At 59.5% G+C, this 57671-nt stretch carries 50 protein-coding genes and 2 tRNA genes (1 of these 52 running past the window's edge); 33 read left to right on the top strand and 19 right to left on the bottom strand.

Going from position 1 to position 57671, the window contains the following annotated elements; translation table 11 throughout:
* The 3 genes in view from carB to LIY36_RS11305 are tightly spaced (at most 28 nt apart) and all read left to right on the top strand, a layout consistent with a single transcriptional unit that may run on beyond the window.
* Positions 1-2413, top strand: the 3' portion of a protein-coding gene (carB, locus tag LIY36_RS11315) for a carbamoyl-phosphate synthase large subunit (protein ID WP_192298924.1). The gene continues 809 nt to the left of window position 1, outside the view; only the last 2413 of its 3222 coding nucleotides appear in the window; its start codon lies beyond the left edge, outside the window; its stop codon occupies positions 2411-2413.
* The gene (greA, locus tag LIY36_RS11310) at positions 2410-2886 is read left to right on the top strand and encodes a transcription elongation factor GreA (protein ID WP_003235048.1); all 477 of its coding nucleotides are present in this window, start codon (positions 2410-2412) and stop codon (positions 2884-2886) included. Before carB ends, greA begins: the two co-directional genes overlap by 4 nt.
* 28 nt (positions 2887-2914) lie before the next feature.
* A complete protein-coding gene (locus LIY36_RS11305) occupies positions 2915-3319 on the top strand; it encodes an MFS transporter (RefSeq protein WP_192298923.1) in 405 nt (134 codons plus the stop codon).
* 9 nt (positions 3320-3328) lie between these two features.
* Here LIY36_RS11305 and LIY36_RS11300 read toward each other — a convergent pair whose 3' ends face one another.
* Positions 3329-3637, bottom strand: a complete 309-nt coding sequence (locus tag LIY36_RS11300) for a YhbY family RNA-binding protein (protein ID WP_017139256.1) — start codon at positions 3635-3637, stop codon at positions 3329-3331.
* A 105-nt stretch (positions 3638-3742) separates the two neighbouring features.
* Here LIY36_RS11300 and rlmE point away from each other — a divergent pair, with 105 nt between their 5' ends.
* The 16 genes from rlmE (at position 3743) to LIY36_RS11220 (ending at position 19959) form a co-directional block, all read left to right on the top strand.
* Positions 3743-4393 carry a 23S rRNA (uridine(2552)-2'-O)-methyltransferase RlmE gene (gene rlmE / locus LIY36_RS11295; protein WP_192298922.1) on the top strand — a complete coding sequence of 217 codons (651 nt, stop codon included), beginning with the start codon at positions 3743-3745 and terminating at the stop codon, positions 4391-4393.
* Positions 4394-4593: 200 nt separating this feature from the next.
* Positions 4594-6504 carry an ATP-dependent zinc metalloprotease FtsH gene (ftsH, locus tag LIY36_RS11290; RefSeq protein ID WP_226455730.1) on the top strand — a complete coding sequence of 637 codons (1911 nt, stop codon included), beginning with the start codon at positions 4594-4596 and terminating at the stop codon, positions 6502-6504.
* An 8-nt stretch (positions 6505-6512) separates the two neighbouring features.
* Positions 6513-7364, top strand: a complete 852-nt coding sequence (folP, locus tag LIY36_RS11285) for a dihydropteroate synthase (RefSeq protein WP_226455729.1) — start codon at positions 6513-6515, stop codon at positions 7362-7364.
* A gap of 16 nt (positions 7365-7380) precedes the next feature.
* Positions 7381-8718 carry a phosphoglucosamine mutase gene (gene glmM, locus LIY36_RS11280; RefSeq protein ID WP_192298919.1) on the top strand — a complete coding sequence of 446 codons (1338 nt, stop codon included), beginning with the start codon at positions 7381-7383 and terminating at the stop codon, positions 8716-8718.
* A gap of 66 nt (positions 8719-8784) precedes the next feature.
* Positions 8785-9540: a triose-phosphate isomerase gene (gene tpiA / locus LIY36_RS11275; RefSeq protein ID WP_192298918.1), complete on the top strand. Its 756-nt coding sequence runs from the start codon at positions 8785-8787 to the stop codon at positions 9538-9540.
* 4 nt (positions 9541-9544) lie between these two features.
* Entirely contained in the window at positions 9545-9928 is a 384-nt protein-coding gene (gene secG, locus LIY36_RS11270; RefSeq protein WP_226455728.1) for a preprotein translocase subunit SecG, read from the top strand.
* A gap of 22 nt (positions 9929-9950) precedes the next feature.
* Positions 9951-10036: transfer RNA gene (locus tag LIY36_RS11265), tRNA-Leu, on the top strand.
* Positions 10037-10132: 96 nt separating this feature from the next.
* Positions 10133-10209: transfer RNA gene (locus LIY36_RS11260), tRNA-Met, on the top strand.
* Between the two features lie 140 nt (positions 10210-10349).
* A complete protein-coding gene (gene rimP, locus LIY36_RS11255; RefSeq protein WP_032862957.1) occupies positions 10350-10808 on the top strand; it encodes a ribosome maturation factor RimP in 459 nt (152 codons plus the stop codon).
* A gap of 47 nt (positions 10809-10855) precedes the next feature.
* Positions 10856-12337 carry a transcription termination factor NusA gene (gene nusA / locus LIY36_RS11250; RefSeq protein WP_017735551.1) on the top strand — a complete coding sequence of 494 codons (1482 nt, stop codon included), beginning with the start codon at positions 10856-10858 and terminating at the stop codon, positions 12335-12337.
* Positions 12338-12364: 27 nt separating this feature from the next.
* On the top strand, positions 12365-14881 hold the full coding sequence (gene infB / locus LIY36_RS11245) for a translation initiation factor IF-2 (RefSeq protein WP_226455727.1): 2517 nt from the start codon (positions 12365-12367) through the stop codon (positions 14879-14881).
* Positions 14882-15040: 159 nt separating this feature from the next.
* On the top strand, positions 15041-15436 hold the full coding sequence (gene rbfA / locus LIY36_RS11240; RefSeq protein ID WP_065883945.1) for a 30S ribosome-binding factor RbfA: 396 nt from the start codon (positions 15041-15043) through the stop codon (positions 15434-15436).
* Positions 15437-15439: 3 nt separating this feature from the next.
* On the top strand, positions 15440-16357 hold the full coding sequence (truB, locus tag LIY36_RS11235; protein WP_026136642.1) for a tRNA pseudouridine(55) synthase TruB: 918 nt from the start codon (positions 15440-15442) through the stop codon (positions 16355-16357).
* A gap of 115 nt (positions 16358-16472) precedes the next feature.
* Entirely contained in the window at positions 16473-16742 is a 270-nt protein-coding gene (rpsO, locus tag LIY36_RS11230; protein WP_003176135.1) for a 30S ribosomal protein S15, read from the top strand.
* Positions 16743-16936: 194 nt separating this feature from the next.
* Positions 16937-19042 (top strand): polyribonucleotide nucleotidyltransferase, encoded by a 2106-nt coding sequence (gene pnp / locus LIY36_RS11225; RefSeq protein WP_192298916.1) that lies wholly within the window; start codon positions 16937-16939, stop codon positions 19040-19042.
* A 296-nt stretch (positions 19043-19338) separates the two neighbouring features.
* The gene (locus LIY36_RS11220; protein ID WP_192298915.1) at positions 19339-19959 is read left to right on the top strand and encodes a BON domain-containing protein; all 621 of its coding nucleotides are present in this window, start codon (positions 19339-19341) and stop codon (positions 19957-19959) included.
* Between the two features lie 237 nt (positions 19960-20196).
* On the opposite strand, the gene LIY36_RS11215 is transcribed toward LIY36_RS11220, so the two are convergent.
* From LIY36_RS11215 to dksA, 14 genes are all read right to left on the bottom strand, one after another.
* Complete coding sequence (locus LIY36_RS11215) at positions 20197-23115, bottom strand: DUF748 domain-containing protein (protein WP_226455726.1); 2919 nt, start codon at positions 23113-23115, stop codon at positions 20197-20199.
* 87 nt (positions 23116-23202) lie between these two features.
* Complete coding sequence (locus LIY36_RS11210; protein ID WP_192298913.1) at positions 23203-24219, bottom strand: class I SAM-dependent rRNA methyltransferase; 1017 nt, start codon at positions 24217-24219, stop codon at positions 23203-23205.
* Positions 24220-24286: 67 nt separating this feature from the next.
* The gene (locus tag LIY36_RS11205; RefSeq protein ID WP_226455725.1) at positions 24287-25156 is read right to left on the bottom strand and encodes an oxygenase MpaB family protein; all 870 of its coding nucleotides are present in this window, start codon (positions 25154-25156) and stop codon (positions 24287-24289) included.
* A 16-nt stretch (positions 25157-25172) separates the two neighbouring features.
* Positions 25173-27110 (bottom strand): acetate--CoA ligase, encoded by a 1938-nt coding sequence (acs, locus tag LIY36_RS11200; RefSeq protein ID WP_226455724.1) that lies wholly within the window; start codon positions 27108-27110, stop codon positions 25173-25175.
* 105 nt (positions 27111-27215) lie between these two features.
* Positions 27216-28880 (bottom strand): glucose-6-phosphate isomerase, encoded by a 1665-nt coding sequence (gene pgi, locus LIY36_RS11195; protein WP_226455723.1) that lies wholly within the window; start codon positions 28878-28880, stop codon positions 27216-27218.
* Between the two features lie 213 nt (positions 28881-29093).
* On the bottom strand, positions 29094-29945 hold the full coding sequence (panC, locus tag LIY36_RS11190) for a pantoate--beta-alanine ligase (protein WP_226455722.1): 852 nt from the start codon (positions 29943-29945) through the stop codon (positions 29094-29096).
* Complete coding sequence (panB, locus tag LIY36_RS11185) at positions 29942-30742, bottom strand: 3-methyl-2-oxobutanoate hydroxymethyltransferase (RefSeq protein WP_226455721.1); 801 nt, start codon at positions 30740-30742, stop codon at positions 29942-29944. Before panB ends, panC begins: the two co-directional genes overlap by 4 nt.
* Positions 30743-31020: 278 nt before the next feature.
* Complete coding sequence (folK, locus tag LIY36_RS11180) at positions 31021-31506, bottom strand: 2-amino-4-hydroxy-6-hydroxymethyldihydropteridine diphosphokinase (RefSeq protein ID WP_226455720.1); 486 nt, start codon at positions 31504-31506, stop codon at positions 31021-31023.
* Positions 31507-31509: 3 nt separating this feature from the next.
* Entirely contained in the window at positions 31510-32904 is a 1395-nt protein-coding gene (locus tag LIY36_RS11175; RefSeq protein ID WP_192298906.1) for a polynucleotide adenylyltransferase PcnB, read from the bottom strand.
* 696 nt (positions 32905-33600) lie between these two features.
* On the bottom strand, positions 33601-35031 hold the full coding sequence (locus LIY36_RS11170; protein ID WP_192298905.1) for a sigma-54-dependent transcriptional regulator: 1431 nt from the start codon (positions 35029-35031) through the stop codon (positions 33601-33603).
* Between the two features lie 22 nt (positions 35032-35053).
* The gene (locus LIY36_RS11165; protein WP_192298904.1) at positions 35054-38008 is read right to left on the bottom strand and encodes a sensor histidine kinase; all 2955 of its coding nucleotides are present in this window, start codon (positions 38006-38008) and stop codon (positions 35054-35056) included.
* A complete protein-coding gene (locus tag LIY36_RS11160) occupies positions 37992-38168 on the bottom strand; it encodes a hypothetical protein (protein WP_003176118.1) in 177 nt (58 codons plus the stop codon). The genes LIY36_RS11165 and LIY36_RS11160 overlap by 17 nt, the downstream gene beginning before the upstream one ends.
* Before the next feature lie 62 nt (positions 38169-38230).
* Complete coding sequence (gene gluQRS / locus LIY36_RS11155) at positions 38231-39118, bottom strand: tRNA glutamyl-Q(34) synthetase GluQRS (protein ID WP_226455719.1); 888 nt, start codon at positions 39116-39118, stop codon at positions 38231-38233.
* 83 nt (positions 39119-39201) lie between these two features.
* On the bottom strand, positions 39202-39645 hold the full coding sequence (gene dksA, locus LIY36_RS11150) for an RNA polymerase-binding protein DksA (protein WP_192298902.1): 444 nt from the start codon (positions 39643-39645) through the stop codon (positions 39202-39204).
* Positions 39646-39963: 318 nt separating this feature from the next.
* Between dksA and LIY36_RS11145 the strand changes: the two genes are divergently transcribed.
* A complete protein-coding gene (locus tag LIY36_RS11145; RefSeq protein ID WP_226455718.1) occupies positions 39964-41136 on the top strand; it encodes a pyridoxal phosphate-dependent aminotransferase in 1173 nt (390 codons plus the stop codon).
* Entirely contained in the window at positions 41136-41846 is a 711-nt protein-coding gene (gene sfsA, locus LIY36_RS11140; protein ID WP_226455717.1) for a DNA/RNA nuclease SfsA, read from the top strand. The genes LIY36_RS11145 and sfsA overlap by 1 nt, the downstream gene beginning before the upstream one ends.
* Here sfsA and LIY36_RS11135 read toward each other — a convergent pair.
* Positions 41843-42160, bottom strand: coding sequence for a Rieske (2Fe-2S) protein (locus LIY36_RS11135; protein WP_226455716.1), 318 nt, complete (start codon positions 42158-42160; stop codon positions 41843-41845). The two genes, sfsA and LIY36_RS11135, sit on opposite strands and share 4 nt — an antisense overlap.
* 155 nt (positions 42161-42315) lie before the next feature.
* Between LIY36_RS11135 and LIY36_RS11130 the strand changes: the two genes are divergently transcribed.
* From LIY36_RS11130 to LIY36_RS11120, 3 genes are read left to right on the top strand one after another with little or no spacing between them, the layout of a single operon-like run.
* The gene (locus LIY36_RS11130) at positions 42316-43194 is read left to right on the top strand and encodes a heme/hemin ABC transporter substrate-binding protein (RefSeq protein WP_226455715.1); all 879 of its coding nucleotides are present in this window, start codon (positions 42316-42318) and stop codon (positions 43192-43194) included.
* A gap of 50 nt (positions 43195-43244) precedes the next feature.
* Positions 43245-44228 carry a FecCD family ABC transporter permease gene (locus tag LIY36_RS11125; RefSeq protein ID WP_226455849.1) on the top strand — a complete coding sequence of 328 codons (984 nt, stop codon included), beginning with the start codon at positions 43245-43247 and terminating at the stop codon, positions 44226-44228.
* The gene (locus tag LIY36_RS11120; protein WP_226455714.1) at positions 44228-44995 is read left to right on the top strand and encodes a heme ABC transporter ATP-binding protein; all 768 of its coding nucleotides are present in this window, start codon (positions 44228-44230) and stop codon (positions 44993-44995) included. The genes LIY36_RS11125 and LIY36_RS11120 overlap by 1 nt, the downstream gene beginning before the upstream one ends.
* A 244-nt stretch (positions 44996-45239) precedes the next feature.
* On the opposite strand, the gene LIY36_RS11115 is transcribed toward LIY36_RS11120, so the two are convergent.
* From LIY36_RS11115 to LIY36_RS11105, 3 genes are all read right to left on the bottom strand, one after another.
* On the bottom strand, positions 45240-45512 hold the full coding sequence (locus LIY36_RS11115; RefSeq protein ID WP_010562703.1) for a TfoX/Sxy family protein: 273 nt from the start codon (positions 45510-45512) through the stop codon (positions 45240-45242).
* A 203-nt stretch (positions 45513-45715) separates the two neighbouring features.
* Positions 45716-46060, bottom strand: coding sequence for a pentapeptide repeat-containing protein (locus LIY36_RS11110; RefSeq protein ID WP_192298896.1), 345 nt, complete (start codon positions 46058-46060; stop codon positions 45716-45718).
* A gap of 93 nt (positions 46061-46153) precedes the next feature.
* Entirely contained in the window at positions 46154-47710 is a 1557-nt protein-coding gene (locus LIY36_RS11105) for a bifunctional aminoglycoside phosphotransferase/ATP-binding protein (RefSeq protein WP_226455713.1), read from the bottom strand.
* 118 nt (positions 47711-47828) lie between these two features.
* Between LIY36_RS11105 and mrcB the strand changes: the two genes are divergently transcribed.
* The 9 genes from mrcB to msrQ all read left to right on the top strand — a co-directional run bounded on the left by mrcB (position 47829) and on the right by msrQ (position 57646).
* Positions 47829-50153 (top strand): penicillin-binding protein 1B, encoded by a 2325-nt coding sequence (gene mrcB / locus LIY36_RS11100; protein WP_192298894.1) that lies wholly within the window; start codon positions 47829-47831, stop codon positions 50151-50153.
* A 16-nt stretch (positions 50154-50169) separates the two neighbouring features.
* On the top strand, positions 50170-50904 hold the full coding sequence (locus LIY36_RS11095) for a tetratricopeptide repeat protein (RefSeq protein WP_192298893.1): 735 nt from the start codon (positions 50170-50172) through the stop codon (positions 50902-50904).
* A complete protein-coding gene (locus tag LIY36_RS11090; RefSeq protein ID WP_192298892.1) occupies positions 50904-51233 on the top strand; it encodes a YqcC family protein in 330 nt (109 codons plus the stop codon). The genes LIY36_RS11095 and LIY36_RS11090 overlap by 1 nt, the downstream gene beginning before the upstream one ends.
* 431 nt (positions 51234-51664) lie before the next feature.
* Positions 51665-53389: an acetolactate synthase 3 large subunit gene (locus LIY36_RS11085; RefSeq protein ID WP_192298891.1), complete on the top strand. Its 1725-nt coding sequence runs from the start codon at positions 51665-51667 to the stop codon at positions 53387-53389.
* A 2-nt stretch (positions 53390-53391) separates the two neighbouring features.
* Entirely contained in the window at positions 53392-53883 is a 492-nt protein-coding gene (ilvN, locus tag LIY36_RS11080; protein ID WP_003176102.1) for an acetolactate synthase small subunit, read from the top strand.
* 47 nt (positions 53884-53930) lie between these two features.
* Entirely contained in the window at positions 53931-54947 is a 1017-nt protein-coding gene (gene ilvC / locus LIY36_RS11075) for a ketol-acid reductoisomerase (RefSeq protein ID WP_003194132.1), read from the top strand.
* A gap of 144 nt (positions 54948-55091) precedes the next feature.
* Positions 55092-55949 (top strand): CDP-diacylglycerol--serine O-phosphatidyltransferase, encoded by an 858-nt coding sequence (gene pssA, locus LIY36_RS11070; RefSeq protein ID WP_017734128.1) that lies wholly within the window; start codon positions 55092-55094, stop codon positions 55947-55949.
* Positions 55950-56012: 63 nt separating this feature from the next.
* On the top strand, positions 56013-57026 hold the full coding sequence (gene msrP / locus LIY36_RS11065; protein ID WP_226455712.1) for a protein-methionine-sulfoxide reductase catalytic subunit MsrP: 1014 nt from the start codon (positions 56013-56015) through the stop codon (positions 57024-57026).
* A complete protein-coding gene (gene msrQ / locus LIY36_RS11060; RefSeq protein WP_226455711.1) occupies positions 57026-57646 on the top strand; it encodes a protein-methionine-sulfoxide reductase heme-binding subunit MsrQ in 621 nt (206 codons plus the stop codon). Before msrP ends, msrQ begins: the two co-directional genes overlap by 1 nt.
* Positions 57647-57671: the final 25 nt, after the last annotated feature.

Raw genomic sequence — 57671 nt, 5'->3', positions numbered from 1 at the left:
GGTACTGCGCGAGATCGGCGTGGAAACCGGCGGTTCCAACGTTCAGTTCGGCATCTGCCCGAACACCGGCCGCATGGTCGTGATCGAAATGAACCCGCGTGTATCCCGCTCTTCGGCTCTGGCCTCGAAAGCCACCGGCTTCCCGATTGCCAAGGTCGCGGCCAAGCTGGCGGTGGGTTACACCCTGGATGAGCTGTCGAACGACATCACCGGTGGCAAGACTCCGGCGTCCTTCGAGCCGTCCATCGACTACGTCGTGACCAAGCTGCCACGTTTCGCCTTCGAGAAGTTCGCCAAGGCTGACGCGCGCCTGACCACCCAGATGAAATCCGTGGGTGAAGTCATGGCCATCGGCCGTACGTTCCAAGAATCCTTGCAGAAAGCCCTGCGCGGCCTGGAAGTGGGCGTTTGTGGCCTGGACGAGAAGCTCGACCTGAGCAATCCGGAAAGCATGAGCGTGCTCAAGCGCGAGCTGACCGTGCCGGGCGCCGAGCGTATCTGGTACGTGGCTGATGCCTTCCGTGCCGGCCTGTCCGTCGAAGACATCTTCGGCATGAACATGATCGACCCGTGGTTCCTGGTGCAGATCGAAGATCTGATCAAGGAAGAAGAGAAGGTCAAGACCCTGGGTCTGGCCAGCATCGACCGCGACATGATGTTCCGCCTCAAGCGCAAAGGTTTCTCCGACCAGCGTCTGGCCAAGCTGCTGGGCGTGACCGAGAAAAACCTGCGGACCCATCGCCACAAGCTGGAGATCTTCCCGGTCTACAAGCGCGTTGACACCTGCGCTGCCGAGTTCTCCACCGATACCGCGTACCTGTACTCCACCTACGAGGAGGAGTGCGAAGCGGCGCCGTCGGGTCGCGACAAGATCATGATCCTGGGCGGCGGTCCAAACCGTATCGGCCAAGGTATCGAGTTCGACTACTGCTGCGTACACGCCGCTCTGGCCCTGCGCGCAGACGGGTACGAGACCATCATGGTCAACTGCAACCCGGAAACTGTGTCCACCGACTACGACACTTCTGATCGCCTGTACTTCGAACCAGTGACCCTGGAAGACGTACTGGAAATCGTACGCGTCGAGAAGCCCAAAGGCGTGATCGTCCAGTACGGCGGCCAAACCCCGCTGAAACTGGCTCGCGCCCTTGAAGCTGCTGGCGTGCCGATCATCGGTACCAGCCCTGACGCCATCGACCGTGCCGAAGACCGTGAGCGCTTCCAGCAAATGGTTGAGCGCCTGAACCTGCGTCAGCCGCCAAACGCCACTGTGCGCAGCGAAGACGAGGCCATCCGTGCAGCCAGCAAGATCGGCTACCCGCTGGTGGTGCGTCCGTCCTACGTGTTGGGCGGTCGGGCGATGGAAATCGTCTACGAAGAAGAAGAGCTCAAGCGTTACCTGCGTGACGCCGTGAAAGTGTCCAATGACAGCCCGGTGCTGCTGGACCACTTCCTCAATTGCGCCATCGAAATGGACGTGGACGCTGTCTGCGACGGCACCGACGTGGTGATCGGCGCGATCATGCAGCACATCGAACAGGCTGGCGTTCACTCCGGTGACTCCGCGTGCTCGCTGCCGCCGTACTCGCTGCCGGTGCACATCCAGGACGAGATGCGCGAACAGGTCAAGAAAATGGCCCTGGAGCTGGGTGTGGTCGGCCTGATGAACGTACAGTTGGCGCTGCAAGGCGAAGACATCTACGTTATTGAAGTCAACCCGCGCGCTTCGCGTACCGTGCCGTTTGTTTCCAAATGCATCGGTGTTTCCCTGGCCATGATCGCTGCCCGTGTGATGGCTGGTAAGACCCTGAAGGAAATCGGCTTCACCAAGGAAATCATCCCGAACTTCTACAGCGTGAAAGAGGCGGTGTTCCCATTCGCCAAATTCCCTGGTGTGGACCCGATCCTGGGCCCTGAAATGAAGTCCACTGGTGAAGTGATGGGCGTGGGCGATACCTTCGGTGAAGCATTCGCCAAGGCCCAGATGGGCGCCAGCGAAGTGCTGCCGACCGGCGGTACTGCGTTCATCAGCGTGCGTGATGACGACAAGCCACTGGTTGCAGGCGTTGCCCGTGATCTGATCAACTTGGGCTTCGAAGTCGTGGCCACTGCCGGGACCGCCAAGCTGATCGAGGCTGCCGGTCTGAAAGTGCGTCGCGTGAACAAGGTGACGGAAGGCCGTCCGCACGTGGTCGACATGATCAAGAACGACGAAGTCACCTTGATCATCAACACCACTGAAGGTCGCCAGTCGATCGCGGATTCCTACTCCATTCGTCGTAACGCCTTGCAGCACAAGATCTACTGCACCACCACCATTGCTGCTGGCGAAGCTATCTGCGAAGCGCTCAAGTTCGGTCCGGAAAAGACCGTGCGTCGCTTGCAGGATCTACACGCAGGATTGAAGGCATGACCAAATACCCAATGACCGTCCAGGGCTTCAAGGCCCTGGAAGAGGAACACGCCCATCTGACCAAGGTCGTCCGTCCAAAGCTGAGCCAGGACATCGGTACGGCCCGCGAGCTGGGTGACTTGAAGGAAAACGCTGAATACCACGCTGCTCGCGAGCAGCAGGGTATGGTTGAGGCGCGGATCCGTGACATCGAAGGCCGCCTGCAGAACTCGGTGGTGATCGACGTGACGACCATTCCGAAGACCGGCAAGGTGATTTTCGGCACGACCGTGGAAATCGCCAATGTCGAGACTGACGAAAGTGTGGTCTACCACATCGTTGGCGAGGACGAAGCTGACTTCAAGCTCGGCAAGATCTCCGTCGGTTCACCGCTGGCCCGCGCCTTGATTGCCAAGGAAGAGGGGGATGTGGTGGCCGTCAAGACGCCGGGTGGCGTGATCGAGTACGAGATTGTTGAAGTTCGTCACGTCTGAAAGGCGGCGCCCGCTCCGTGCGGGCGCCATGCTTTGGCAGCTCTCCCAGATGCTTTGGGTGGGTGGCCTGTGGTTGTTGCACATTGGTGTTTTACCGGCGCTGGGCCTGATAGGCCTGGCACCGTTGCTGATCGATGAGATCGACGGATTACTGAGTGCGCTGTTGGTGGGTTTTGCGGCGGCGTGCGTGACACTCCAGGCGTTGGTGCTGGTCAAGGCCGAAGGCTGGGGGAGTTTGTGGCGGGATATTCGCGGCCAACTGCTGTTGATGGCGCTGTATGCGTGTGCAATGTTTTGCATCGTGCATGTGTGGCTGCCGGAAGCGTTGCGCTGGCAGTTGTTCAGCTATCTTGTGCTAGGGTTCTCTGGCTTGGTCCTGGTTGTGCAACCTGCACCGGGATGGAGCGGCAGGGCGCGCGAAGCACGCCCGTGACCCTTTGAATCATTTGAAGCGATGAACGTTCGACAGCTGTTTGTTGACGCTGAAGTTCTTGCGATACAGCAGCGCCATCTTGCCGATGACCTGAACCAGGTCGGCCTTGCCCACCTTGCACAGTTCTGCAATGGCGGCCAGGCGCGCTTCGCGGTCAAGGATGTTGACCTTGATCTTGATCAGTTCGTGATCGCCCAATGCGCGTTCAAGTTCGGCTAACACACCTTCAGTCAAACCGTTGTCTGCCACAATCAGAACTGGTTTCAGATGGTGGCCAATGGATTTGTACTGTTTCTTCTGCTCTTGAGTGAGCGGCATAATCTGACCCCTGCGTCTGATCTTGTAAAAAGCGGCGGCCAGTTTACCCGAGCGAGTCCGGGACCGCCCAGTTAATCACAACCCGTTTTATTTTCGAGGTGGCCCGTGGCCCGTTCCAAAACTAGCCTCAAGTGGCTGCAAGAGCATTTCAACGATCCTTACGTCAAAAAGGCGCAAAAGGACGGCTATCGTTCCCGTGCCAGCTACAAGCTGCTGGAGATCCAGGACAAGGACAAGCTGATCCGTCCAGGCATGAGCGTTATCGATCTTGGTGCAGCCCCTGGTGGCTGGTCCCAGGTGACCAGTCGTCTGATTGGTGGGCAAGGTCGCCTTATCGCTTCCGACATCCTCGAGATGGACAGCATCCCGGACGTGACCTTTGTTCATGGTGACTTTACCCAGGACACGGTGCTCGCCCAAATCCTTGAGGCTGTGGGAAATTCGCAGGTAGACCTTGTGATTTCCGACATGGCCCCCAATATGAGTGGATTACCGGCCGTCGATATGCCGCGTGCAATGTTCCTTTGCGAGCTGGCACTGGATTTGGCGGGTCGGGTATTGCGTCCCGGTGGCGATTTCCTGGTGAAGGTCTTCCAGGGTGAAGGTTTCGACGAGTACCACAAGAACATACGCAAGTTGTTCGATAAGGTGCAGACGCGTAAGCCAGACTCTTCCCGGGACCGGTCCAGAGAGCAATACCTGCTGTGCCGTGGCTTCCGTGGCGTCGAAGGTGCGACGAGTGAAGAGCGTTTTTGAGAAAGGCGAGGAGGGCGATAGGTTTTTTTATGTCGCTTTCGTCACGAAGCTTTACGAATATTGTGTAGTCAAAGTTTCACAAAGGGTTACAGACGGCGCCTGCCAGAGTTGTAGGTAATGTAGTAAGTTAGGCCGGTGAATATCATGCGAAGCGCGCGCCAGTAGCGGAGCTTGCTTCAGAGGGTAGTTAATTGAACGATATGGCAAAGAATCTGATCCTGTGGTTGATCATCGCGGCTGTCCTTGTGACGGTGATGAACAACTTCTCCAGCCCTAACGAGCCGCAGACCCTCAACTACTCCGACTTCATCCAGCAAGTCAAGGATGGCAAGGTCGAGCGTGTAGCGATTGATGGCTTTGTGATCAACGGCAAGCGCAACGACGGCGATAGCTTCAAGACCATTCGTCCGAACATTCCGGACAACGGCCTGATCGGCGATCTGGTGGACAACCACGTCGTGGTTGAAGGCAAGCAGCCTGAGCAGCAGAGCATCTGGACCCAGCTCCTGGTCGCCAGCTTCCCGATCCTGGTGATTATTGCCGTGTTCATGTTCTTCATGCGCCAGATGCAAGGTGGTGCGGGAGGCAAGGGCGGGCCGATGAGCTTTGGCAAGAGCAAGGCGCGCCTGCTTTCCGAAGATCAGGTGAAGACCACCCTGGCTGATGTTGCCGGTTGCGATGAAGCCAAGGAAGAAGTCGGTGAGTTGGTCGAGTTCCTGCGCGATCCGGGCAAGTTCCAGCGCCTGGGTGGTCGCATTCCACGTGGTGTGCTGATGGTAGGCCCGCCAGGTACGGGTAAAACCTTGCTGGCCAAGGCGATTGCCGGCGAAGCGAAAGTGCCGTTCTTCACCATTTCCGGTTCTGACTTCGTCGAGATGTTTGTCGGTGTCGGCGCCAGCCGTGTTCGCGATATGTTCGAGCAGGCCAAGAAGCACGCACCCTGCATTATCTTCATTGATGAAATCGACGCCGTTGGTCGCCATCGTGGCGCCGGCATGGGCGGCGGTCATGATGAGCGTGAGCAGACCCTCAACCAACTGCTGGTTGAAATGGACGGCTTTGAAATGAATGACGGCATCATTGTCATCGCTGCTACCAACCGTCCGGATGTATTGGACCCTGCGTTGCTGCGTCCGGGCCGTTTCGACCGCCAGGTCGTGGTCGGCTTGCCGGACATCCGTGGTCGTGAGCAGATTCTCAAAGTGCATATGCGCAAAGTGCCGATGGGCGACGACGTGGCTCCGGCCGTGATTGCCCGTGGTACTCCTGGCTTCTCCGGTGCTGACCTGGCCAACCTGGTTAACGAGGCTTCGCTGTTTGCGGCCCGTACCGGCAAGCGCATCGTCGAAATGAAAGAGTTCGAACTGGCGAAAGACAAGATCATGATGGGTGCCGAGCGCAAATCCATGGTCATGTCCGAGAAAGAAAAGCAGAACACTGCTTATCACGAAGCCGGTCACGCCATTGTTGGTCGCGTTGTGCCAGAGCATGACCCGGTCTACAAGGTATCGATCATTCCTCGCGGTCGGGCGCTGGGTGTCACCATGTTCCTGCCGGAAGAAGATCGCTACAGCCTTTCCAAGCGTGCGCTGATCAGCCAGATCTGTTCGCTGTACGGCGGCCGTATCGCGGAAGAAATGACCCTGGGCTTTGACGGTGTGACCACCGGCGCGTCCAACGACATCATGCGTGCCAGCCAGATTGCGCGAAACATGGTGACCAAGTGGGGCTTGTCGGAAAAACTCGGTCCTTTGATGTATGCCGAGGAAGAAGGTGAGGTGTTCCTGGGTCGTGGCGGCGGCGGTCAAAGCGCCAGCTTCTCCGGTGAGACAGCCAAGCTGATCGACTCCGAAGTGCGCAGCATCATCGACCAGTGCTACGGCACGGCCAAGCAGATCCTGACCGATAACCGCGACAAGCTCGACGCGATGGCTGACGCGCTGATGAAGTACGAAACCATTGATGCCGACCAGATCGACGACATCATGGCTGGCCGCACCCCGCGTGAGCCTCGCGATTGGGAAGGTGGTTCGGGTACTTCGGGTACGCCGCCAGTGGTCCAGAATGAACGCCCTGAAACCCCGATCGGCGGCCCTGCGGCTGACCATTAAGGTTTGAAATGACTTCTGTGCTGTCCTCCACCCGGTTGCCTTGCGGCAATCGGGTTCTTGATTTGGCCCATACGCATGTCATGGGCATTCTTAATGTCACTCCTGATTCCTTCTCTGATGGTGGTCGCTTCAGCCAGCTTGATGCTGCGTTGCGCCACGCCGAGGCGATGGTGTTGGCTGGTGCGACCTTGATCGATGTGGGAGGGGAGTCCACCCGTCCCGGTGCTCGTGTGGTTTCTCCCTTGGAGGAGCTGGAGCGGGTTGCGCCGATTGTCGAGCGCATCGCCCAGGAGCTGGATGTCATTATCTCGGTTGATACCTCGACCCCGGCGGTGATGCGCGAAACCGCGCGGCTGGGGGCTGGGCTTATCAATGACGTGCGTTCCTTGCGGCGTGACGGTGCCCTGGATGCGGCAGCAGCTACCGGTCTGCCGGTGTGCCTGATGCACATGCTGGGGGAGCCTGGAAATATGCAGGACAATCCGCACTACGACGATCTCGTTGGTGAGGTGAGCAGTTTCCTGGCTGAGCGGATCGCTCAGTGCGCTGGAGTAGGCATCGCTCCCGAGAAGATCATCCTTGATCCTGGGTTTGGCTTCGCCAAGACCCTGCAACATAATTTGAGTCTGTTTAAACACATGGAGTCCCTCCATGCGCTTGGTCGTCCCTTGTTGGTTGGGGTTTCGCGCAAGAGCATGATAGGGCTGGCATTGAATCGTCCAGTGGGTGAGCGGTTGTATGGTGGCCTGGCGCTTGCGGCGCTTGCCGTGACCAAGGGCGCACGCATCTTGCGTGTACATGATGTCGCCGAGACGGTCGATGTGGTGCGCATGATTGCCGCTGTAGAATCCGCCGAATAAGAATGATGGAGCACTTATGACTAAAAAATACTTTGGCACCGACGGTATCCGTGGTCGGGTCGGCGAGTTTCCGATTACTCCTGACTTCATGCTCAAGCTGGGTTGGGCGGCAGGCATGGCGTTCCGCAGCATGGGCGCGTGCCGCATCCTGGTGGGCAAGGACACCCGCATTTCGGGTTATATGTTTGAGTCTGCGCTCGAGGCGGGTTTGTCTGCTGCCGGTGCTGATGTGATGTTGCTGGGGCCGATGCCGACGCCGGCGATCGCCTACCTGACGCGTACCTTCCACGCTGAAGCCGGTATTGTGATCAGCGCTTCGCACAATCCCCACGATGACAATGGCATCAAGTTCTTTTCCGGTCAGGGCACCAAGTTGCCTGACGAAATCGAGCTGATGATCGAAGAATTGCTCGACGCACCGATGACTGTGGTCGAGTCCAGTAAGCTGGGCAAGGTGTCGCGCATCAATGATGCCTCTGGGCGTTACATCGAGTTTTGCAAAAGCAGTGTTCCTACCAGTACCAATTTTGCCGGGCTGAAAATTGTTGTCGATTGCGCACACGGTGCGACCTACAAGGTTGCCCCGAGCGTGTTCAAGGAGTTGGGTGCCGAAGTAACGGTGCTGTCGGCGCAGCCTGATGGTTTGAATATCAACGAGAACTGTGGCTCCACGCACATGGAGCAGTTGCAGGCAGCCGTGCTGGCCAAGCATGCTGACTTGGGTATTGCCTTTGATGGCGATGGCGATCGCGTGCTGATGGTGGATCACACGGGCGCGGTGGTCGATGGCGATGACCTGCTGTTCATCATTGCTCGCGACTTGCATGAGCGTAACAAGCTGCAGGGCGGCGTCGTTGGTACGTTGATGAGTAATCTGGGATTGGAGTTGGCCCTGGCTGACCTGGGGATTCCCTTTGTTCGTGCCAATGTCGGTGACCGTTACGTAATCGCCGAGCTGCTGGAGCGTAACTGGCAAGTGGGTGGCGAGAACTCCGGGCATGTTGTCTGCTTCCAGCACACCACTACTGGCGACGCAATTATCGCGGCGCTCCAGGTATTGCTGTCTTTGCGTCGTCGTGAAGAGAGTCTTGCTCAGGCGCGTCAGGCGCTGCGCAAGTGCCCGCAAGTGCTCCTCAATGTGCGCTTTGCAGGGGGTGAAAACCCAATCGAGCACCCGGCTGTCAAAGATGCCTGTGAGCGTGTGACGCTGGCAATGGCGGGGCGTGGGCGGGTGTTGCTGCGCAAGTCCGGCACAGAGCCTTTGGTGCGCGTCATGGTCGAAGGTGACGATGAAACGCAGGTTCGCGAGCATGCAGAAAGCCTGGCAAAACTGGTAAGTGAAGTTTGCGCCTGAATTCGGCTTGCCAGTGGTGATGTGGTTGGGTAACATCTGCGCCCACTTTGACCGACGGGGTACAGCATGCGTCGCACTATGGTAGCTGGTAACTGGAAGATGCACGGTACCCGCGCCAGTGTCGCTGAGCTGATCAACGGCCTTCGTCACCTGGCCTTGCCTAGCGGCGTTGATGTGGCGGTTTTCCCGCCTCTCTTGCATATCACCCAAGTGGTTGATGGCTTGAAAGGCAAGTCGATTCAGGTCGGCGCGCAGAATTCTGCGGTGGAAGCCATGCAAGGTGCGTTGACCGGTGAGATTGCACCGAGTCAGTTGGTTGATGCGGGTTGTTCCTATGTGCTGGTTGGGCACTCCGAGCGTCGCCAGATGATGGGCGAGCGGGATGGGACACTCAATCGCAAGTTCGCAGCGGCACAGGCTTGTGGCTTGATTCCAGTGTTGTGCATAGGGGAAACCCTTGAGCAGCGCGAATCGGGCAAGACTCTTGAAGTTGTCTCGCGTCAGCTAGGCAGCATCATCGAGGAGCTGGGTGTCGGTGCGTTTGCAAAGGCAGTAATCGCTTACGAGCCGGTCTGGGCCATTGGTACCGGGCTGACTGCAACGCCGCAACAGGCGCAGGATGTGCACGCAGCCATCCGCGCGCAGTTGGCGGCAGAGAATTCTGAAGTCGCACAAGGTGTGCGTCTTCTATACGGCGGCAGCGTGAAGGCGGCCAATGCGGTCGAACTGTTCGGCATGCCGGATATCGATGGGGGGCTCATTGGTGGAGCTTCCCTGAATGCAGATGAGTTCGGTGCGATCTGTCGCGCCGCGGGAAACTGAAAAAATGCTGGAAACAGTCGTAGTCGTTTTTCATCTGTTGGCCGCACTGGGCGTAGTTGCCCTGGTTTTGCTGCAACAGGGTAAAGGTGCGGATGCTGGTGCGTCTTTCGGTGCAGGTGCTTCAAATACTGTGTTCGGAAGCCAAGGTTCCTCTACCTTTCTTAGTAAGTTTACTGCTATACTTGCCGCCGGTTTCTTCATAACCAGCTTGGGGTTAGGTTACTTTGCTAAAGAGAAGGCTCATGTGCTGACTCAGGTAGGTCTCCCAAACCCAGCAGTGTTGGAAGTTCCAAAAGCAAAACCGGCTTCTGATGATGTCCCGGTGCTTCAAGAGCAAAAGTCGGCTACTCCAGCGACTGACGTGCCTCCAGCTCGAGAGCAAAAGTAAGAAGGGTTGTAAACGCTGTATTGCCGAGGTGGTGGAATTGGTAGACACGCAACCTTGAGGTGGTTGTGCCCATAGGGTGTAGGGGTTCGAGTCCCCTTCTCGGTACCAATTATCAGGAGAGCCCGCTGTTGCGGGCTTTCTTGTAGGTGGAAGGTTACATTGACCCTGCAAGGGATCGGTCGTATACTTCCGCCCCAGCTTTGTCGCGGGGTGGAGCAGTCTGGTAGCTCGTCGGGCTCATAACCCGAAGGTCGTCGGTTCAAATCCGGCCCCCGCAACCAGTTTTAGCGGAGCCCCTTTTAAGGGGCTTTTTGTTAGCTGGACACTTTCAACGCCGCTGTTCGACGGCGTTTCAAGGATGGGCGTTTCGCCCATTTTTTTATTTTGCACAGCATGCACATACATGCACGAGGGGGTTCAGGTGTCGAGCAAGCTAGAAGAGTTGCAGGCCTTGCTGGCCCCGGTGGTCGTGGCCCTAGGCTATGAATGCTGGGGTATTGAGTTTTCGGCTCAAGGTCGCCACTCAATGTTGCGCGTTTATATCGATAAAGAGGGCGGTGTGCTGGTGGACGATTGCGCCATTGTCAGCCGTCAGATCAGCGGTGTCCTGGATGTTGAAGATCCAATCGCCGTTGAATACACCCTCGAAGTTTCCTCGCCAGGCATGGAACGCCCACTGTTCACTATCGAGCAGTTTGCTAAATATGTCGGTGAACAAGTGAAGATCAAGCTGCGATCCCCGTTCGAAGGGCGACGCAATTTTCAGGGCCTTCTGCGCGGTGTAGAAGAACAGGATGTCGTGGTGCAGGTAGAAGACCATGAGTTCCTGTTGCCGATCGATATGATCGACAAGGCCAACATTATTCCCAGTTTTGACTGAGACGCGGATCCCGCGGATCCAATGGCTTGCGAAAGGCGAGGCGTACGATGAGCAAAGAAGTACTGCTGGTTGTTGAGTCGGTATCCAACGAAAAGGGTGTACCGGCAAGCGTGATTTTTGAAGCGTTGGAGCTGGCCCTGGCCACTGCTACCAAAAAGCGCTTTGAAGACGAAGTTGATCTGCGTGTGGAAATCAACCGCCACACCGGTGCCTACGAGACTTTCCGTCGCTGGACGGTGGTCGAAGAGGACGATCTTGATGATCCGGCCATCGAAACCTGGCCGAGCAAGGTTGCGCAAACGCATCCTGGCGCCAAGGTCGGTGATGTCGTTGAAGAGAAAATCGAATCCATCGAGTTCGGCCGTATTGCTGCACAGACTGCCAAGCAGGTCATTGTGCAGAAAGTCCGCGAAGCCGAGCGCGCTCAAGTCGTTGACGCTTATCGCGAGCGCCTGGGTGAAATCATCTCCGGCACCGTGAAAAAAGTCACCCGCGACAATGTGATCGTCGACCTGGGCAACAACGCAGAAGCGTTGCTGGCTCGCGAAGACATCATTTCTCGCGAAACCTTCCGTGTCGGCGTGCGTCTGCGTGCGCTGCTCAAGGAAATCCGCACCGAGAACCGCGGTCCTCAGCTGATCCTGTCGCGTACCGCGCCGGAAATGCTGATTGAACTGTTCCGCATCGAAGTGCCGGAAATCGCCGAAGGCCTGATCGAAGTCATGGCTGCGTCCCGCGACCCGGGTTCGCGCGCCAAGATCGCGGTCCGCTCCAAGGACAAACGCATCGACCCGCAAGGCGCTTGCATTGGTATGCGCGGTTCGCGCGTCCAGGCAGTGTCGGGCGAATTGGGCGGTGAGCGTGTGGACATCGTCCTGTGGGACGATAACCCGGCGCAGTTCGTGATCAACGCCATGTCGCCAGCTGAAGTGGCGGCAATTATCGTTGACGAAGATGCCCATGCAATGGACATCGCCGTTGGCGCAGACAATCTGGCTCAGGCCATTGGTCGTGGTGGTCAGAACGTGCGTCTGGCCAGCCAACTGACCGGCTGGACCCTGAACGTGATGACCGAATCGGACATCCAGGCTAAGCAGCAAGCTGAAACCGGTGACATCCTGCGCAACTTCATCGACGAGCTGGAAGTCGACGAAGACCTGGCGCAGGTGCTGGTAGATGAAGGCTTCACCAGCCTGGAAGAGATTGCCTACGTACCGTTGGAAGAAATGCTCAACATCGACGGCTTTGACGAAGATACCGTCAACGAGCTTCGCGCTCGGGCCAAGGATCGTTTGTTGACTAAAGCCATCGCTACTGAGGAAAAGCTGGCAGACGCCCATCCGGCCGAAGACCTGCTCTCGCTTGAGGGTATGGACAAGGATTTGGCGATGGAACTGGCGGTGCGCGGCGTAATTACCCGCGAAGACCTGGCCGAGCAGTCTATTGACGACCTGCTCGACATCGACGGCATTGACGATGATCGTGCCGGCAAGTTGATCATGGCCGCCCGAGCCCATTGGTTCGAGTAATTAGGCGCGGCCTGAGGAGAGAAGTGCATGACGCAAGTCACGGTGAAACAACTGGCCGATGAGGTCAAAACACCGGTAGAGCGCCTGTTGCAGCAGATGCGTGAGGCAGGTCTGCCGCACACCGCCGCCGATGAAGGTGTGAGCGATAGTGAGAAGCAGTCTTTGCTGACTCACTTGAAGAGCAGCCACAAGGCGAAAGTGGAAGAACCGCGCAAGATTACATTGCAGCGCAAAACCACCAGCACACTGCGTGTTGCTGGTAGCAAGAGCATCAGCGTTGAAGTACGCAAGAAGAAAGTCTTCGTACAGCGCAGCCCGGAAGAAATCGAAGCCGAGCGCAAACGCGAACTGGAAGAGCGTCGCGCAGTAGAAAATGCTGCTCGTCAGAAGGCTGAAGAAGAAGCCAAGCGTCGCGCCGAAGAAGAAGCGCGTCGCCAGCCTGCTGCTGCGCAACCTGCTGCCACTGAAGCGGTCGCTGCGCCTGTTGAAGCTGTGCGTGAGGCCGCTCCGGTTGCCGCTGCACCTGCTCCGGCAGCTGACGCCCGCAAGCGTGACGAACCTCGTCGCCCGGACAAGCCACGTGCCGACGATAACAATCGTCGCAGCGGTGGTGGCGATGGCGAGCGCAAAAACGCTCCGCATCGTGCTTCGGTCAAAGAGAAAGCGCCTGCTCCACGCGTTGCCCCACGTACTACCGACGAAGAAAGCGATGGCTTCCGTCGTGGTGGTCGCGGCAAGGCCAAGCTGAAGAAACGCAACGCCCACGGTTTCCAGAGCCCAACCGGCCCTGTCGTGCGTGAAGTGAAGATCGGCGAGACCATCACTGTTGGCGATCTCGCCCAGCAGATGTCGGTCAAGGCAGCTGAAATCATCAAGTTCATGTTCAAGCTGGGTACTCCGGCCACTATCAACCAGGTACTGGATCAGGAAACTGCCCAACTGGTTGCTGAAGAGCTGGGCCACAAAGTGACCCTGGTCAGCGATACCGCCCTGGAAGATTCCCTGGCCGAGTCCCTGAAGTTTGAAGGTGAGGCGGTTTCCCGTGCACCGGTCGTGACCGTAATGGGCCACGTTGACCACGGTAAAACTTCCCTGCTCGACTACATCCGTCGTGCCAAGGTTGCTGCTGGCGAAGCCGGCGGTATCACCCAGCACATCGGTGCGTACCACGTTGAAACCGACCGTGGCATGGTGACGTTCCTCGACACCCCTGGTCACGCCGCGTTTACCGCAATGCGTGCCCGTGGTGCCAAGGCGACTGACATCGTGATCCTGGTGGTTGCAGCTGACGACGGCGTGATGCCACAAACCATCGAAGCCGTTCAGCATGCCAAGGCTGCTGGCGTTCCGCTGGTTGTTGCGGTGAACAAAATCGACAAGCCGGGCGCTGATCTTGATCGCATCCGTAGCGAACTGTCGGTTCACGGCGTGACATCCGAAGAGTGGGGTGGCGACACTCCATTCGTACCAGTCTCCGCGAAGATGGGTACTGGCGTTGACGAACTGCTCGAAGCCGTTCTGTTGCAAGCCGAAGTCCTGGAACTGACTGCTACTCCCTCGGCTCCTGGCCGTGGCGTTGTGGTTGAGTCCCGTCTCGACAAGGGCCGTGGCCCGGTTGCGACCGTTCTGGTTCAAGACGGTACCCTGCGCCAAGGCGACATGGTCCTGGTCGGTTCGAACTACGGCCGTGTACGTGCCATGCTCGACGAGAACGGCAAGCCAATCAAGGAAGCAGGTCCTGCTATCCCGGTCGAGATCCTCGGCCTGGACGGTACGCCGGACGCTGGCGACGAGATGAGCGTAGTGGCCGACGAGAAGAAAGCCCGTGAAGTGGCTCTGTTCCGTCAAGGCAAGTTCCGCGAAGTCAAACTGGCCCGTGCTCACGCAGGCAAGCTGGAAAACATCTTCGAGAACATGGGCCAGGAAGAGAAGAAGACGCTTAACATCGTCCTCAAATCTGACGTACGTGGTTCCCTCGAAGCGTTGAACGGCGCCTTGAACGGCCTGGGTAACGACGAAGTGCAAGTGCGCGTTGTCGGTGGCGGTGTCGGTGGTATCACCGAATCTGACGCCAACCTGGCACTGGCTTCCAACGCTGTACTGTTCGGCTTCAACGTGCGTGCCGATGCTGGCGCTCGCAAGATCGTCGAGCAGGAAGGCCTGGACATGCGTTACTACAACGTCATCTACGACATCATCGAAGACGTCAAGAAAGCCCTTACCGGCATGCTTGGCAGCGACGTCCGGGAGAACATCCTGGGTATCGCCGAAGTACGTGACGTGTTCCGCTCGCCGAAATTCGGCGCGATCGCGGGCTGCATGGTTGTCGAAGGCACTGTGTACCGTAACCGTCCAATCCGCGTACTGCGTGAAGACATCGTTATCTTCGAAGGCGAGCTGGAATCCCTGCGCCGCTTCAAGGATGACGCTTCCGAAGTACGTGCCGGCATGGAATGCGGTATCGGCGTCAAGAGCTACAACGACGTCAAGGTTGGCGACAAGATCGAAGTCTTCGAGAAGGTTCAGGTTGCTCGCAGCCTCTAACTCGCGCACTTCCGGAGCCACGCAGCGAGTGGGCATGCAAATGCCCCGCGCAGCGTACGGACTCTAAACGCAACGCCCGGTCTGGCTTTTGTCAGGCCGGGCGTTTGCCGCTTTCAGACCCCACGGGTTTCACCGTGTGGCAGTAACAGGTAACAAGACATGGCAAAAGAATACAGCCGTACCCAGCGTATCGGCGATCAGATGCAGCGCGAGCTGGCCCAACTGATCCGTCGCGAAGTCAAAGACCCACGGGTTGGCCTGGTCACCATCACCGCCGTTGAAGTGAGCCGTGACGTTGGTCACGCCAAGATCTTCATCACCGTGATGGGGCAGGACAACAGTGAAGAAATCGCGCAAAGCATCAAGGTGCTCAACGCTGCGGCAGGTTTCCTGCGCATGCAATTGGCCCGTGAAATGAAGCTGCGCAGCGTTCCCCAGCTGCACTTCCACTACGACGAAAGCGTCGTGCGTGGTGCGCATCTGTCGGCACTGATCGAGCGCGCCGTGGCGGAAGACAGTCAGCACCCGTCCACACCTGAAGACGCCAAGGAGTAAGCGGTGGCTCAGGTCAAACGTATCCGTCGCAACGTCAGCGGCATCATTCTGCTCGACAAGCCCATTGGCTTTACCTCCAATGCCGCTTTGCAGAAGGTCCGCTGGCTGCTCAATGCCGAGAAGGCCGGGCACACCGGCAGCCTTGATCCGCTGGCCACCGGCGTGTTGCCGTTGTGCTTTGGCGAGGCCACCAAGTTCTCGCAATACCTGCTCGATTCCGACAAGGGTTACGAAACCCTCATGCAACTGGGCAAGACCACCACCACGGCCGATGCCGAAGGTGATGTTTTGCAGGTTCGCGATGTGACCGTTGGTCGTGCGGATATTGAAGCGGCTTTACCCGGTTTTCGTGGGCAAATCAGTCAGATACCGCCGATGTACTCGGCGCTCAAGCGTGATGGGCAGCCACTTTACAAGCTGGCACGTGCGGGCGAAGTAGTGGAGCGCGAACCGCGTTCTGTTACTATTGCGCGCTTGGAATTGCTCGCCTGTGAAGGTGACACTGCGCGTCTGGCCGTGGACTGCAGCAAAGGCACCTATATCCGTACCCTGGTGGAAGATATTGGTGAAAAGCTTGGTTGCGGCGCGTACGTTGCAGAACTGCGACGCACCCAGGCCGGCCCTTTCACCCTGGCCCAGACGGTCACGCTGGAAGAGTTGGAAGCGGTGCACGCCGAAGGCGGCAATGAAGCAGTTGATCGCTTCCTGATGCCATCGGACAGCGGTTTGCTGGATTGGCCATTGCTGCACTTCTCGGAGCACAGCGCGTTCTACTGGCTCAACGGCCAGCCGGTACGTGCCCCGGATGCCCCGAAGTTCGGCATGGTGCGGGTACAGGATCATAACGGTCGCTTTATCGGTATCGGTGAAGTGAGCGAAGACGGGCGCATCGCGCCGCGTCGACTGATTCGGTCAGAATGACCGAACGAGTGTGGCTGTTAACAGGCACGGTCAACACTCATTTTTAGATACAGGGATTTGTCCCTGGCCTGTTGAGACCGCCCTTTGGGTGGTTTCCTGAAAAAAGGATTGCCTCATGGCTCTCGACGTTCAAGAAAAAGCACAAATCGTTGCTGACTATCAGCAAGCTGTTGGTGACACTGGTTCGCCAGAAGTGCAAGTTGCACTGCTGACCCACAACATCAACAAGCTGCAAGGTCACTTCAAGGCCAACGGTAAAGATCACCACTCCCGTCGTGGTCTGATCCGCATGGTAAACCAGCGTCGTAAGCTGCTGGATTACCTGAAAGGCAAGGATCTGGGTCGTTATCAGGCTCTGATCGGTCGCCTGGGTCTGCGTCGCTAATAAGCGATTGCGCTAGAGGTTGGTTGTCTGCCGTGTGTCAGTGGGATTCCCGCTGGCCCATGGCAGGCTCCCAGCCTCAAGTTTTATCTGGATACACGTTTTACCCTGGACTAGCGTCGGGCCGATTCCCGGCATTGCCCAAGAATTTCGCAAGAAGACAAGTTCCCCAAGAGCCACAAAGAAGGTAGGACACCGTGAACCCGGTTATCAAAAAATTCCAGTTCGGTCAGTCGACCGTTACCCTCGAGACAGGCCGTATCGCCCGTCAAGCCTCCGGCGCAGTGCTGGTTACCGTTGACGACGACGTGACCGTATTGGTGACCGTTGTTGGCGCCAAGACCGCTGACCCAAGCAAAGGCTTCTTCCCTCTTTCCGTTCACTACCAGGAAAAGACTTACGCTGCCGGTAAGATCCCTGGCGGTTTCTTCAAGCGTGAAGGCCGTCCTTCCGAGAAAGAAACCCTGACTTCCCGACTGATCGACCGTCCGATCCGTCCGCTGTTCCCAGAAGGCTTCATGAACGAAGTGCAGGTTGTCTGCACCGTCGTTTCCACCAGCAAGAAAACCGATCCGGACATCGCTGCGATGATCGGTACTTCGGCTGCCCTGGCTATCTCGGGCATTCCGTTCGACGGCCCGATCGGCGCCGCTCGCGTTGCTTTCCACGAAAGCACCGGCTACCTGCTGAACCCGACTTACGAGCAACAGAAAGCATCGAGCCTGGACATGGTCGTTGCCGGTACCTCGGAAGCCGTATTGATGGTTGAATCGGAAGCCAAAGAGCTGACCGAAGACCAGATGCTGGGCGCCGTACTGTTCGCCCACGACGAGTTCCAGGCGGTCATCAAGGCCGTTACCGAACTGGCTGCCGAAGCCGCCAAGCCTACCTGGACCTGGACTGCTGCCCCGGAAGCCACCGAGCTGCTGAGCACTATCCGCTCCGAGTTCGGCGCTGCGATCTCCGACGCCTACACCATCACCGTCAAGGCCGACCGCTACGCTCGCCTGGGTGAGTTGAAGGATCAGGTCGTTGCCAAGCTGTCCGGTGAAGAAGGTCAGCCTTCCTCCAGCGATGTCAAAGCGGCTTTCGGCGAAATCGAATACCGCACCGTTCGCGAAAACATCGTCAACGGCAAGCCACGTATCGACGGTCGCGACACCAAGACCGTACGTCCGCTGAACATCGAAGTCGGCGTTCTGCCAAAGACTCACGGTTCGGCGCTGTTCACCCGTGGTGAAACCCAGGCCCTGGTTGTCGCGACTCTGGGTACTGCCCGTGACGCACAACTGCTGGACACCCTGGAAGGCGAGAAAAAAGACCCGTTCATGCTGCACTACAACTTCCCTCCGTTCTCGGTGGGCGAGTGTGGTCGCATGGGTGGCGCTGGTCGTCGTGAAATCGGCCACGGCCGTCTGGCCCGTCGTTCGATTGCAGCCATGCTGCCGGCTGCCGACGTGTTCCCGTACACCATCCGTGTCGTATCGGAAATTACCGAATCCAACGGTTCCAGCTCCATGGCTTCGGTCTGCGGTGCTTCCCTGGCACTGATGGATGCTGGTGTGCCGATGAAGGCGCCGGTTGCCGGTATCGCCATGGGCCTGGTTAAAGAAGGCGAGAAGTTCGCCATCCTGACCGACATCCTGGGCGACGAAGACCACCTGGGCGACATGGACTTCAAGGTAGCCGGTACCGCCAAAGGCGTCACCGCGCTGCAGATGGACATCAAGATCAAGGGCATCACCGAAGAGATCATGGAAATCGCCCTGGGCCAAGCCCTGGAAGCGCGCCTGAACATCCTCGGCCAGATGAACCAGATCATTGGTCAGTCCCGTACCGAACTGTCGGAAAATGCTCCGACCATGATCGCGATGAAAATCGACACCGACAAAATCCGTGATGTTATCGGTAAAGGCGGCGCGACTATCCGTGCGATCTGTGAAGAGACCAAGGCTTCGATCGACATCGAAGACGACGGCTCGATCAAGATCTTCGGCGAAACCAAGGAAGCCGCTGAGGCAGCACGTCAGCGCGTCCTGGGCATTACCGCTGAAGCCGAGATCGGCAAGATCTACGTCGGTAAGGTTGAGCGCATCGTCGACTTCGGCGCATTCGTCAACATCCTGCCGGGCAAGGACGGTCTGGTTCACATCTCCATGCTGAGCGACGCTCGTGTTGAGAAAGTGACCGACATCCTGAAAGAAGGCCAGGAAGTGGAAGTGCTGGTACTGGACGTGGACAACCGCGGCCGTATCAAGCTGTCCATCAAGGACGTAGCAGCAGCCAAGGCTTCGGGCGTTTAATCACCCTCAGGCTTTTCGCTGAAAAAAGGGACTCTTCGGAGTCCTTTTTTTATGCCTGGAGGAAAATGCCTGGAAATCAGGTGCTTACCCAGATCCAAAAGCCGCAACTTGCATGCAGAGGCGAGGGGTTTCATGCAAGTTGCACGATTACAAAAAACAGCTGTTTTCGTAACTCGTTGTTTTGTAAGGTTTTAATTGCCTGATGCGACTTGGCACACTGTCTGCAATATCCCTGTTAACGCTGCAGCATCAAGGTTTACGTACTGCAGACTTTTAATAAAACAGGAGTTACTCGTATGAAGAAGTTCGCTCTCGCTACTGCTACCGCTCTGACCCTGGCCATGGGTGCTAACGTAGCCTTTGCTCAGACTTCCCAAGCCCCTATGACCCTGGCGGCCGGTGAAGTGACCAAGGCTAAAGAGTCCACCTCGGACACCTGGATCACCACCAAAGTGAAAGCTGATCTGCTGACCGAGAAAGGCATTCCTGGTTCGGACATCAAGGTTGAGACCAATAAAGGCGTGGTTTCCCTGTCTTCGACAGTCGCGATCTCCGACGCTCAGAAAGCCACTGCCGTAGCCATCACCAAGAAAATCAAAGGTGTTACCGCCGTTTCGGCTGACGGCCTGATGGCTGGCGGCGCTACCAAGGCTGACAATATCGACAAAACCAAAAGCGCAGCGGCTGACGCCAAAGAGTCCACTTCGGACACTTGGATCACCACCAAAGTAAAAGCTGACCTGGTGACCGAGAAAGGCATTCCTGGCACCGACATCAAAGTCGAAACCAACAAAGGCGTAGTGTCCCTGTCTTCGACCGCCGCGGTCACTGAAGCTCAGAAAACTACCGCGGTGAACATCACCAAGAAAATCAAAGGCGTTAAAGCTGTATCGGCCGACGGCCTGAAAGCAGAGTAACGCACCCCTTTTCGTCTGAACTGGACGGCGGCGGCTTAGGGTGAGTTAGACATCCACCTGATGCACCTCTGGAGTTCATGCGAGCGACCACACGGATGTGGTCATTACAGGCCCCGGCACTTGTGTCGGGGCCTGTTCTATTGTGGGTGGCGTTAACTGTAAGCGCCGGCGATCAGGCCCTCGACCCGTCGTCGATTTCAAGGCTGCATCGCCGGCAAGCCGGCTCTTGCAAGGGGCTTACTCCGCGTCCAGGTGCATCGGTGTGACGACACGCCCATCCTTCTCGGCCTGGCCCAAGTTGGCATCAATGAAGTACACCCGGTCATCTTCCAACTGTCCCTTATCCACCAGGTAGTCCTTGATGGTGCTGGCACGGTCTTGGCCCAGCTGGCGCAGCAGTACATCACTGCCACTCCAGAACTTGATCACCCCGTCACGAAGCTTCGCGCTACGTTCATCGTTGCTCAGGTCTTTCCATTCGGCTGGCGGTTGCTGTTTCAGGCGGGTGCGGTAAATGCCTTCAAGTAATGGTGCTTTTTCCTTCTCGGGTACCACCAGCAATGACGCTTGGGCGGGAACCTTTTCTCCACGACGCTGAAGAATCTTGTAGTAGTTGTACTGGTACTCGCGCTCCAGTCGCTGAGCGGCAAGGAAAGGCCCGTCGCTGCTGGCCGCCGCGGTGCCTTCGATCTCCAGACGCAGGCTAGGGCGTTCTTTCAGTGCTTTGGCCAGCGTGTTCAGGGCGCCTTCAGCATCCTTGTCCAATTCGCTGGAACCGGCGGCGAACGATACATTGCCGAGGTCTTCCGAACCGCCGCCCGTTACCAGCCCACCGATAAACTTAAACGGCGCTGTCGCTGCACGCACTACCAGGTTACGCAGGGTCTGCCAGACAATCGGCATGACACTGAACTGCGGGTTATTCAGATCGCCAGTCACCGGCAGTTCGATGGAAATCTTGCCGTCGGAGTCCTTGAGCAGCGCGATTGCCAGACGAATCGGCAAGTCCACGGCATCGGCGCTGTCGACTTTCTCGCCCAGTTGCAATTGCTCGACCACCACTTTGTTCTCAGCCTTCAGCTGGCCCTTGGTGATCACATAGTGCAGGTCGAGGTTCAGTCGCCCCTTGCGGATGCGGAAACCGGCGAACTTGCCAGAGTAGGGCGTGAGGGTGGTCAGTTCTACGCGTTTGAAGCTGGTTGCAATATCCAGCGCCGCCATCGGGTCAAACGGGTTCACGCTGCCCTTGATCGTCACGGGGGCGTAGCGATCCACCTTGCCCTTGATGTCGACGCTGGCCGGTTTGGCCTGGCGGCTGTCGATGGTGCCAATTTGTCCGTTGAGCTGTTGAATCGCGGTCGCGAAGTTGGGGGTCAGGCTGAAGTCGGCAAAGTTGGCGGAACCGTCGTTGATCGCAATCTGCCCGATACGAATGCCCAGGGGCTTTTCTTTGCTGACAGGTTTCGAGCCTTTGTCCGGTGGTTGCGGGATCAACAAGTCGTCGACGTTGGTGGTGCGGTCGTCGTTGATCATGAAGCGCGCATACGGCTGCAGCAGGTTGACCTTATCGATCGACAGGCTATCGCCGTGCTGATAGTTCACGCCTTCGAGCACCAGGCGCTGCCATTTGAGGAAGTCGCGGGTCTTGAGGGTGTCCAGGGTGTGCAACTGGTCCACCTGCGCCCGGCCGGTGACCTGGAACTTCAGAGGATCAGTGCTTTTAAGGTTCACATCAAGATTGCTGCCGAGCATGCCGCTACGCAGTTCCAGGCGGATGAACGGGCTGATATAGGACTGGGCGACTCGCAGGTCGATGTCCTGGGTATTTACTTTCAGCTTGGCGCTGACCGGGTTGAGGTTGACCTCGCCAGTCGCCTGGACCTTGCCTTGCTTGCCCAGGCCCGTGTCGAGTTTCAGCGTGAACGGGCTCTGGTTGAGGCTATCGAAGTTCTGCACATCGACATTCAGCGGGCCGACTTCCAGTGCGACCGCCGGCTTGGCCTGGCGGTCAGCCAGGTGCACCTGATAGTTACGCAGTTGCACATCCTTGAGCAGCACTTGCCAAGGTTTGCTTGGCGCCGCGGGCTCGGCTTTTGGCGAGTCGGCGGTGGCGGGGGCATTTTTCGGCTCCGGCGCCTTGGTTGGTTTGCTCGGCTGGCTGGCGAACAATTTCTGCCAGTCCAGTTGCCCATCCGCTTCCAGCGCCGCCCAGGTTTCCAGCTTGTTGCTGCGGATCTTGCCGACAACGACCTGCTGTTTGGCCAGGTCCACGGTGGTTTCGCTGACGTCCAGGCGCTCCAGGCGCACCAGGGGGCGGCCATCCGGTGCCTTGATGGCAAACGGTGCGATGCTGGCGGAGGTGTTGGTCAGGTTCAGCTCGGTCTCTTTGGCCAGGCTGAATTTATACTCGGTGCTGAAGTTGAGCACGCCGTCTTCAAGCACCAGCGGCAGGGCATCGCGCACGTAGGGCCACCAAGCCTTCATCTTGCCGTCGGTGACTTTCAGTGTGCCCTGGGACGTGATTGGCACCAGGCTGAAGTTGCCTTTCCAATCGATTTGCCCGCCTGCCGGGCCTGCCGCGACGAGCGTCATGTCGGCATTGTCTTCGGGCAGGGTGCTGAGGTTCTTCAGCTCGAAGTCGAGCTTGTCGTAGAGGAATTCGATGGGCTCGCTGGGGCGCAAGTCCTCAAAGTGCACATAGCCGCCGGCCAGCTTGATGCCGTCGATACGCAGAGGAAACGGTTTGGCATTCGGGTCGGTCGGAGTTGGTTCGCTCGGCGGGATTTTGAACAGTTGCGCCAGGTTCAACTGGCCGGACTTGTCGAACAGCAACTCAGTCTTCGGTTTGTCCAGTTGCACATCGGCCAAGTGCAGCGCGCGGGTCCACAGGCTGTCGACCTGCAGGTTGGCGTAGAGGCGCTCGAAACCCACCTGCTCCTTGCCGGGGTCGCCGATCTTGAGGCCCCAGACGGTCAGCTCGAGGCTGAAGGGGTTGAGTTCGATCCGTTCGATTCGCGCCGGCACCGTGGCGTAATTCGCCAGTTGCTGGTTGGCAATCCGCAGGGCAATTCCGGGCAAAATCAAGAAGCCCAACAGGCTGTACAGGGCAAGGGCGGTCAACAAGGCGCCAACGGCGCGAATCAATCCTTTGTGCATGGGGCGGCGCCATCTATGTCAAACAGGAGTGCCTTGGAGTATGGCACGGGTTTTCGGTTCCGAAGAACGAGGGCTTTGGGAAGCGTCCTACAGCTGGAGTATCAATGTTTTCAGGGGTGGCTGCTGGTCTTGTGAAGGAAAATCCGCCCCCGGCGTCATGATTTGCCAGTCGCGTACCGCACGTCCGGCTTTTTCTGCGCAACGCAGTACCTGTTCGCGCCAGTCATCCATGCTGACCTTCGCCAGGTTGTTGCAGCAAATCAGTACACCGTTGTCGGCCGTGGCGAGCAGTGCGGGCTTGAGCAGGCTTTGGTAGTCGCGCAACAGGTCGACGGTGCCGAATGCGCTCTTGGCCCAGGCCGGAGGGTCGAGCAACACCAAGTCATACTGGCGCTGCTCCAGGCGTGGATAACTCGGCAGTTTCTGGCCGCGGCGCTGGGTGATTGGCAGGCCGGCCAGTTGGCGAATCGCCGGGAAGTAGTCGGACTGCACGAACTCCATGGTCGGCAACTGCGGGTTCAGCAGGCCGTTCTCGCGGCCGACCGCCAGGTTGCCCTCGGCGAAGTCCAGGTTGCACACCTCCCGCGCCCCGCCGGCCGCAGCGCTCAGGCCGACGCCACAGGTGTAGGCGAACAGGTTCAGCACGCTTTTGCCGGCGCTATGGTTCTTGACCCAGCCGCGGGTGTTGCGCAGGTCGAGGAACAGCAGCGGGTCCTGCCCGGCATGCCGTCCGCGTACGCGGTAATTGAGCCCCCATTCATGGCCGACCAGATCTTCCAGTGCCGCCGGCTCGGCGCGGTACACCGTGTCTTCACGGTCGACCCGCGAGTTGCCACGGGAACGGTCGTTGTACACCAGCAGCAATTCCAGGCCCATGTACTGGTTGATCAACTGGTGCAGGTCCAGCAACTCCTCGGTATGCAGTGACTGATGGAAGCTCTGCACCAGCAGTTGCGGGCCATAACGGTCGATGGTCAGGCCGCCGGCGCCTTCCTGGCTGCCATGGAACAAGCGATAGCAGTCGGTGCCCTGGGCGTGCAGCTCGTTGATCAGGTCTTGGCGATGATCGAGGGCGGCGCGCAGCGCCTGATTCAAGGGAGACATGGAGCGCGCCTTGCTTAAGTAATGGGGGTAAATGTGGGCGCGGAGTTTAACAGTTATAAAGCCTCGCCTACATCAACCCCATCCGCCGATGCGCCCGTTGTACCGAACCGTTGCGCATCGCCCAGCGCAGCAACGGCGCGCTGCGTTTGACCGCGCCCCGGATCATCTGGCGTTGCAGCGGGCTCTGGTGTTGATCGAGCATGGCGCTGGCCCAGTCTGGCAGCAGGTCGATGCCGGCCTGCATCATCAAGGCTCCAAACGGCTTGGCCATCGTGCTGGGTGCCGGGGCATTGAGCAGCAGGCGCAACACTTCACGACTGCGCGCGTCGCACAGTAGTTGCGGGCGGATACGTGCCAGGTAATCCGAAACTTCCTGCCGCGAACGCGGAACATGCCGCGCGCCCAGTTGTTCGGCGACCAAGGCGATCTCGCTGTAGTAACGGTCCTGGTCCCGACCCGAGAGCAGCGGGTTGCGATAGCGCAGGTGAGCGGCGAGGAAGTTGCTGACCTCGGCCACATGCACCCAGGTGAGCAGTTCCGGATCGCTAGCTGCATAAGGTCGGCCGTCCGGCGCATGGCCAACCACTTGCAGGTGAATGGTGCGCACTTTTTCGATCAGCCACTGCGCGTCCTTGCGCGAGCCAAAGGTCGTGCCGGAGATGAACTGCGAGGTGCGCCGCAAACGCCCGAGCATGTCCTCGCGAAAGTTCGAGTGATCCCACACCCCAGCCAGGGCCAGCGGGTGCAGGGCCTGCAACATCAAGGCGCTGATGCCGCCGATCAACATGCTGCTGAAGTCGCCATGCACTTGCCAACTGACCGAACTCGGTCCGAACAGGCCTGGGTCGCCCTTGGGGTTTTCCAGGTCCAGCTGGCCCAGTGAGAGCCCTGTGAGGCTCATCAATTGGGTTTCGATACGGCTGCGGATAAATTCCATGGCGACGCTGGGTTTCCTATCGGTTCAGGCGTTTTTCGATCAGGCCGTCGACAACGCTGGGATCGGCCAGGGTGGAAGTATCACCGAGGCTGCCCAGTTCGTTGCAGGCGATCTTGCGCAAGATCCTGCGCATGATTTTGCCGGAACGGGTCTTCGGCAACGCGGGTGCCCATTGGATCAGTTCCGGCTTGGCAAAGCTGCCGATTTCCTTACTGACCAAGTCCAGCAGGTGTTTTTTTAGCGCATCGTCGGGCGCTACGCCATTCATCGGCGTGACAAAGGCGTAGATGCCCTGGCCTTTGACATCATGGGGGTAGCCCACCACGGCGGCCTCGGCCACCAGGTCATGCAGGACCAGGGCACTTTCCACCTCGGCGGTGCCGATGCGGTGGCCGGAGACGTTGATCACATCGTCGATGCGCCCGGTGATCCAGTAATCGCCGTCCTCGTCGCGTCGCGCGCCGTCGCCGGTGAAGTAGTAGCCGGGGTAGGGTTTGAAATAGGTGTCGATCATCCGCTGGGGGTCGCCGTAGACGCTGCGGATCTGCCCCGGCCAACTCGCCTTGATCGCCAGTACGCCACTGCCGGCGCCGGCAAACACCTTGCCGTGCTCATCCAGCAACACCGGTTGTACGCCAAACATCGGTTGCGTGGCGCAACCGGGCTTGATCCGCTGCGCGCTCACCAGCGGGCTGAGCATGATGCCGCCGGTCTCGGTCTGCCACCAGGTGTCGACGATCGGACAGCGCTGCTCGCCGACGGCATTGAAGTACCAGTCCCACGCTTCGGGGTTGATCGGCTCGCCGACGCTGCCGAGCAAGCGCAGGCTGGCGCGCGAGGTGTTTTCCAGCGGGCCGTGGCCCTCGCGCATCAAGGCACGCAGGGCCGTCGGCGCGGTGTAGAAGATATTGACCTTGTGCTTGTCGATCACCTGCCAGAACCGCGAACTGTCCGGGTAGCTCGGCACGCCCTCGAACATCAGCGACGTCGCGCCATTGGCCAGCGGGCCGTACACGATGTAGCTGTGGCCGGTGACCCAGCCCACGTCGGCGGTGCACCAGAACACTTCGCCGTCCCGGTAGTCGAGCACGTACTTGAAGGTCATTGCCGCTTGCAGCAGATAGCCGCCGGTGGTGTGCAGCACGCCTTTGGGTTTGCCGGTGCTGCCGGAGGTGTAGAGGATGAAGAGCGGGTCTTCGGCGTCCATCGGCTCGGGTGGGCAGTCGGCGCTTGCGGCGTCCAGCGCCTGTTGATACTTGAGGTCGCGGCCTTCGCTCCAGTTCACGGTCGCACCGGTGCGTTCCACTACCAATACGGTGCTGACGTTCGGGCAGTTGGCCAGGGCTTTGTCGACATTCTGTTTCAGCGCCACCGGCTTGCCGCCGCGTACCCCTTCGTCGGCGGTGATCACCGTGCGGCAGTCGGCATCCAGGATCCGGTCGCGCAGGGCGTCCGGCGAAAAGCCCCCAAATACCACCGAGTGCACCGCGCCAATACGCGTGCAGGCCAGCATGGCGTAGGCCGCTTCCGGGATCATCGGCATGTAGATGCACACCCGATCACCTTTCTTCACGCCACGGCCTTTCAGCACATTGGCCAGGCGACTGACGTTTTGGTGCAATTGGCGGTAGGTGATTTTCGAGGACTTTGTCGGATCATCACCTTCCCAGATGAAGGCGGTTTGCTCAGCGCGTTGCGCCAGATGACGGTCGATGCAGTTGTAGCTGACGTTCAGTTGCCCGCCCGCGAACCATTGGGCAGCGCCCGTGTGGATGTCTGATTGCTGAACGTTATGCCAGGGCGTGATCCAGTCCAGAAAGCCCTTGGCCTGTTCGGCCCAGAAGGTATCCGGTTGCTCGATGGATTGGCGGTAGAGGCGCTGATAGTCCTCTTGACTGAGTTGCGCAGCGCGGCGGACGGCATCGGCGCTGGGGAACGTGCTGATATCGAACATGAGCGGTCCTTATTCTTGTTTTTGGCACAAGTCATAAAGATGCACGCTGTGGGGGGAGGGTTCAAGGCCAACGTCCAAACGGACGTTGGCCCTGGAGTGGCCGGATCAGCCGCGGTGACGACCGCGGAAGTAGTTGATCAGACCCTGGGTCGAGGCGTCATCCGCCACGGCTTCTTCAGTGCCGGTCAGGCGGTTGTAGACGCCCTTGCCCAGCTCTTTACCCAGTTCCACACCCCATTGGTCAAAGGCGTTGATGCCCCAGATGACGCTCTGCACGAACACCTTGTGTTCATACATCGCCACCAGTGCGCCCAGACGACGCGGGCTGATGCGTTCCACCACCAGGGTGTTGCTCGGACGGTTGCCCGGGATCACCTTGTGCGGTGCCAGCTTCTGCACGTCTTCTTCGGCGATGCCCTTGTCGCGCAGTTCGGCCTCGGCCTCGCTGCGGGTCTTGCCGAGCATCAGCGCCTGGCTCTGGGACAGGCAGTTGGCGTATAGCCACTGATGGTGGTCCGACACGGGGTTGAAGCTGACAATCGGCACGATGAAGTCGGCCGGGATCAGTTGGGTCCCTTGGTGCAGCAACTGGTGGTAAGCGTGCTGGCCGTTGCAGCCTACGCCGCCCCAGATCACCGGACCGGTATCGGTGGACACCGGAGTGCCGTCCTGGCGCACGCTCTTGCCGTTGGATTCCATGTCCAGTTGTTGCAAGTGCTTGGTGATGTTACGCAGGTAGTGGTCGTACGGCAGGATCGCATGGCTCTGCGCGCCCCAGAAGTTGCCGTACCACACGCCCAGCAGGCCCAACAGTACCGGCATGTTGGCTTCGAACGGCGCGTTCTGGAAATGCTGGTCCATGGTGTAGGCACCGGACAGCAGTTCCTTGAAGTTGGACATGCCGATGGCCAGGGCGATTGGCAAGCCGATGGCCGACCACAGCGAGTAGCGGCCACCGACCCAGTCCCACATCGGGAAGATGTTTTCTTCGCGGATACCGAACGCCACGGCCGCGGCGTTGTTGCTCGATACGGCGATGAAGTGGCGGAACAGCTCGGCTTCCGACCCCCCCTGGGCCAAGTACCAGGCGCGGGCGGCCTGGGCGTTTTTCAGGGTTTCAAGGGTGTTGAAGGATTTCGACGAGACGATGAACAGTGTGGTCTCGGCGCGCAGCTTCATGGTCAGCTCGTGGAACTCGCTGCCGTCGATGTTCGCCAGGTAGTGGCAGCGCACGCCTTTGTGGGCGTAGGACAACAGCGCTTCGGAGACCAGCTCCGGGCCGAGGAACGAGCCACCGATACCGATGTTCACCACGTCGGTGATCGGCTTCTCGGTGTAGCCACGCCACAGGCCGTCGTGGATGCGGCCGACCAGGTCAGTCATCTGGTTCAGCACCTTGTGCACGTCCGGCATGATGTTCACGCCGTTGACCGACAGCTTGTCACCCACCGGGCGGCGCAGGGCGGTGTGCAGGGCAGGGCGGCCTTCGGATGAGTTGACCGGTTCGCCAGCGTACAGCGAGTTGATCGCGGCCTTGAGGTCGACTTCCTTCGCCAGAGCCACCAGCAGGTCACGGGTTTCGCTGGTGATCAGGTTTTTCGAGTAATCGAGGAAAAGTCCGCAGCTGCTCAAGGTGAATTGGGAAAAACGCTGGGGATCGGCATTGAACGCGTCGCGCATGCTGAAATCCTGCATGGCTTGGCGGTGTTGATTGAGCGCTTGCCAGGCGGGCAGAGCGGTAACGTCGTGAGGAGTGCGGTAGTACGCCATCGCTGCGGGTTTCCTTTTATTACGGGGACTGCCTTTAGGACACTTCTAAGCCCGGAACGTCCTGCCTCTCATCAAGCGGCGGACTCCGGACAGCGCTAACCAAGAGCGCAGGGCGATTACATTAAACCTAGCGTGTGAATATGTCTTGGCTTTGTCTGCGCTATGGCCGGTACTTTTTTATACCGGCACAGAGAGGAGGGCAACAGGCGGGGGTCAGTCGAGGTTCAGATGCAGGTTGTCGATGAGGCGGGTGGCGCCCAGATAGGCCGCAACGAGGATGACGACATCACGGTCTTCAGGCGTTGCCGGGCGCAGGTGCACGCCTTGGTGCACTTCGAGGTAATCGATGCGCAGCCCGGCGGCTTCGATCTGCCGGATGTGTTCGGCACGCAGCTTGGCGAAGTCGTGGTCACCGGCTTGGATGGCCGCGGCAATCTGGCTGAGGCTGCGGTACAGCACCGGCGCGATGGCGCGTTGTTCGTCGCTGAGGTAACCGTTGCGCGACGACAGCGCGAGGCCATCCTCGGCGCGCACGGTGGGCTCGCCGATGATCTGGATCGGCATATTCAGGTCATGCACCATGGCGCGGATCACTGCCAACTGCTGGTAGTCCTTTTGGCCAAACACCGCGATGTCCGGCTGGACCATGTTGAACAGCTTGCTCACCACTGTCGCCACGCCTTCGAAGTGCCCGGGGCGACTGGCGCCGCACAGGCCCTCCGACAGCAGCGGGACGCTGACGCGGGTCTGGCCGCTCATGCCGCCGGGGTACATCTCGTCGACGGAGGGTGCGAACAGCAGGTTGCAACCGGCTTGCAGGAGTTTCTCCTGGTCGGCGGCCAGGGTGCGCGGGTATTTGTCCAGGTCTTCACCCGCGCCGAATTGCAGCGGGTTGACGAAGATGCTGGCGACGACAAAGTCCGATTGTTGCGCAGCCTTGGTCACCAGTGTCGCGTGGCCGCTGTGCAGGTTGCCCATGGTCGGCACAAAACCGATGCGTTTGCCGGCGTTGCGCGCGTGGGTCACAGCGGCGCGCAGTTCGCGTAGGGTTTTTACGGTGTTCATGCAGAGAATCCGTGTTCGGCGCCTGGGAAGGTCACGCCTTTGACTTCGGCGACGTAAGCGCTCAATGCCGCGTGGATGCTGTCTTGGCCGGTCATGAAGTTCTTCACGAACTTCGGTACGCGGCCGCTGATCGACAGGCCGAGCATGTCGTGCAGCACCAGCACCTGGCCATCGGTGGCCGAGCCGGCGCCGATACCGATGACTGGCACTTTAACGGCTTGGGTGATTTCCGCCGCCAGTTCGCTCGGCACGCATTCAAGCAGGATCATCGCCACGCCGGCCTGTTCCAGGGCGATGGCATCGGCGCGCATCTGGCGCGCCTGGGCTTCGTTGCGGCCCTGAACCTTGTAGCCGCCGAGGATGTTCACCGACTGTGGCGTCAGGCCCATATGGGCGCACACCGGCACGCCGCGTTCGGCCAGCAGGCGGATCGACTCGGCGAGCCAGACGGCACCTTCGACCTTGACCATATGTGCACCGGCACGCATCAGCTTGCCGGCGTTGTGAAAGGTCTGTTCGACGGTGGCGTAATCCATGAACGGCAGGTCGGCAATGATGAATGCGCCATCGTTGCCGCGTTTGACGCTGGCCGTGTGGTAGGCCAGTTCATCGGTGGTCACAGGCAGGGTGCTGTCATGCCCTTGCAGAACCATGCCCAGGGAGTCGCCCACCAGTAACACTTCGACTCCGGCCTGGCAGCAGGCGTGGGCGAAGGTGGCGTCGTAGCAGGTCAGCATGGTGATTTTTTCACCTTTGAGCTTGAGGCTCTGCAAGGTGGTCAGGGTAATGTCTGGCATGAAAAGGGTCCTCGTTCAGGCGCTTGGAAACAGCGAGTAACGCGCGTGAGTCTTCGTTTATACAGGCGCACTGTCTTGAGAGCAGTGCTTATAAGGCCTGGATTGCGCCCTTCAGTGCCGGGTTGGCGGCAGCGGGACGCCTATAGTCGTGAGGAGGACACGGGAAGTCAATTGGATGTGTTACCGCATTGTTACGATGGCGGTGTTACCGCTGTTACTGATGCGATTCAGCAGGGATCAGCCGTTTTTACAGTGCCGAAGCGCCCACATTGATCGAGTCAGTCTGGAAGGATGCGTTCCAGTCCGACGAATGGGCACGCAGCCAACAGGTCACTGAGTTGCCGGCCGTCGGATAACTGCAGGGTGCTCGGCGCCAGTTCGGCCAGCGGGTACAGCACGAAGGGCCGCAAGTGCATCTGGTAGTGCGGCACCTTGAGGCGCGGCTCGTCGATCAGGCGATCGCCAAACAGCAGGATGTCCAGGTCCAGCGTGCGTGGGCCCCAACGCTCAAGGCGCTCGCGGCCCTGGTCGTTTTCGATGGCCTGCAGCGCATCCAGCAGGGCCAGCGGCGCGAGGTCGCTGTCCAGCGCGGCCACCGCGTTGGTGTAGCGCGGTTGGCCCGGGAGCAGGGAATCGCTTTGATAGAAGGCGGATACGCCGACGAGCGTGGTGCCGGGCAATAACGCCAGCGCCTCGATGGCGCTGCGCAATTGCTGGTCCGGGGCAGCCAGGTTGCTGCCCAACCCGATGTAGATACGTTCCACGGTTTATTCGCCCGAGGCGTCGGCCGCGCTGCGTTTGCGCTTGCTGCCGCTGCGTCGGCGTTTCTTGGGCCCTTCGCTGGCGCCATCGCCTTTGCTGCCGAGGTCGCGGATCATGTCGCGGCGCTCGCTGTCATTGGCGTCCTGATAATCGGTCCACCATTCGCCCAGGCCGTCGGTCTGCTCGCCGGCGCTTTCGCGCAGCAGCAGGAAGTCGTAGCCGGCACGGAAGCGCGGGTTGTCGAGCAGCAGGTCGGCGCGTTTGCCGCTGCGGCGCGGCAGGCGCTCCTGCATGTCCCAGATCTCGCGGATCGGCATGGTGAAACGTTTGGGAATGGCAATGCGCTGGCACTGCTCGGCAATCAGCTCGTGAGCCGCTTCCTGCATGGCCGGAATCGGCGGCATGCCGCGCTCTTGCAGGCGCAGGACGCGTTTCGGCAGGGCAGGCCACAGCAAGGCAGCAAACAGGAAAGCCGGGGTTACCGGTTTGTTCTGCTTGATGCGCAGGTCGGTGTTGATCAATGCCTCGCTGATCAGCGTGTGGGTGTACGTCGGGTTGTACTCCAACGCCTCGGCGCTGGCCGGGAACAGGGGGTCGAACAACTGCAGGTCGACGAGCATTTCGAAGGTATCGGCGGCGTGGCCCGAGAGGAACAGCTTGAGCACTTCTTCGAACAGGCGCGCCGAAGGGATTTCCCGCAGCATCGGTGCCAGCTCGCGAATCGGCGCGGCGGTGTGTTTCTCGATACCGAAGTTCAGCTTGGCGGCAAACCGCACCGCCCGCAGCATGCGCACCGGGTCTTCCTGGTAGCGCTGCGTCGGGTCGCCGATCAGGCGGATCAGGTTGTTGCGAATGTCGTGTACGCCGTTGGCGTAATCGAGGATGCGCTCGCTGACCGGGTCGTAATAGAGGGCGTTGATGGTGAAGTCGCGACGTTGCGCGTCTTCTTCCAGGCTGCCATAGACGTTATCGCGCAGGATGCGTCCGCTTTCGTTGCGGGAAGACTGGTTGGTGTCTTCCTCTTCATCGTTTTGCGGGTGGCCGGCGCGGAAGGTCGCGACCTCGATGATCTCGCGACCAAAGTGGATGTGCACCAGCTTGAAGCGACGGCCGATGATGCGTGCATTGCGGAACTCGGCGCGCACTTGTTCAGGCGTGGCGCTGGTGGCGACGTCGAAATCCTTGGGCGTGATGTTGAGCAACATGTCGCGCACACAGCCGCCGACCAGGTAAGCCTGGTAGCCAGCGTTCTGCAAGCGTTCGACGATATTCACCGCATAACGGCTGAATTGAGCGCGTTGCAGCGAATGCTGGCTGCTATTGAGCACTTCAGGCGTGCTGCGTTTGTGTTGCGTACGACGCAAGGGGGAACGGAATGACTGGAACAACTTCTTCAGCATGGGATGCACTGTTTGAAGGAATGTTCGGCCATAACGAAGAATGACCGCATGATGGGCGGGGATTCTAGCATTTAGTCAGGGGATGGTGTAGGAACAAGCTACAGGCATTGCGCCATAAGCCTTTGGTGGTCAAATTCCGGAAACTACAAGGGGAGCCGAAGCTCCCCCAGAAGTAGTTGCGTGCTCTATTTTTATTATTGATTGCGGGCTTCTTGTTTTTGTTGATCGCCCTCGCCATGAAGCTTCACCTTCATGACACTCCCAATCGGGAGTCAAGAGCAAACGGATTGCTTTGGTCGCTGTGTTGCTGATCTACGATCCAACCAGTTCAGGCTCTGCCTTAGGGCAGTTTTTGTTGTTCTCGGCCTGGTTGCGGGGCAAGCCCCAAATGCAACGCCTCTCCAAAAGAATCAGTTAGCTGCGCCTCCGCCGTGTTGTTTTTGTTATGCGTGAGTCGATTCGTCTTATTTTTATTGTCTTGTACAAAGCTTGTTATTGTTTTTGTACTAAGCATATAGCAGGGTGCGTGCCAACTTTTGCACCGCCCAATAAAAACGGGGGTTTGAGCGGTTTTTGGGCTTTTGGCGGGCAAAAAAAAGCCGGGGCTTCGTTACCGTAAGCCCCGGCTTTTGTTACGTGAAAATCATCGGTAACAGTTTTTTCACATCTGAGGGTGTTACCTGTGGGGTCACACCCTCAGCTTTCGCTGGCCACCCCGGTCTTGCGCCGTGGGATGCCCAGGCGCTGGCGACGTTCCCACAGGCACTTGCGGCTCACGCCCAGCTTGCGTGCCAGTTCGGTTTCGGTCATGTGGTCCTGATGCTCGAGGACGAAGTGCTGGAAGTAGTCCTCCAGTGACAAGTCTTCTGTCGGCTCATGGCTGGTAGCGTTGGCGCCGCCCTGTTGTGGGGCCAGGCCGATGAAGTCGTCGTCTTCCAGGTCGCTGAGCTCTATATCGATACCCAGCAGCTCGGCGGAAATTTCCGGGCTCTCCGACAGAATCACCGCACGCTCCACCGCGTTCTCCAGTTCCCGCACGTTGCCCGGCCACGAGTAATGCCGGATCGCCTGCTCGGCATCCGGGGCGAACTTGAGGTCGGTACGGTTGATGCGTGCACTCTGGCGTTGCAGGAACGCGTTGGCGATCTCGTTGACGTCGGCGCCACGCTCGCGCAGGGCCGGCAGCTTGAGGGCAATCACGTGCAGGCGGTAATACAAGTCTTCACGGAACTGGCCGATCTTGGCCAGGCTCTTGAGATCCCGGTGAGTCGCGGCGATCAGGCGCACGTCGACCTTCTGCGATTGCACCGAACCGACGCGGCGAATCTCGCCTTCCTGCAGTACACGCAGCAAACGTGCCTGCGCTTCCAATGGCAGTTCGCCGATTTCGTCGAGGAACAAGGTGCCGCCGTCCGCCGCTTCCACCAGGCCCGCACGCCCGGCGCTGGCGCCGGTGAAGGCGCCTTTTTCGTGGCCGAACAGTTCGGACTCGATCAGGGATTCCGGGATTGCCGCGCAGTTCACCGAAATCATCGGTGCCTTGGCGCGCTTGGACAGGTTGTGCAGGGCACGGGCCACCAACTCTTTACCAGTGCCCGACTCGCCCTGGATCAGTACATTGGAATCGGTAGGCGCTACCTTGCGGATCTTGCCGTACAGGTCCTGCATCGGCGGGCAGGAACCGATGATGCCGATCTCGCCATTGCTGTTGTCGACACCTGGCTTGTCGGCCGCTTTGCCGGCTGGACGCGGCTCGGCAGGGGTACTGCTGGCCGACTGACGGTCGCGCAGGATACGGGCCACGGCCTGGAGCATTTCATCATGGTCGAAAGGCTTGGCGATGTAGTCCACCGCGCCCATCTTCATGGAGTCCACCGCCGAGCGCAGGCTGGCGTAGCTGGTCATGATCAGCACCGGGGTGCCTTGGCCAAGCTTGATCAACTCGGTGCCAGGTGCGCCCGGCAAGCGCAGGTCGCTGACAATCAGGTCGAACGTGGGAATGCTGAACCGCTCCTGTGCTTCCTGTACCGAGCCAGCTTCGCTGACCTGGTACTGATTACGTTCAAGCAGGCGACGCAAGGCAGAGCGGATAATGGTTTCGTCTTCGACGATCAAAATGTGCGGCATTGATTCAATTCTCTCGACGGTCTCAGTTCACAGCGGACGTCGCTTCGACATGACGCGGCAAGGTCACCCGAATACGGGTGCCGCGTTGGCTTTCGGTGTCAGCCGGGCTGTCGATGGTGATTTGTCCATAATGCTCTTCAACGATGGAATAGACCAGTGCAAGGCCCAGACCGGTGCCTTCACCCGGGTCCTTGGTGGTGAAGAAGGGTTCGAACAATCGGTCCATGATGTTCTGTGGAATGCCGCTGCCTTCGTCCTCGACGATCAGGTCGACCGTATGCTCGAAAGCCTCGGTCTTGACGCGTACCGCACCACCGGCCGGGGTCGCGTCACGGGCATTGGACAACAGGTTGATCAGCACTTGGGCCAGACGCTGTGAGTCGCCATCGACCCAATGGTCCGGGTCGCACAAGTTGAAAAACTGTACTTCGAAATTTCGTCGGTTCAAGGCCAGCAGCCCGATGGCGTCCTGCGCCACTTCGGCCAGGCACACCGCTTCGTCCTGATTTTGATGGGCGCCGGCGTGGGCAAAGCTCATCAGCGACTGCACGATGCGTGATACGCGCTTGGTCTGTTCGAGGATCTGCCCGCTGATCTCGGTGATTTCACCGTCCTCCTCGCGCTCTTCGCGCAGGTTCTGCGCCAGGCACGCGATACCGGTGATCGGATTGCCAATCTCGTGGGCCACACCGGCTGCCAGGCGACCAATACTGGCCAACCGCTCGGAGTGCACCAGCTTGTCTTCGAGCATCTGGGTTTCGGTCAAATCTTCCACCAGCAACACCAGGCCGCTGTTGCCCGGCGCCAGGGGCTCGTCGATGGCGGCTTTGTGCAGGTTCAGCCAGCGGGTCTGGCCGTCGAGGGCCAAGTGCTGTTTGTGCAAGTGCTCGTCGGGCAGGTTGATGAAACCTTGCAGCAACTCTCTCCACGGCTCGCCCAGGGTATTGAGGCGCGAGCCGACGACCCGTTGCGCAGCGATGCCGGTGAGTTCTTCCATGGCCTTGTTCCACATCAGGATCTCTTGATCCTTGGCCAGGGAGCAGACGCCCATCGGCAGTTCCTGCAGCGTCTGGCGGTGGTAACGGCGCAAGGCGTCGAGTTCGGCGGCAAGGCCCGTGAGGCGCGAGTGGTAGTCCTCCAGCCGGCTTTCGATGAAATGGATGTCTTCGGTGACGTAGTTTTCGCCGCCCGCCTTGTAGGGCAGAAAGGTTTCCACCATGTCCTGGGACACGCTGGGACCCATCAGGCCGGACAGGTTGGCCTCGATGCGATCACGCAGACGGCGCAGCGCGTACGGGCGACGTTCGTCGAACGGCAGGTAGAGATCGCGCAGGGCCTGCTCGACTTCCTTTTGCGCGGCCTTGGCGCCCAGTGGCTTCGCCAGTTGCGTGGCGAATTCCTGGGGTGAGGCCGCGTGCAGTTCGCGCCGTTGCGGGCGGCGCACGTTGTCCACCGCGCAGGCTTCGGCGGCGCTGGTTTCCTCGGGACTGGCATTGGTGAACAGCGAGATCAGGGTGAACATCAGGACGTTGGCGGCCAGGGATGCAATCGCCGCCATGTGCCAACTGGTGTCGTCGAGCACGTAGATCATGTTCAGCAGCGGGATGTAGAAGCCCTGCAAGTTGCCGACCAGCGGCAGCAGCATGGTCACCGTCCAGACCAGGATCCCGGCCAGCAGCCCGGCGATGAAACCGCGGCGATTGGCTGTCGGCCAGTACAGCACCGACAACACCCCCGGCAGGAACTGCAAGGTGGCGACAAACGCGACGATGCCCAGGTTGGCCAGGTCCTGCCCGGCGCCGAGCAGCAGGTAGAAGCCGTAGCCGGCCATGATGATCGCGACGATCAATGCACGGCGCGTCCACTTCAGCCAGCGGTAGATATTGCCTTCGGCCGGCGGCTGGTACAGCGGCAGCACCAAGTGGTTGAGCGCCATGCCCGAGAGCGCCAGCGTGGTGACGATGATCAGCCCGCTGGCCGCCGATAAACCGCCGACATACGCCAACATCGCCAAGGCCGGACTATTGGCCGCAATGCCGATACCAAGGGTGAAATATTCAGGGTTGGTGGTCGCGCCCAGCTTGAGGCCGGCCCATAGGATCAGCGGCACCGCCAGGCTCATCAGCAACAGGAACAGCGGCAAGCCCCAACTGGCACTGACCAGCGAGCGGGGGTTGAGGTTTTCAGTGAAGGTCATGTGGTACATGTGCGGCATCACGATCGCCGAGGCAAAGAACACCAGCAATAACGTGCGCCACGGGCCTTCCTGCAAAGGTGTGTGCAGGGCCGCGAGGGCGGTCTGGTTTTGCAGTAGCCACAGTTCCAACTGTTGCGGGCCGTCGAACACGCCGTAGAGCGCATACAGGCCGACGCCGCCGATGGCGATCAGCTTGATCACCGATTCAAAGGCAATCGCAAACACCAGGCCTTCGTGCTTCTCGCGGGTGGCGATATGGCGCGAACCGAAGAAGATCGTGAACAGTGTGATCAGTGCGCAGAACGCCAGGGCGACGCGATGCTGCACGGGCTCGCGGGTGAGAATGCTGATGGAATCAGCCACCGCCTGGATCTGCAGGGCCAGCAGCGGCAGCACGCCGATCAACATGAAAATCGTAGTCAGCGCGCCAGCCCAGGTGCTGCGAAAGCGGAAGGCGAACAGGTCGGCCAGGGACGACAGCTGGTAGGTGCGGGTAATTTTCAGGATCGGGTACAGCAACACCGGTGCCAGCAGAAACGCGCCGGACACGCCGAGATAGCTGGAAAGAAAACCATAACCGTACTGATAGGCCAGGCCCACCGTACCGTAGAACGCCCAGGCGCTGGCATAGACGCCGAGGGACAAGGTGTAGGTCAACGGATGGCGAATGATCGCCCGCGGAATCATTCCGCGCTCACTGATCCAGGCCACCCCGAACAGCGCGGCCAGGTAGGCGGCGCTGACCAGTAGCATCTGGGTGAGACTAAAGCTCATCGGCATCTTTTTGGCTCTGCAGGATGAAAGTCACGACGATCAGGATCAGCCACAGCAGATACGGGCGATACCAGGCGCCCGTGGCGTCGATCCACCAATCCATGATGGCGGGAGAAAACAGGTAGATCCCGACGACCAGCAGCAGGACCAATCGATAGATGTACATGTTGGCCTCTGATTAGAAAACTGCGGCGATGGTAACGGATGGTGGGCAAGCTGCAAGCGCCTTCAGCTCAATTGCGCTTCGGCCAGCGTGAGTGTGCGGGGGATCTGTGCCGCATCCCAGTGCAGGATGCCCCAATCAAGCAGTTCCCGTGGGCTGGCGTGCAACAGCTCGTCGCCGGGTTGCTGGCCGAGGGCGCGCAGTGCCCGCAGTAGCAAAGGCGTGGCCTGGTCTGGCGTCAGCGGTGGGGAGCGGTAGGACTTGCCCAGTTTGTTACCGTCCGGCTGGACGATCAGTGGTACGTGCAGGTAGCGCGGTTGGCGCAGGCCCAGCAGTTCTTGCAGATACAACTGGCGTGGCGTGGAGTCGAGCAGGTCGGCACCGCGGACAATATCGGTAACACCTTGCCAGGCGTCGTCGAGGACCACGGCCAGTTGATAGGCGTACAGGCCATCGCGGCGACGGATGATGAAGTCGCCGACATCGCGGCCCAGGTGCTGTCGGAATTCGCCCTGAACCCGGTCGGTAAAGTGATACTCCAGTTCCGGCACACGCAAACGGATTGCGGCATCTTGCTGATCGTGACCGGCGTTGCGACACAGGCCGGGATAGATCCCGTTGTAGGGCTCCAGCTGTTTGCGCGAGCACGTGCAGGCGTAGGCCAGGCCATGGTTGAACATATCGTTCAACACTTTGGCGTAGGCGTCATGCCGCTCGCTTTGTCGGACCAGTTCGCCGTCCCATTCGAAGCCGTAGCTTTCCAGCGCATGCAGGATGGCTGCCTGGGCGCCGGGCTCTTCACGGGGAGGGTCGAGGTCTTCCATACGCATGAGCCAGCGGCCTTGATTGGCGCGGGCGTCGAGGTAGGAGGCGAGGGCTGCGACCAGGGAGCCAAAGTGCAAATGGCCGCTGGGCGTGGGGGCGAAGCGCCCGATATAGGTAGAGGCTGTCATGGGCCGGATACTACTGGAAAAACGGTAAACGCCAGAAACAAAAATGGGGCGTTTGCACGCCCCATTTGTTCAGCTCGCAAGGATTACTTGCCGACCTGCTTTTCCTTGATTTCCGCAAGGTTCTTGCAGTCCACGCACATGTCTGCGGTAGGACGGGCCTCGAGGCGGCGAATACCGATCTCGATGCCGCAGGACTCGCACCAGCCGTATTCTTCGTCTTTGATCATTTGCAGTGTCTTGTCGATCTTCTTGATCAACTTGCGCTCGCGATCACGGGCGCGCAGTTCGAGGGCGAACTCTTCTTCCTGGCTGGCACGGTCTGCCGGGTCAGGGAAGTTGGCTGCTTCGTCCTTCATGTGGTCAACGGTACGGTCGACCTCCTGCATCAAGTCCTGTTTCCACTTGTTCAGGATCTTGGTGAAGTGCTCGCGCATGGGCTCGCCCATGTACTCTTCGCCCTTCTTTTCCACATAGGGTTCGAAGCCGCTGAGGCCTTGAGTCTGCTGTTGCTTTGCTTGGGTGGACATGAATAGACCGCCTCTCACTCTTCTAATCCATTGCGCAGGATTGCAACATCACCGACACCTGCCGGCCCTGCGGCTGCAAGCGGGCGAACTTACCAGATAGATTCGGGGTGCGCCACTCCCGGTTGTCGAGGCCGTGGCGAAGGCGTCGCAAACTGCGGCGGCCCGTCGTAGCTGGGCATGCACTGTCTCGAATCTTGATTTTAGTCGTTTTGCAGGCGCTTGCCCGGCCTGCGCGGATAGCCGGGCAGGCAATAGAACATGTTTTACCGCGTGGGTTCGGTAGAATCCGGATTTTGTCCTCACCGTTAAGGAAGGCTAATGGTCCAGCCCTACAGTGCGCGCAGTCGCGCCATCGAACCTTTTCATGTCATGGCGTTACTGGCACGTGCCAATGAGCTGCAGGCCGCCGGGCATGACGTGATCCACCTGGAAATCGGCGAGCCGGACTTCACCACCGCCGAGCCGATTATCCGTGCCGGCCAGGCGGCGCTGGCCAATGGCAAGACCCGTTACACCGCAGCCCGCGGCCTACCTGAGTTGCGCGAAGCGATCAGCGGTTTCTACCAGCAACGTTACGGCTTGAATATCGACCCGGAGCGCATCCTGATCACGCCTGGGGGCTCAGGTGCATTGTTGTTGGCCAGCAGCTTGTTGGTGGATCCGGGCAAGCACTGGTTGCTGGCCGACCCTGGCTACCCGTGCAACCGCCACTTCCTGCGGCTGGTGGAGGGCGCGGCGCAGTTGGTGCCGGTGGGCCCGGACGTGCGCTACCAACTGACCGCCGAGCTGGTGGCCAGGCATTGGGACCAGGACAGTGTGGGCGCGCTGGTCGCTTCCCCTGCCAACCCGACCGGCACCATTCTCACGCGCGACGAACTGGCTGGCTTGTCGACGGCAATCAAGGCGCGTCACGGTCACTTGGTGGTGGACGAGATTTACCACGGCCTCACCTACGGCACCGATGCCGCCAGCGTGCTCGAAGTGGACGATGACGCCTTCGTCCTGAATAGTTTTTCGAAGTATTTCGGCATGACCGGCTGGCGCCTGGGTTGGCTGGTAGCACCACCGGCTGCAGTCGGGGAGTTGGAGAAACTCGCGCAGAACCTCTACATCAGCGCACCCAGCATGGCCCAGCATGCCGCGCTCGCGTGTTTCACCCCGGACACCCTGAGCATCCTCGAGGAGCGCCGCGCCGAATTCGGCCGTCGTCGCGACTTCCTGCTGCCGGCCCTGCGTGAACTGGGTTTTGGCATTGCGGTTGAGCCGGAGGGGGCGTTCTATTTGTATGCCGATATCAGCGCGTTCGGTGGTGATGCCTTCGCGTTCTGTCGACACTTCCTTGAAACCGAACATGTGGCGTTTACGCCGGGGCTGGATTTCGGTCGCCATCAGGCCAGCCATCATGTGCGTTTTGCCTACACGCAAAACCTTGAGCGGCTACAAGAGGCGGTGGATCGGATCGCCCATGGGTTGCGGAGCTGGCAAGGCTGATGCGTTTTAATCCTCCCCTCGAAGAAGCGCGGCTGATCCGTCGTTACAAGCGCTTTCTCACCGATATCGAAACCGTTGGCGGCGAGTTGCTGACTATTCACTGCCCGAACACTGGCTCGATGCTCAACTGCATGGTGGAAGGCGGGCAGGTGTGGTTCAGTCGTTCCAATGACCCCAAGCGCAAGCTGCCCGGCACCTGGGAAATCGCCGAGACACCCCAGGGCCGCCTGGCCTGCGTCAATACGGCACGCGCCAATCAGTTGGTCGAGGAGGCGTTGCACGCCGGGGTGATCGCTGAGCTCAATGGCTTCACCGCACTCAAGCGTGAAGTGCCGTACGGCCAGGAGAAAAGCCGCATCGATTTTCGCCTGGAATACCCCGACGGTGTGGCTTATGTGGAAGTCAAAAGTGTCACCCTGGGCTTCGATGGCAGTGCGGTCGCGGCGTTCCCGGACGCGGTAACGCAGCGCGGAGCCAAGCATCTGCGCGAGTTGGCGCACCTGGCCCGCGAAGGGGTACGGGCGGTGCAGTTGTATTGCGTCAACCTCTCGGGGATTGAGGCGGTGCGCCCGGCCGTGGAAATCGATCCCGCTTACGCGGCGGCATTGCGTGAGGCCAAGGCTGCCGGTGTACAAGTGTTGGCGTATGGCGTGCGGGTCACGCCGCTGGAAGTATGCGTAGAGCGTCGCCTGGACGTACTGCTCGACTAGAGTTCCACCCACAAGCCCTGTGCGTCTTCACGGCCGGGCAGGGCGGTGAGGCTTTGGCCGGCGCACGGGCCGTAGATGCACTCGCCACTTTCGATCAGGAACAAGGCACCGTGGGTGGCGCACTGGATCAGGCTGGCGCTGGTGTCAAGGAACTGGTCCGGCTGCCATTCCAGCGGGATGCCGCGATGAGGGCAGCGATTGATGTAGAAGTAGGCAACGCCGTCACGGCGCACCGCCAACAGTTTGCAGCCATCGATTTCAAAACCGCGGCTGCTGTCGTGGGCGAGGGTGTCGGAGGGGCAGAGAAACTTCATTTCAATCCTTAAGTGCCTTGACGTTCAAATGCAAACAATTATCAAATGCAGGCTTCGCCCGTCAGCTGACTGGGCGCCCAGTACGATGCCCGGCAGGGATTATCTGTCACATCGATGAGTGCCCGTAAGGCCCGCCTTTGGAAGGAAACCCTGTTATGCGCTTGAGTGCCAGCGCTATTGCGCTTGTTGTCGGACTGCTGTTCAACCTCGGGGCACACGCCTCTGAACGGCCACAACGCTGGGTCAGTGCCGGTGGGGCGCTTTCGGAGTGGGTGACGGCCCTGGGGGGCGAGTCGAAGCTGGTGGGGGTGGACACCACAAGCCAGCATCCGGCCTCACTCAAGGCCTTGCCGAGTATTGGTTATCAACGACAACTGTCGGCGGAGGGCATCCTGAGCCTGCGTCCACAGATTCTGGTGGGCACCGAGGAGATGGGGCCGCCGCCGGTGCTGGCGCAGATCCGCAGCGCGGGCGTGCAGGTGGAGATGTTCTCGGCCCAGCCGGATCTGCCGACGCTGAAGGGCACCCTCCAGCACTTGGGCAAGTTGCTGGGTGATGAAACCAAGGCCAATGAGTTGTTTAGCGGATATGAGCAGGCTCTGGATCAGCAGAGGAACTGGTTGACCAAGGCCCAAGCCACGCAAAAGGCCCCGGGTGTATTGCTGTTGCTCGGTCATTCGGGTGGCAAGCCGCTGATTGCCGGCAAGGATACGGCGGCGGACTGGGTGTTGCAGCAGGCCGGTGGACGCAACCTGGCGACCCACAGTGGTTACAAGCCGTTTTCGGTAGAGTCGCTGGCTGGCTTGAGCCCTGATGTGCTGGTGTTCTCTGATCGCGCCCTGAGCGGTGATGCGGCGCGGGCGGCCCTGTTCAGGGAGAACCCGATCCTGGCTGCAACCCCGGCGGCCAAAGGGGGGCGGGTGTTTGAGCTGGACCCCACGCTCTTGGTCGGTGGGCTTGGGCCGCGCTTGCCGCAAAGCCTCAAGCAATTGTCCGCCGGGTTTTATCCGTCCCAGGCCAAGCCTGCCCCATGACCACTCTGGTTAAACCCAAGACGCTGTTTATCGGGCTGGCGCTGTTGTGTGTGTTGGCGATTTGGCTCTCATTGGCCCTGGGGCCGGTCAGCCTGCCGTTGTTGGATACGCTCCGCGCGGCTTTGCGCTTGATGGGCGCCCCTGTCGAGGCCCAAGGGCTGGAGCAGGCGGAGCTGATCCTGGGGCAGATCCGTTTGCCGCGTACGTTGCTGGGGCTGGCGGTGGGCGGGGTGCTCGCGTTGTCGGGCGTGGCGATGCAGGGCCTGTTTCGCAATCCGCTGGCGGACCCGGGGCTGGTCGGGGTGTCGAGCGGCGCGGCGTTGGGGGCGGCGATTGCGATTGTCGGCGGCGCTTTTTTTGGCGGTTTGCCGCAAGCGTTCGGCCCTTATTTGTTGTCATTGTGTGCGTTTCTCGGTGGCTTGGGGGTCACCGCACTGGTGTATCGGCTGGGGCGGCATAACGGGCAGACGAACGTCGCGACAATGCTGCTGGCCGGCATCGCTCTTACGGCGCTCGCGGGTTCGGCGGTGGGGCTGTTTACTTATCTGGCGGACGACGCCACCTTGCGCACCCTGACCTTCTGGAACATGGGCAGCCTCAATGGCGCCAGCTATTCGCGGCTGTGGCCGTTGCTGCTGGTGAGTGCCGCTGTCGCGTTGTGGCTGCCGCGTCGGGCCAAGGCCTTGAATGCGCTGCTGCTGGGCGAGTCCGAGGCCAGCCATCTCGGGGTTGATGTTGAGCGGCTCAAGCGCGAGTTGGTGTTCTGTACGGCCCTCGGTGTGGGCGCAGCCGTGGCGGCGGCGGGGATGATCGGGTTTGTCGGCTTGGTGGTGCCGCATCTGGTGCGATTGCTGGCGGGGCCGGATCATCGGGTGTTGCTGCCGGCGTCGGTGCTGGCGGGGGCGAGTTTGTTGCTGTTTGCCGACTTGGTGGCCAGGCTGGCTTTGGCGCCGGCGGAGTTGCCCATCGGTATTGTGACTGCGTTTATCGGCGCGCCATTTTTTCTCTACCTGTTGTTGCGGGGGCGTGCCTGATGCTGCGTGTGGAAGACCTGCAGATCCGTCGCGGCCGCAAAACCGTGCTGGCGGATGTCACCCTGGAGCTGCTGCCGGGTGAAGTACTCGGTGTGCTGGGCCCCAATGGCGCGGGCAAAAGCACGCTGCTCGGTGCGTTGTGCGGTGAGTTGCCGCCGGATCTGGGCGGCGTATGGTTGGATCAGCGCCCGCTGAGCGAGTGGAGTGGTTCGCAGCGCGCGCAACGTTTGGCGGTGTTGCCGCAGTCTTCGTCCCTGGAGTTTGCCTTTCGCGTCGAAGAAGTCGTGGGCATGGGCCGCTTGCCCCATCAGACCGGGCGGATGCGCGATGATGAAATCATCGCGGCGGCCCTGCTGGCGGCGGATGTCGGGCATTTGAGCGGTCGCAGTTATCTCGCCTTGTCCGGCGGCGAGCGTCAACGCGTGCACCTGGCGCGAGTCCTGGCGCAGCTGTGGCCGGGGGAGGCTGGGCAGACATTGTTGCTGGATGAGCCGACATCGATGCTCGACCCCTTGCATCAACATACGACCTTGCAGGCTATCCGCACCTTCGCCGATCGCGGCGCGGCAGTGTTGGTGATTCTTCACGACCTGAATCTGGCGGCGCGTTACTGTGACCGGATCTTGCTGCTGGAGGCGGGGCGTCCCCATGCCCTGGATACGCCAGCACAGGTGATGCAGCCGGAGCCGCTCAAGGCAGTGTTCGGTTTGGATGTGTTGGTACAGCCGCATCCGGAACGGGGGCATCCGCTGATCATTGCGCGCTGAAACGCACTTTTGCGCAGGCAAAAAAAGACCCGGCAAGAGCCGGGTCAAATAACCGTGATTAGCCTGATGAGGAGATAATCTGAGAGTCCGAACCAATGGTCTTTCAGTTATCGGCTGATCTCGCGACCAGTTGTGATAATCATAACGATTCTCATTTGAGAGTCAACATTTGTTTTTGCATGCATTCGTGCTTTTCTCAAACGCTCGTTCGTAACCCCCGTCAACCCTGGCTCTGACCGTCGCGCTAATTCTTCTGGCGCGCCGAGATAGCATCCAATTGACGGTTCAACGCTTCCTTGCGCTCGGCTGGAATGTCATTCCAGTGAACATCCATCAACGCCCCTTCAATTGCATACAGCAAGACTTTCGATGCGCGGAACCCGCGAGTCCGTACAGCTCGGTAGGCGTCGACCGCGCCCAGGCGACGCAGGTCGGACGCACTGTGGATGCCCACCGCATGCAGCCATTGTGCTGACGTCTTGCCGAGGTTTTTCAGGTGTTGCAGCTCATCGTTCATCAAGCCTCCTTGCGACGGCCGAATGGTGCGGTGGGTATCGTGACCAGGCAAGCCTGAAAAGGAGTGTAGCGCTCAGTAGGAAAAGCGTAGTTCTTTGGCCTGAAACGGCCTAAAAGCTTATAAGAATGGTGCGGGGATTTTTTGCAGGACAGGGATGGAGCACCCCGGAGCACTGAATGTGTCCGGGGCTTTACGGCAGGGAATTACTTGGTGCGATAACGCAGGCGTGTACCGAAATTGACCGACATGAGGATCTCGTCGGCGGTCAGTTCGGGCGGGAAGTAAGTACCGGAGATCTGTGCATGGGCCAGGCTGGCGCCTTCGAGCGAGCACTCGCGCAGATCCAGGCCGCGTAAATCGGCCGAGCGGAAATAGGCGTCGGTGAAGTCCACGCCCGCGGCTTCCAGTTCGCGTAAATCCAGCCCTCGGAAGTCGCCACCGCGCATGTCGATCGTGCCGCCTTTTGGGCGCTCTAGGTTGAAGCCGCGAATATCGTCTTTATGCAGGAGCGAGTAGAGCGGTGTATCAAGAAGCTTCGGCTGACTCATGATGGCAACTCCTGTTAGTTTTATGACGCCATTATAGTGCCACTATTGCTTGGCCGTGCGCCGAAAGTCGGTGACACGGCCAAGAAATTTTTCTTACAGCCCAGGCAGGCGCTGACGGATGTGCGCGACCAAAGCGTCCAGTGTCCCGCTTTCATTGGTTTCGACGCGTTTGCTCAGGAGCAGTTCCTCGGCGCTCAGTGGTTCGCGGTTGGCCTGTTGCTCTTCGATAACGGCCAGTGTTGCGTCGGACGGATCGTTTTTGTCGGCCTGACGTTGTGCCAACCAGCTCTCGATAACGGCTTGTGGTGCGTTGCAGTCCAGGATCAGGAACGGTGCGCCGGTGGCTTCGGCAACCTTGGCGGCGGCGTCGCGTTGTGCGCGCTTGAGGAACGTGGCATCCAGCACTACCGGGAAACCGGCGCGCAGCACGATATCGGCGATTTCATTCAAGCGCGCGTAGGTGGCAGCGCTTGCATCGGCTGCGTAGATACCGGCCTTGGGTGTGTTCTCGACCTGCTGCTCGCCGAACAGGCGTTTGCGTTCCACATCCGAGCGCAGGCGCACGGCACCCAGTGCCTCGACCAGGCGCATGGCCACCTGGCTTTTGCCCACCGCGGAAACGCCGTGGGTAATTGCCAGGAACCGCGAAGGAATGGTGCTGTAGCTTTCCGCCAGGTTGGCGTAGTTGCGGTACTGGCGCAGGCTGCTGGCGCGTTGCACCGGGCTGGCGTCGCCCGGCATGCTGAACAGCGCGATCTTGGCGCGTACCAGGGCACGGTAGGCTTTATAGAAGTTCAGCACTTCGAGGCCCTGGTAGTCGCCGGTCAGTTCCAGGTATTGGCTGATAAAACGCCGTGCCAGGGATTTGAGGCCACGGTCTTCCAGGTCCATCGCGAGGAAACCGGTATCCGCGTACACGTCGGTGAAACGGAACGGCTCGTTGAACTCGATGCAGTCGAAGATCACCACCTGGCCGTCGATCAAGGTGGCGTTGCCCAGGTGGATGTCGCCGTGGCATTCACGGGTGAAGCCGTCCTGCTTGCGCTGGATGAACAGTGGCTTGAGGCGTTCGAAGCTGCTTTCGGCCCAGGCTTGCAACGCGTCGAGTTGAATCAGGTCGGCCTTGTCGCTGAGGAAGGGACGGATCTGGTCGAAGTTCTGGCGCACTGGTGCCATCACCTCGTCCGGAGTGCCGGCCGGGTGGTCTTGCGCAACTTTCGGTGCCGTCAGGTGGAACTGTGCGATCTGTTTGGCCATCTCATCGATGTGCGCGCTGGTCAGTTCGCCGTTGGCTTGCAAGGTGCTGAGCAGTTGGCTTTGCGGGAACTGGCGCATTTTCAGCGCGTACTCGATGACCGGGCCTTCACCGCCCAGTTGTGGGGCTTCGGCGGTGCCAGTGATCGGCAGCACCTCAAGATACAAATCCTTGGTCAGGCGCTCGTTGAGGCGCAGCTCTTCCCGGCAGAAATGGCCGCGATCATCCAGGGCCGTGAAGTCCAGAAAGCCGAAGTTCATCGGTTTCTTCAGTTTATAAGCGTAGGGCCCAGTGAGTATGACCCAGGAAATGTGGGTCTCGATCACTTGGAATTCTTCAACCGGATGAGGGTACAAAGCCGGGTTTTGCAGGGCTGCGATCAGGGACTGGCTCACGGGCGATCCTTCAAAGACTGGGGGAAATCATGGCGGGCATTATGGCTGCTGATGTCTGCCGTGCAAACCGCTGTCCGGCTCATGTTGATCATCAATAAAGTGCGTATAATCCGCCGCCATGACTCGAACCCGATCTCCCCGTTCCCGTAAAAAACCTCCTTCCCGTGGCCTGCGCCCTTGGCTGGGCTGGGCGCTCAAGCTCAGCCTGGTGGGCCTTGTGGTCCTCGCCGGCTTCGCCGTGTATCTCGATGCCGTGGTGCAGGAGAAGTTCTCCGGCAAGCGCTGGACCATCCCGGCCAAGGTGTATGCGCGTCCATTGGAATTGTTCAATGGCCAGAAGCTGAGCAAGGATGACTTCCTAACCGAGCTTGATGCCTTGGGCTATCGCCGTGAGCCCGTGAGCAACGGCCCGGGCGCCGCTGCCGTCAGCGGCAATACCGTCGACCTGAACACCCGTGGCTTCCAGTTCTATGAAGGCCTGGAAAAAGCCCAGCCGGTGCGCGTGCGTTTCTCCGGCGACTATGTGGCCGAGTTGTCTTCCCTCAACGGTTCGAAGCTGCCGGTAGTGCGTCTGGAACCGCTGATGATCGGCGGGATTTATCCGAAGAACCTTGAAGATCGCATCCTGATCAAGCTCGACCAGGTGCCGCCGTACCTGCTCGAAACCCTGGTCGCCGTAGAAGACCGCGATTTCTACAGCCACTGGGGCGTCTCGCCGAAGTCGATTGCACGTGCCATCTGGGTGAACACCTCCGGCGGCAAGATGACCCAGGGCGGCAGTACGCTGACGCAACAGTTGGTGAAGAACTTCTACCTGACCAACGAGCGCAGCCTGACCCGTAAGCTCACCGAAGCCATGATGGCGATGCTGCTGGAAGTGCATTACAGCAAGCAGGAAATCCTCGAGGCGTACCTCAATGAGGTGTTCGTCGGCCAGGATGGTCAGCGCGCGGTGCATGGTTTCGGTCTGGCCAGCCAGTTCTTCTTTGGCCAGCCGCTGTCCGAGCTGAAGCTGCATCAGGTCGCTTTGCTGGTGGGGATGGTCAAGGGCCCGTCCTACTACAACCCGCGTCGCAACCCGGAGCGTGCGCTGGAGCGTCGTAACCTGGTGCTTGATGTGCTTGAGCAGCAGGGCGTTGCCACTGCAGAACAAGTGGCTGCGGCGAAGAAGATGCCGCTGGGCGTGACCACGCGCGGCAAGTTGGCTGACAGTTCGTTCCCGGGCTTTATCGACCTGGTCAAGCGCCAGTTGCGTGAAGACTATCGCGACGAAGACTTGACCGAAGAGGGCCTGCGTATCTTCACCAGTTTCGACCCGATCCTGCAGATGAAGGCCGAGGCGTCGGTAAATGACACCTTCAAGCGCATGACCGGCCGCAAAGGCGCCGACGAAGTTGAAGCGGCCATGGTCGTGACCAACCCGGAGACCGGCGAGGTCCAGGCCCTGGTTGGCAGTCGCCTGGCCAGCTTTGCCGGGTTCAACCGCGCGCTGGATGCGGTGCGACCGATCGGCTCGCTGGTCAAGCCGGCGGTTTACCTGACCGCGCTGGAGAAGCCGAGCAAATACACGCTGACCAGTTGGTTGTCGGATGATCCGCTGTCGGTCAAAGGCGGGGATGGCCAGGTGTGGACGCCGCAAAACTTCGACCGCCGTTCCCACGGCACGGTTTTCCTGTACCAGGGCCTGGCGCACTCCTACAACATCTCCACTTCACGCCTTGGGCTTGAAGTGGGCGTGCCGAACGTGTTGAAAACCCTCGCACGCCTGGGCATTACCCGTGAGTTCCCGGCCTTCCCGTCGATCCTGTTGGGTGCCGGTGCGATGACGCCGATGGAAGTCGCGACGATGTACCAGACCCTGGCCAACGGCGGTTTCAATACGCCGATGCGTGGGATTCGGAGCGTGCTGACTGCCGAAGGCGAGCCGCTCAAGCGTTATCCGTTCCAGATCCAGCAGCGTTTCGATGCAGGCTCCATCTACCTGATCCAGAACGCCATGCAGCGCGTGATGCGTGAAGGTACGGGCGCCTCGGTCTATAAGGTGCTGCCGTCGAACCTGACACTGGCGGGCAAGACCGGCACCAGTAACGATTCGCGCGACAGCTGGTTCGCCGGTTTCGGCCAGGATGTGCTGGCGGTGGTGTGGATGGGCCGTGATGATAACGGCAAGACTCCGTTCACCGGCGCGACAGGTGCGTTGCAGGTCTGGACCAGTTTCATGCGCAAGGCCGACCCGCTGCCGTTGAACATGCCGCAGCCGGACAACATCGTGCAGGCCTGGATTGATCCGCACACGGGGCAGGGCTCTGACGCCAACTGTCCGGGTGCGGTACAGATGCCGTATATTCGCGGCAGCGAGCCACCACCCGGCGCCGCGTGCGGTGGCAGTTTGCCTGCTGACGCGGAGTCGGTGATGGATTGGGTCAAGGGCTGGATGAATTAAGCGAAGAGGGTTTCACGTGAACAAGTGGTTGTTTCCAGCTATTACAACTCTGGCTTTGCTCGGTGGTTGCTCCAGCGTGCAGCGCGGCTCCATCCCCGTGGTGGATTCGAGCACCGCTGTCTCCAACAGCGACCGTATCTCGGCCAATGGCGGTTTCCGCCAGACCGTGACCAACCGTCCCGCCCAGGCCCGGCCGCAGGCTGTGCCGCAGGATTCGGGCGTGGTGGTGATGGTGCCGGGTGCTGGCGCCGCGACATCGGCGCCCATCAGTGCCGAGCCGTGGACGCCGGGGCCAAGCACTTCCGGCCCGATCGATTCCACGCCGATCCAGTCGGCGCCGATCAACCAGGGCACCTACAATATGCCGTCGACGCCGAGTGGCATTCCGTCGTCGTCCAATTCCGGCGGCCTGTCGGCTGACGAGCAACTGGACGGCCCGGTGCTGGCGTTGTTGACCACTGCCCAGCAACAGCAGGCCGGTGGCGATTTGAACGGCGCATCGTCGAGTCTTGAGCGCGCCCAGCGTGTGGCACCTCGTGAGCCGCAAGTGTTGTATCGCCTGGCCCAGGTGCGCATGGCCCAGGGTGATGCGCCACAAGCCGAGCAGTTCGCCCGTCGTGGCCTGACGCTGGCCAATGGTCGCCCCGACCTGCAAGCCAACCTGTGGGCCCTGATCGGCGACGCGCGCGCCGCCCAGGGTGATGCCGCCGGTGCTGCTCAGGCGCGGCAGAAAGGCAAGGTCACGTACTGATGGATGCACGGTTTCCCGCAATTGCCGAGCAATTATTGCTGATCGAGCGCGAATTGCGCGTGCAGGGCTGGTGGGACGAGGTGTCCCCCGGCATTGAAGCGCTCAGCAGTGTCGAGCCGTTTTCGGTGGATACCCTGGACTTCCACCAGTGGCTGCAATGGATCTTTTTGGTGCGCATGAAGCAGATCCTCGAACAGGACCTGCCGCTGCCCAATGCCTCGGGGATCCTGGAGATGGCGGAAATGGTCTACGCCGACCGTCCGCGTGAGAGCCTCGGATTGCGTAACGCGCTGAAAAAGTTCGACCAATTGATCGTCGACGCTCGTTAATTGCCTGACTGCCGGGTTTTCCGGCAGTCTTGCGCACATTTCTACCGCTTGACGACATTCAGGCGAGTTTTATCCCTCCTCAAAGCCCTTTCTTCTACGTTCTCATGCGCTTAGTTGGAAAAAAGCGCAATTATTGCTTGACTTGAACGGCCTGAAACAGAAGAATCCAAAGTCCGCTGTATCGGGACTGCCAGAAGCAGGCCCGCTCAGCAGATCATGAGGCGCACACCCGCGCCGACCTGTTACACCCGCAACGCGTTACCTCGCGCTGGGTGGGAAAAGCCCGCAACACTTGGGACGATCCCAATACTTGCTCAGTCAGTGCTGACGTAGTCGGCGACCACCGTCGCTCATGCTCTGTTGAGAAGTAAACCTATTAAGACCCGTCGGTTTTCAACGGACGGTATTCTGGCGTTTTAGAGGTGAACAACGTGGAGCTTTTATCTGGCGGTGAGATGCTCGTCCGCTTTTTGCGTGACGAAGGCGTCGACTATATCTACGGGTACCCAGGTGGTGCTCTGCTGCATGTCTACGACGCACTGTTCAAGGAACCGGCTGTCAACCACATCCTGGTTCGCCACGAACAGGCCGCGACCCATATGGCGGACGGTTACGCCCGTGCCACCGGCAAGGCCGGCGTGGTACTGGTAACGTCCGGCCCAGGCGCAACCAATGCCATTACCGGCATCGCGACTGCTTATATGGATTCTATTCCGATGGTGATCATTTCCGGTCAGGTGCCAAGCACCATGGTCGGCACTGACGCATTCCAGGAAACCGACATGATCGGTATTTCCCGGCCGATCGTGAAACACAGCTTCATGATCAAGCACGCCTCGGAAATCCCGGAAGTCATGAAAAAGGCGTTCTACCTCGCACAGTCCGGTCGCCCGGGCCCTGTGGTGGTCGACATTCCAAAAGACATGACCAACCCGGCGGAAAAATTCGAATACGTCTTCCCGAAAAAGGCCAAGCTGCGCTCCTACAGCCCGGCCGTCCGTGGGCACTCGGGGCAAATCCGCAAGGCGGCAGAAATGCTCCTGGCGGCCAAGCGTCCCGTACTGTACTCGGGTGGTGGCGTGATTCTCGGTGGTGGTTCCGCACCGCTGACCGAACTGGCCAAGCTGCTCAACCTGCCGGTAACCAATACCTTGATGGGCCTCGGCGCATTTCCGGGTACCGACCGTCAGTTCGTCGGCATGCTCGGCATGCACGGCAGCTACACCGCCAACCTGACCATGCACCACGCCGACGTGATCCTGGCCGTGGGCGCTCGTTTCGATGACCGTGTGATCAACGGCGCGAGCAAATTCTGCCCGAATGCCAAGATCATCCACATCGACATCGACCCGGCGTCCATCTCCAAGACCATCAAGGCCGACGTGCCGATCGTGGGTCCTGTAGAAAGCGTATTGACCGAAATGGTCGCTGCGCTCAAGGACATCGGCGAAACGCCGAACAAGGAATCCGTTGCCAGTTGGTGGAAACAGATCGACGAATGGCGCGGTGATCGCGGCCTGTTCCCTTACGACAAGGGTGACGGCAGCATCATCAAGCCACAGACCGTGATCGAGACCCTGTGCGAAGTGACCAAGGGCGACGCCTTTGTGACCTCCGACGTGGGCCAGCACCAGATGTTCGCCGCGCAGTACTACAAGTTCGACAAACCAAACCGCTGGATCAACTCCGGTGGCCTGGGCACGATGGGCTTTGGTTTCCCTGCGGCCATGGGTGTGAAACTGAGCTTCCCGGACAGCGACGTCGCGTGCGTCACCGGCGAGGGCAGTATCCAGATGAACATCCAGGAACTGTCGACGTGCCTGCAATACGGTCTTCCAGTGAAGATCGTGTGCTTGAACAACGGCGTACTGGGCATGGTTCGCCAGTGGCAGGACATGAGCTACAACAGCCGTCACTCCCATTCCTACATGGAATCGCTGCCGGACTTCGTCAAGCTGGTTGAAGCCTATGGCCATGTCGGCATTCGCATCACCGATCTGAAAGATCTGAAGCCGAAGATGGAAGAAGCGTTCGCCATGAAGGATCGCCTGGTGTTCATCGATATCAAGGTGGATACCAGTGAGCACGTCTACCCGATGCAGATCAAAGACGGCTCTATGCGCGACATGTGGCTGAACAAGACGGAGCGTACTTAATCATGCGGCACATTATCTCCCTGCTTCTGGAGAACGAACCCGGCGCTCTGTCTCGTGTTGTCGGCCTGTTTTCGCAACGTAACTACAACATCGAAAGCCTGACCGTGGCCCCGACCGAAGACCCGACCCTGTCGCGTCTGACGTTGACCACCGTGGGTCACGATGAGGTGATCGAGCAGATCACCAAGAACCTCAACAAGCTGATCGAAGTGGTCAAGCTGGTCGACCTGTCGGAAAGTGCCCACATTGAGCGCGAGCTGATGCTGGTTAAAGTCAAGGCCACGGGCGCCCAACGTGCCGAGATCAAGCGCACTACCGATATTTATCGCGGGCAGATCGTCGATGTGAGCGCCAGCGTTTATACCGTTCAACTGACCGGTACAAGCGACAAGCTGGACAGCTTCATCCAGTCGATCGGGACGGCCTCGATTCTGGAAACGGTACGCAGTGGTGTCACCGGCATTGCCCGTGGCGACAAAGTACTCAGCATCTAAACCAAATTAGCGAATGGCCTTACGGCCTGGATATATAGAGGAACCTCATGAAAGTTTATTACGATAAAGATTGTGACCTGTCGATCATCCAGGGCAAGAAAGTCGCCATCATCGGCTACGGCTCCCAGGGTCACGCGCAAGCTTGCAACCTGAAAGATTCCGGCGTTGACGTGACTGTTGGCCTGCGCAAAGGCTCGGCCACTGTTGCCAAGGCAGAAGCCCATGGCCTGAAAGTGACTGACGTTGCTTCCGCTGTTGCTGCTGCCGACCTGGTCATGATCCTGACCCCGGACGAGTTCCAGTCCTCGCTGTACAAGAACGAAATCGAGCCGAACATCAAGAAGGGCGCCACCCTGGCCTTCTCCCACGGCTTCGCGATCCACTACAACCAGGTTGTGCCGCGTGCTGACCTCGACGTGATCATGATCGCGCCGAAAGCACCGGGTCACACCGTGCGTTCCGAGTTCGTCAAAGGCGGCGGTATCCCTGACCTGATCGCGATCTACCAAGACGCATCGGGCAACGCCAAAAACGTTGCGCTGTCCTACGCAGCAGGCGTGGGTGGTGGTCGTACTGGCATCATCGAAACCACCTTCAAGGACGAGACTGAAACCGACCTGTTCGGCGAGCAAGCCGTTCTGTGCGGCGGTACCGTTGAGCTGGTGAAAGCTGGCTTCGAAACTCTGGTTGAAGCTGGCTACGCGCCAGAAATGGCCTACTTCGAGTGCTTGCACGAACTGAAGCTGATCGTTGACCTCATGTACGAAGGCGGTATCGCCAACATGAACTACTCGATCTCCAACAACGCCGAATACGGCGAATACGTCACTGGCCCGGAAGTGATCAACGCCGAGTCCCGTCAGGCTATGCGCAACGCCCTGAAACGTATTCAGGACGGCGAATACGCCAAAATGTTCATCAGCGAAGGCGCTACCGGCTACCCTTCGATGACCGCCAAGCGTCGTAACAACGCCGCTCACGGTATCGAAGTCATCGGCGAGCAACTGCGCTCCATGATGCCGTGGATCGGTGCCAACAAGATCGTCGACAAAGCCAAAAACTAAGTCGTACGGATCAAGGGAGAACGCGGCTTAGGCCGCGTTTTTTCGTTTGGGGGGCAGGTTCTGGTATAAAGCTGCATCGTTTGCGGGCGAACACTCGCCGCAAGTATCTGTCGAATTTTTTCACACCGTTGCAAGGTAAAGTCCATGAGCGAACGTCCCGAAGAGCCAAACCAGGCTCCTGACGCCGAAAGCCTGCTACCGATCGATGAGCATGTCGAAGAAGGGCATGACGCGGAGGGCCGCAAGGTCCGGCATCGTGGCATCTATCTGCTGCCCAATCTGTTCACTACGGCGAACCTGTTTGCCGGGTTCTATTCCATCATCAACTCCATGAGCGCCCAAAGTGCGCTGGCAGCGGGTGATGCGGTGAGTGCCAGCAAATACTTCGGTTTTGCTGCCATCGCAATCTTTGTTGCCATGGTGCTCGACGGCCTTGATGGGCGTGTGGCGCGCATGACCAATACCCAAAGTGCCTTCGGTGCCGAGTATGACTCGCTGTCGGACATGGTTGCCTTTGGTGTTGCGCCTGCGTTGCTGGCGTTTGCCTGGGCGCTGGGTGATATGGGCAAGGTCGGCTGGATGGTCGCCTTTATCTATGTCGCCGGGGCTGCATTGCGCCTGGCGCGTTTCAATACCCAGGTTGGGACCGCTGACAAGCGTTACTTCATTGGTCTGGCCAGCCCGGCTGCAGCAGGTGTGGTGGCGGGTATCGTCTGGGCATTCAGTGACTACGGTATCCAGGGTTCGAAGATGTCGTTCCTGGTGGCCTTGATGGTTGCGGCCGCTGGCATGCTGATGGTCAGCAACATCAAGTACAACAGCTTCAAGGAACTGGATCTCAAGGGGCGCGTGCCTTTTGTGGCAATCCTGGCCGTTGTGCTGGTGTTTGCAGTGGTCTTCAGTGATCCTCCGCGGATCCTGCTGCTGGCGTTCCTGGTCTATGCCGCGTCGGGCCCGGTTCAGTACTTGCTGCATCTGCGTCGGGACAAAACATTGCCTTAATGTAATTTCCCCCATACTCCGCAGTCTATTGGTGCATCAGTTCTCCAATGCTGCGGAGTTGCCATGTTAATCAAATTGCCAAAAGCGTCCGATTGCCACGAGTCGGATGTCACACCTGAATCCCTTTATTTCTCTCGCCGCAGCTTGCTCGGTGGTGCGCTCGCCGGTATCGCTGCCAGCAGCTTGCCGCGCTGGGCCAGTGCGACTGATGCTTCCCGTTACGCCGATGTTGAGCCGGGCAAGGCACCGAATTGGTTTGCCGAGAAACTGCCTGGCACTCAATGGCAGGCTGTGACGGTGAAGGATGAAGCGATCACCCCCTTCAAGGATGCGACTCACTACAACAACTTCTATGAGTTCGGCACCGGCAAGGGCGATCCGGCAACGAATGCGGGTTCGCTCAAGACCGAGCCCTGGAGTGTTGTGATTGATGGTGAGGTTGCCAAGCCAGGGCGTTATGCCCTGGAAGACTTTATGAAGCCTTATCAGTTGGAAGAGCGGATCTACCGTTTACGGTGTGTCGAGGCGTGGTCGATGGTCATCCCCTGGATCGGCTTCCCTATCTCGGCGTTGCTCAAGCAAGTCGAACCGACCTCCAAGGCCAAGTACATTCGATTTGAAACGCTTCAGGACCCCAAGAGCATGCCGGGCCAGCGTTCGAGTTTTGGTTTGATCGACTGGCCATATATAGAAGGGTTGCGTCTGGATGAAGCGATGAACCCTTTGGCGATTCTTGCCGTTGGCATGTACGGGCGTGAACTGCCCAACCAGAACGGCGCGCCGCTGCGCTTGGTGGTGCCTTGGAAGTACGGCTTCAAAAGCGTGAAGTCCATTGTGCGCATCAGCCTGGTGAGTGAACAGCCGAAAACCACCTGGCAGAGTATTGCGGCGGATGAGTATGGGTTCTACGCGAACGTTAACCCCACGGTTGATCATCCGCGGTGGACCCAGGCGCGGGAGCGTCGCCTGCCGAGCGGCCTGTTCAGTCCCAATGTGCGTGAGACACAGATGTTCAATGGCTACTCGGATGAGGTTGCCTCCCTGTATGCCGGCCTTGATCTGCGGAAGAACTACTGATGCGCTACCCCATCTGGCGCCTCGGCGTTTTTATCGCAGTGGCCGTGTGGCCGCTATTCTGGCTATATGAGGCGTGGAGCTCTGTTCTCGGGCCTGATCCGGGCAAAGTGCTGGTGGATCGGCTGGGCCTGGGGGCGTTGGTCCTTTTGCTGATCACCCTTGGAATGACGCCGTTGCAGAAGCTCAGCGGCTGGGCGGGGTGGATAGCTGTACGCCGGCAGTTGGGCTTGTGGTGCTTTACTTACGTAGTGCTGCATCTGGCGGCTTATTGCGTGTTTGTCCTTGGGCTCGATTGGTCGCAGTTGGGTGTGGAGTTGCGCAAGCGGCCTTATATTATTGTGGGGGCGTTGGGCTTCTTGTCGCTTTTGGTGTTGGCGGTGACTTCAAATCGCTATAGCCAGCGACGTTTGGGGAGTCGGTGGAAGAAATTGCATCGCCTGGTTTACGTGATTCTTGGGCTCGGCTTGCTGCATATGTTGTGGATAGTGCGGGCTGATCTCAAGGAGTGGGCGGTCTATGCATCTATAGGTGTGTTGCTTTTGGCCCTGCGGATACCACCGGTGATGCGCCGAATCCCTCGCCTTGTTGCCAAAAAGGCACCTTCTGCAACAAAAGCGTAATTAAAGGTTGACGGCGAATTGTAAC

The organism is Pseudomonas sp. AF03-9 (assembly GCF_020515815.1).
GTDB lineage: Bacteria > Pseudomonadota > Gammaproteobacteria > Pseudomonadales > Pseudomonadaceae > Aquipseudomonas.
The sequence above is the reverse complement of the archived record's forward strand: the minus strand, read 5'-3'. Positions and strand labels throughout refer to the sequence as shown.

What these genes read in the sequence shown, in the direction of transcription:
- greA (WP_003235048.1), top strand. Translation starts at nt 2,410, where the DNA reads ATGACCAAATACCCAATGACCGTCCAGGGCTTCAAGGCCCTGGAAGAG.
- LIY36_RS11305 (WP_192298923.1), top strand. Translation starts at nt 2,915, where the DNA reads ATGCTTTGGCAGCTCTCCCAGATGCTTTGGGTGGGTGGCCTGTGGTTG.
- LIY36_RS11300 (WP_017139256.1), bottom strand. Translation starts at nt 3,637, where the DNA reads ATGCCGCTCACTCAAGAGCAGAAGAAACAGTACAAATCCATTGGCCAC.
- ftsH (WP_226455730.1), top strand. Translation starts at nt 4,594, where the DNA reads ATGGCAAAGAATCTGATCCTGTGGTTGATCATCGCGGCTGTCCTTGTG.
- folP (WP_226455729.1), top strand. Translation starts at nt 6,513, where the DNA reads ATGACTTCTGTGCTGTCCTCCACCCGGTTGCCTTGCGGCAATCGGGTT.
- glmM (WP_192298919.1), top strand. Translation starts at nt 7,381, where the DNA reads ATGACTAAAAAATACTTTGGCACCGACGGTATCCGTGGTCGGGTCGGC.
- tpiA (WP_192298918.1), top strand. Translation starts at nt 8,785, where the DNA reads ATGCGTCGCACTATGGTAGCTGGTAACTGGAAGATGCACGGTACCCGC.
- secG (WP_226455728.1), top strand. Translation starts at nt 9,545, where the DNA reads ATGCTGGAAACAGTCGTAGTCGTTTTTCATCTGTTGGCCGCACTGGGC.
- nusA (WP_017735551.1), top strand. Translation starts at nt 10,856, where the DNA reads ATGAGCAAAGAAGTACTGCTGGTTGTTGAGTCGGTATCCAACGAAAAG.
- infB (WP_226455727.1), top strand. Translation starts at nt 12,365, where the DNA reads ATGACGCAAGTCACGGTGAAACAACTGGCCGATGAGGTCAAAACACCG.
- rbfA (WP_065883945.1), top strand. Translation starts at nt 15,041, where the DNA reads ATGGCAAAAGAATACAGCCGTACCCAGCGTATCGGCGATCAGATGCAG.
- rpsO (WP_003176135.1), top strand. Translation starts at nt 16,473, where the DNA reads ATGGCTCTCGACGTTCAAGAAAAAGCACAAATCGTTGCTGACTATCAG.
- LIY36_RS11220 (WP_192298915.1), top strand. Translation starts at nt 19,339, where the DNA reads ATGAAGAAGTTCGCTCTCGCTACTGCTACCGCTCTGACCCTGGCCATG.
- LIY36_RS11215 (WP_226455726.1), bottom strand. Translation starts at nt 23,115, where the DNA reads ATGCACAAAGGATTGATTCGCGCCGTTGGCGCCTTGTTGACCGCCCTT.
- LIY36_RS11210 (WP_192298913.1), bottom strand. Translation starts at nt 24,219, where the DNA reads ATGTCTCCCTTGAATCAGGCGCTGCGCGCCGCCCTCGATCATCGCCAA.
- LIY36_RS11205 (WP_226455725.1), bottom strand. Translation starts at nt 25,156, where the DNA reads ATGGAATTTATCCGCAGCCGTATCGAAACCCAATTGATGAGCCTCACA.
- acs (WP_226455724.1), bottom strand. Translation starts at nt 27,110, where the DNA reads ATGTTCGATATCAGCACGTTCCCCAGCGCCGATGCCGTCCGCCGCGCT.
- pgi (WP_226455723.1), bottom strand. Translation starts at nt 28,880, where the DNA reads ATGGCGTACTACCGCACTCCTCACGACGTTACCGCTCTGCCCGCCTGG.
- panC (WP_226455722.1), bottom strand. Translation starts at nt 29,945, where the DNA reads ATGAACACCGTAAAAACCCTACGCGAACTGCGCGCCGCTGTGACCCAC.
- panB (WP_226455721.1), bottom strand. Translation starts at nt 30,742, where the DNA reads ATGCCAGACATTACCCTGACCACCTTGCAGAGCCTCAAGCTCAAAGGT.
- LIY36_RS11175 (WP_192298906.1), bottom strand. Translation starts at nt 32,904, where the DNA reads ATGCTGAAGAAGTTGTTCCAGTCATTCCGTTCCCCCTTGCGTCGTACG.
- LIY36_RS11170 (WP_192298905.1), bottom strand. Translation starts at nt 35,031, where the DNA reads ATGCCGCACATTTTGATCGTCGAAGACGAAACCATTATCCGCTCTGCC.
- LIY36_RS11165 (WP_192298904.1), bottom strand. Translation starts at nt 38,008, where the DNA reads ATGCCGATGAGCTTTAGTCTCACCCAGATGCTACTGGTCAGCGCCGCC.
- LIY36_RS11160 (WP_003176118.1), bottom strand. Translation starts at nt 38,168, where the DNA reads ATGTACATCTATCGATTGGTCCTGCTGCTGGTCGTCGGGATCTACCTG.
- gluQRS (WP_226455719.1), bottom strand. Translation starts at nt 39,118, where the DNA reads ATGACAGCCTCTACCTATATCGGGCGCTTCGCCCCCACGCCCAGCGGC.
- dksA (WP_192298902.1), bottom strand. Translation starts at nt 39,645, where the DNA reads ATGTCCACCCAAGCAAAGCAACAGCAGACTCAAGGCCTCAGCGGCTTC.
- LIY36_RS11145 (WP_226455718.1), top strand. Translation starts at nt 39,964, where the DNA reads ATGGTCCAGCCCTACAGTGCGCGCAGTCGCGCCATCGAACCTTTTCAT.
- sfsA (WP_226455717.1), top strand. Translation starts at nt 41,136, where the DNA reads ATGCGTTTTAATCCTCCCCTCGAAGAAGCGCGGCTGATCCGTCGTTAC.
- LIY36_RS11135 (WP_226455716.1), bottom strand. Translation starts at nt 42,160, where the DNA reads ATGAAGTTTCTCTGCCCCTCCGACACCCTCGCCCACGACAGCAGCCGC.
- LIY36_RS11130 (WP_226455715.1), top strand. Translation starts at nt 42,316, where the DNA reads ATGCGCTTGAGTGCCAGCGCTATTGCGCTTGTTGTCGGACTGCTGTTC.
- LIY36_RS11120 (WP_226455714.1), top strand. Translation starts at nt 44,228, where the DNA reads ATGCTGCGTGTGGAAGACCTGCAGATCCGTCGCGGCCGCAAAACCGTG.
- LIY36_RS11115 (WP_010562703.1), bottom strand. Translation starts at nt 45,512, where the DNA reads ATGAACGATGAGCTGCAACACCTGAAAAACCTCGGCAAGACGTCAGCA.
- LIY36_RS11110 (WP_192298896.1), bottom strand. Translation starts at nt 46,060, where the DNA reads ATGAGTCAGCCGAAGCTTCTTGATACACCGCTCTACTCGCTCCTGCAT.
- mrcB (WP_192298894.1), top strand. Translation starts at nt 47,829, where the DNA reads ATGACTCGAACCCGATCTCCCCGTTCCCGTAAAAAACCTCCTTCCCGT.
- LIY36_RS11090 (WP_192298892.1), top strand. Translation starts at nt 50,904, where the DNA reads ATGGATGCACGGTTTCCCGCAATTGCCGAGCAATTATTGCTGATCGAG.
- ilvN (WP_003176102.1), top strand. Translation starts at nt 53,392, where the DNA reads ATGCGGCACATTATCTCCCTGCTTCTGGAGAACGAACCCGGCGCTCTG.
- ilvC (WP_003194132.1), top strand. Translation starts at nt 53,931, where the DNA reads ATGAAAGTTTATTACGATAAAGATTGTGACCTGTCGATCATCCAGGGC.
- pssA (WP_017734128.1), top strand. Translation starts at nt 55,092, where the DNA reads ATGAGCGAACGTCCCGAAGAGCCAAACCAGGCTCCTGACGCCGAAAGC.
- msrP (WP_226455712.1), top strand. Translation starts at nt 56,013, where the DNA reads ATGTTAATCAAATTGCCAAAAGCGTCCGATTGCCACGAGTCGGATGTC.
- msrQ (WP_226455711.1), top strand. Translation starts at nt 57,026, where the DNA reads ATGCGCTACCCCATCTGGCGCCTCGGCGTTTTTATCGCAGTGGCCGTG.